Source organism: Citrobacter sp. 506 (genome assembly GCF_050434985.1).
In the GTDB taxonomy this organism is placed as follows: Bacteria; Pseudomonadota; Gammaproteobacteria; order Enterobacterales; family Enterobacteriaceae; genus Citrobacter; species Citrobacter braakii.
Map to the genome: position 1 here is coordinate 460,262 of NZ_JBNDJN010000001.1, position 57,671 is coordinate 517,932.

At 53.0% G+C, this 57,671-nt stretch carries 53 protein-coding genes and 1 pseudogene (2 of these 54 running past the window's edge); 34 read left to right on the forward strand and 20 right to left on the reverse strand.

Annotation, left to right across the window (positions count from 1 at the left end):
• Window positions 1–640, reverse strand: the 5' portion of a protein-coding gene (pcaQ, locus tag ABIE10_RS02360; protein ID WP_003020288.1) for a pca operon transcription factor PcaQ. It extends 284 nt beyond the left edge of the window; only the first 640 of its 924 coding nucleotides appear in the window; it begins with the start codon at window positions 638–640; the stop codon falls past the left edge of the window.
• Between the two features lie 229 nt (window positions 641–869).
• Here pcaQ and ABIE10_RS02365 point away from each other — a divergent pair, with 229 nt between their 5' ends.
• From ABIE10_RS02365 to rimL, 5 genes are all read left to right on the forward strand, one after another.
• Entirely contained in the window at window positions 870–1,772 is a 903-nt protein-coding gene (locus ABIE10_RS02365; RefSeq protein ID WP_429154574.1) for a manganese-dependent inorganic pyrophosphatase, read from the forward strand.
• Window positions 1,773–1,892: 120 nt separating this feature from the next.
• A complete protein-coding gene (gene hglS, locus ABIE10_RS02370) occupies window positions 1,893–3,236 on the forward strand; it encodes a 2-oxoadipate dioxygenase/decarboxylase HglS (RefSeq protein WP_429154577.1) in 1,344 nt (447 codons plus the stop codon).
• Window positions 3,237–3,429: 193 nt separating this feature from the next.
• Entirely contained in the window at window positions 3,430–5,085 is a 1,656-nt protein-coding gene (locus ABIE10_RS02375; protein WP_049282406.1) for a glucan biosynthesis protein D, read from the forward strand.
• A gap of 167 nt (window positions 5,086–5,252) precedes the next feature.
• A complete protein-coding gene (locus ABIE10_RS02380) occupies window positions 5,253–5,477 on the forward strand; it encodes a YdcH family protein (protein ID WP_003833168.1) in 225 nt (74 codons plus the stop codon).
• 102 nt (window positions 5,478–5,579) lie between these two features.
• Window positions 5,580–6,125: a 50S ribosomal protein L7/L12-serine acetyltransferase gene (gene rimL / locus ABIE10_RS02385; protein WP_429154581.1), complete on the forward strand. Its 546-nt coding sequence runs from the start codon at window positions 5,580–5,582 to the stop codon at window positions 6,123–6,125.
• On the opposite strand, the gene ydcK is transcribed toward rimL, so the two are convergent.
• Complete coding sequence (gene ydcK, locus ABIE10_RS02390; protein WP_429154584.1) at window positions 6,117–7,097, reverse strand: YdcK family protein; 981 nt, start codon at window positions 7,095–7,097, stop codon at window positions 6,117–6,119. The genes rimL and ydcK overlap by 9 nt on opposite strands.
• A 113-nt stretch (window positions 7,098–7,210) precedes the next feature.
• Between ydcK and tehA the strand changes: the two genes are divergently transcribed.
• The 3 genes from tehA to ABIE10_RS02405 all read left to right on the forward strand — a co-directional run bounded on the left by tehA (window position 7,211) and on the right by ABIE10_RS02405 (window position 9,638).
• Window positions 7,211–8,212, forward strand: a complete 1,002-nt coding sequence (gene tehA, locus ABIE10_RS02395) for a dicarboxylate transporter/tellurite-resistance protein TehA (RefSeq protein WP_049270261.1) — start codon at window positions 7,211–7,213, stop codon at window positions 8,210–8,212.
• Window positions 8,212–8,808 (forward strand): tellurite resistance methyltransferase TehB, encoded by a 597-nt coding sequence (gene tehB, locus ABIE10_RS02400; RefSeq protein WP_429154587.1) that lies wholly within the window; start codon window positions 8,212–8,214, stop codon window positions 8,806–8,808. Before tehA ends, tehB begins: the two co-directional genes overlap by 1 nt.
• A 155-nt stretch (window positions 8,809–8,963) precedes the next feature.
• The gene (locus ABIE10_RS02405) at window positions 8,964–9,638 is read left to right on the forward strand and encodes a DUF3313 domain-containing protein (RefSeq protein WP_047417362.1); all 675 of its coding nucleotides are present in this window, start codon (window positions 8,964–8,966) and stop codon (window positions 9,636–9,638) included.
• Between the two features lie 35 nt (window positions 9,639–9,673).
• Here the strand turns inward: ABIE10_RS02405 and ABIE10_RS02410 are convergent, their stop codons facing one another.
• On the reverse strand, window positions 9,674–10,582 hold the full coding sequence (locus ABIE10_RS02410; protein ID WP_016156589.1) for a DMT family transporter: 909 nt from the start codon (window positions 10,580–10,582) through the stop codon (window positions 9,674–9,676).
• 184 nt (window positions 10,583–10,766) lie between these two features.
• On the opposite strand from ABIE10_RS02410, the gene ABIE10_RS02415 reads away from it, so the two are divergent.
• Entirely contained in the window at window positions 10,767–11,636 is an 870-nt protein-coding gene (locus ABIE10_RS02415) for an AraC family transcriptional regulator (protein WP_153690350.1), read from the forward strand.
• Here ABIE10_RS02415 and ABIE10_RS02420 read toward each other — a convergent pair.
• Complete coding sequence (locus ABIE10_RS02420; RefSeq protein ID WP_153690351.1) at window positions 11,619–12,785, reverse strand: benzoate/H(+) symporter BenE family transporter; 1,167 nt, start codon at window positions 12,783–12,785, stop codon at window positions 11,619–11,621. The genes ABIE10_RS02415 and ABIE10_RS02420 overlap by 18 nt on opposite strands.
• A gap of 105 nt (window positions 12,786–12,890) precedes the next feature.
• Here ABIE10_RS02420 and ABIE10_RS02425 point away from each other — a divergent pair, with 105 nt between their 5' ends.
• On the forward strand, window positions 12,891–13,427 hold the full coding sequence (locus tag ABIE10_RS02425) for a helix-turn-helix domain-containing protein (RefSeq protein WP_429154592.1): 537 nt from the start codon (window positions 12,891–12,893) through the stop codon (window positions 13,425–13,427).
• Window positions 13,428–13,506: 79 nt separating this feature from the next.
• Window positions 13,507–15,468 carry a peptidase U32 family protein gene (locus ABIE10_RS02430; protein WP_019076832.1) on the forward strand — a complete coding sequence of 654 codons (1,962 nt, stop codon included), beginning with the start codon at window positions 13,507–13,509 and terminating at the stop codon, window positions 15,466–15,468.
• Between the two features lie 3 nt (window positions 15,469–15,471).
• Here ABIE10_RS02430 and ABIE10_RS02435 read toward each other — a convergent pair whose 3' ends face one another.
• The 4 genes from ABIE10_RS02435 to ABIE10_RS02450 form a co-directional block, all read right to left on the reverse strand.
• On the reverse strand, window positions 15,472–15,702 hold the full coding sequence (locus ABIE10_RS02435) for a DUF2554 family protein (protein ID WP_016153158.1): 231 nt from the start codon (window positions 15,700–15,702) through the stop codon (window positions 15,472–15,474).
• A 189-nt stretch (window positions 15,703–15,891) separates the two neighbouring features.
• A complete protein-coding gene (locus ABIE10_RS02440) occupies window positions 15,892–16,017 on the reverse strand; it encodes a DUF2474 domain-containing protein (RefSeq protein WP_003020230.1) in 126 nt (41 codons plus the stop codon).
• Window positions 16,017–17,027, reverse strand: coding sequence for a cytochrome d ubiquinol oxidase subunit II (gene cydB, locus ABIE10_RS02445; protein WP_016153157.1), 1,011 nt, complete (start codon window positions 17,025–17,027; stop codon window positions 16,017–16,019). Before cydB ends, ABIE10_RS02440 begins: the two co-directional genes overlap by 1 nt.
• A complete protein-coding gene (locus tag ABIE10_RS02450) occupies window positions 17,027–18,430 on the reverse strand; it encodes a cytochrome ubiquinol oxidase subunit I (protein WP_047417372.1) in 1,404 nt (467 codons plus the stop codon). Before ABIE10_RS02450 ends, cydB begins: the two co-directional genes overlap by 1 nt.
• A 263-nt stretch (window positions 18,431–18,693) precedes the next feature.
• On the opposite strand from ABIE10_RS02450, the gene ABIE10_RS02455 reads away from it, so the two are divergent.
• The 8 genes from ABIE10_RS02455 (at window position 18,694) to patD (ending at window position 26,530) form a co-directional block, all read left to right on the forward strand.
• Window positions 18,694–18,882, forward strand: a complete 189-nt coding sequence (locus ABIE10_RS02455) for a type II toxin-antitoxin system HicA family toxin (RefSeq protein WP_049259794.1) — start codon at window positions 18,694–18,696, stop codon at window positions 18,880–18,882.
• A gap of 31 nt (window positions 18,883–18,913) precedes the next feature.
• The gene (locus ABIE10_RS02460; RefSeq protein WP_131341011.1) at window positions 18,914–19,330 is read left to right on the forward strand and encodes a type II toxin-antitoxin system HicB family antitoxin; all 417 of its coding nucleotides are present in this window, start codon (window positions 18,914–18,916) and stop codon (window positions 19,328–19,330) included.
• A 92-nt stretch (window positions 19,331–19,422) separates the two neighbouring features.
• Window positions 19,423–20,832: a PLP-dependent aminotransferase family protein gene (locus ABIE10_RS02465; RefSeq protein WP_153690353.1), complete on the forward strand. Its 1,410-nt coding sequence runs from the start codon at window positions 19,423–19,425 to the stop codon at window positions 20,830–20,832.
• Between the two features lie 329 nt (window positions 20,833–21,161).
• Window positions 21,162–22,307 carry a putative ABC transporter substrate-binding protein YdcS gene (ydcS, locus tag ABIE10_RS02470; protein ID WP_047417375.1) on the forward strand — a complete coding sequence of 382 codons (1,146 nt, stop codon included), beginning with the start codon at window positions 21,162–21,164 and terminating at the stop codon, window positions 22,305–22,307.
• A gap of 16 nt (window positions 22,308–22,323) precedes the next feature.
• A complete protein-coding gene (locus tag ABIE10_RS02475; protein ID WP_429154599.1) occupies window positions 22,324–23,340 on the forward strand; it encodes an ABC transporter ATP-binding protein in 1,017 nt (338 codons plus the stop codon).
• A complete protein-coding gene (locus ABIE10_RS02480) occupies window positions 23,341–24,285 on the forward strand; it encodes an ABC transporter permease (RefSeq protein WP_016153152.1) in 945 nt (314 codons plus the stop codon).
• Window positions 24,275–25,081: an ABC transporter permease gene (locus ABIE10_RS02485; RefSeq protein ID WP_003020204.1), complete on the forward strand. Its 807-nt coding sequence runs from the start codon at window positions 24,275–24,277 to the stop codon at window positions 25,079–25,081. Before ABIE10_RS02480 ends, ABIE10_RS02485 begins: the two co-directional genes overlap by 11 nt.
• Before the next feature lie 21 nt (window positions 25,082–25,102).
• The gene (gene patD, locus ABIE10_RS02490; protein ID WP_016156580.1) at window positions 25,103–26,530 is read left to right on the forward strand and encodes an aminobutyraldehyde dehydrogenase; all 1,428 of its coding nucleotides are present in this window, start codon (window positions 25,103–25,105) and stop codon (window positions 26,528–26,530) included.
• Between the two features lie 195 nt (window positions 26,531–26,725).
• On the opposite strand, the gene ABIE10_RS02495 is transcribed toward patD, so the two are convergent.
• A complete protein-coding gene (locus ABIE10_RS02495) occupies window positions 26,726–27,853 on the reverse strand; it encodes a multidrug effflux MFS transporter (protein WP_200100676.1) in 1,128 nt (375 codons plus the stop codon).
• 101 nt (window positions 27,854–27,954) lie between these two features.
• On the opposite strand from ABIE10_RS02495, the gene ABIE10_RS02500 reads away from it, so the two are divergent.
• Complete coding sequence (locus ABIE10_RS02500; RefSeq protein ID WP_259688565.1) at window positions 27,955–28,734, forward strand: AraC family transcriptional regulator; 780 nt, start codon at window positions 27,955–27,957, stop codon at window positions 28,732–28,734.
• 119 nt (window positions 28,735–28,853) lie between these two features.
• Here ABIE10_RS02500 and yncL read toward each other — a convergent pair whose 3' ends face one another.
• Window positions 28,854–28,949: a stress response membrane protein YncL gene (yncL, locus tag ABIE10_RS02505; protein WP_071524268.1), complete on the reverse strand. Its 96-nt coding sequence runs from the start codon at window positions 28,947–28,949 to the stop codon at window positions 28,854–28,856.
• Window positions 28,950–29,141: 192 nt separating this feature from the next.
• Between yncL and ABIE10_RS02510 the strand changes: the two genes are divergently transcribed.
• Window positions 29,142–29,315: a GhoT/OrtT family toxin gene (locus tag ABIE10_RS02510; protein ID WP_003020198.1), complete on the forward strand. Its 174-nt coding sequence runs from the start codon at window positions 29,142–29,144 to the stop codon at window positions 29,313–29,315.
• Between the two features lie 19 nt (window positions 29,316–29,334).
• On the opposite strand, the gene ABIE10_RS02515 is transcribed toward ABIE10_RS02510, so the two are convergent.
• The 3 genes from ABIE10_RS02515 to ABIE10_RS02525 are packed head-to-tail and all read right to left on the reverse strand — an operon-like array spanning window position 29,335 to window position 35,784.
• On the reverse strand, window positions 29,335–31,494 hold the full coding sequence (locus tag ABIE10_RS02515) for a virulence factor SrfC family protein (RefSeq protein WP_429154605.1): 2,160 nt from the start codon (window positions 31,492–31,494) through the stop codon (window positions 29,335–29,337).
• Window positions 31,491–34,472 (reverse strand): virulence factor SrfB, encoded by a 2,982-nt coding sequence (locus ABIE10_RS02520; protein WP_047499137.1) that lies wholly within the window; start codon window positions 34,470–34,472, stop codon window positions 31,491–31,493. The genes ABIE10_RS02515 and ABIE10_RS02520 overlap by 4 nt, the downstream gene beginning before the upstream one ends.
• Before the next feature lie 4 nt (window positions 34,473–34,476).
• Window positions 34,477–35,784 carry an SrfA family protein gene (locus ABIE10_RS02525; protein ID WP_429154607.1) on the reverse strand — a complete coding sequence of 436 codons (1,308 nt, stop codon included), beginning with the start codon at window positions 35,782–35,784 and terminating at the stop codon, window positions 34,477–34,479.
• 282 nt (window positions 35,785–36,066) lie between these two features.
• On the opposite strand from ABIE10_RS02525, the gene ABIE10_RS02530 reads away from it, so the two are divergent.
• Window positions 36,067–37,665, forward strand: a complete 1,599-nt coding sequence (locus ABIE10_RS02530; protein ID WP_103766319.1) for an ABC transporter substrate-binding protein — start codon at window positions 36,067–36,069, stop codon at window positions 37,663–37,665.
• A gap of 17 nt (window positions 37,666–37,682) precedes the next feature.
• A complete protein-coding gene (locus tag ABIE10_RS02535; protein ID WP_016153143.1) occupies window positions 37,683–37,916 on the forward strand; it encodes a YdcY family protein in 234 nt (77 codons plus the stop codon).
• Between the two features lie 66 nt (window positions 37,917–37,982).
• Here ABIE10_RS02535 and ABIE10_RS02540 read toward each other — a convergent pair whose 3' ends face one another.
• Together ABIE10_RS02540 and ABIE10_RS02545 are read right to left on the reverse strand one after the other, a co-directional pair.
• Window positions 37,983–38,432: a DMT family transporter gene (locus ABIE10_RS02540; RefSeq protein WP_016156572.1), complete on the reverse strand. Its 450-nt coding sequence runs from the start codon at window positions 38,430–38,432 to the stop codon at window positions 37,983–37,985.
• Window positions 38,429–38,947 carry an N-acetyltransferase family protein gene (locus ABIE10_RS02545; RefSeq protein WP_429154611.1) on the reverse strand — a complete coding sequence of 173 codons (519 nt, stop codon included), beginning with the start codon at window positions 38,945–38,947 and terminating at the stop codon, window positions 38,429–38,431. Before ABIE10_RS02545 ends, ABIE10_RS02540 begins: the two co-directional genes overlap by 4 nt.
• 37 nt (window positions 38,948–38,984) lie before the next feature.
• Between ABIE10_RS02545 and ABIE10_RS02550 the strand changes: the two genes are divergently transcribed.
• Window positions 38,985–39,560: a helix-turn-helix domain-containing protein gene (locus ABIE10_RS02550; protein WP_016153140.1), complete on the forward strand. Its 576-nt coding sequence runs from the start codon at window positions 38,985–38,987 to the stop codon at window positions 39,558–39,560.
• Between the two features lie 58 nt (window positions 39,561–39,618).
• Window positions 39,619–40,656, forward strand: coding sequence for an NADP-dependent oxidoreductase (locus ABIE10_RS02555; protein WP_016156570.1), 1,038 nt, complete (start codon window positions 39,619–39,621; stop codon window positions 40,654–40,656).
• 30 nt (window positions 40,657–40,686) lie between these two features.
• On the opposite strand, the gene pqqU is transcribed toward ABIE10_RS02555, so the two are convergent.
• Window positions 40,687–42,807: a TonB-dependent receptor PqqU gene (gene pqqU, locus ABIE10_RS02560; RefSeq protein ID WP_429154614.1), complete on the reverse strand. Its 2,121-nt coding sequence runs from the start codon at window positions 42,805–42,807 to the stop codon at window positions 40,687–40,689.
• A 260-nt stretch (window positions 42,808–43,067) separates the two neighbouring features.
• Between pqqU and ABIE10_RS02565 the strand changes: the two genes are divergently transcribed.
• Window positions 43,068–44,129 carry a YncE family protein gene (locus tag ABIE10_RS02565; protein WP_016153137.1) on the forward strand — a complete coding sequence of 354 codons (1,062 nt, stop codon included), beginning with the start codon at window positions 43,068–43,070 and terminating at the stop codon, window positions 44,127–44,129.
• 136 nt (window positions 44,130–44,265) lie between these two features.
• Complete coding sequence (locus ABIE10_RS02570) at window positions 44,266–44,487, forward strand: YgdI/YgdR family lipoprotein (protein WP_003020157.1); 222 nt, start codon at window positions 44,266–44,268, stop codon at window positions 44,485–44,487.
• A gap of 41 nt (window positions 44,488–44,528) precedes the next feature.
• Here ABIE10_RS02570 and ansP read toward each other — a convergent pair whose 3' ends face one another.
• Both ansP and ABIE10_RS02580 read right to left on the reverse strand, forming a co-directional pair.
• Window positions 44,529–45,971 carry an L-asparagine permease gene (ansP, locus tag ABIE10_RS02575; RefSeq protein WP_003833088.1) on the reverse strand — a complete coding sequence of 481 codons (1,443 nt, stop codon included), beginning with the start codon at window positions 45,969–45,971 and terminating at the stop codon, window positions 44,529–44,531.
• A gap of 280 nt (window positions 45,972–46,251) precedes the next feature.
• Window positions 46,252–47,793 (reverse strand): methyl-accepting chemotaxis protein, encoded by a 1,542-nt coding sequence (locus tag ABIE10_RS02580; RefSeq protein WP_429154619.1) that lies wholly within the window; start codon window positions 47,791–47,793, stop codon window positions 46,252–46,254.
• 516 nt (window positions 47,794–48,309) lie between these two features.
• Here ABIE10_RS02580 and ABIE10_RS02585 point away from each other — a divergent pair.
• The 7 genes and pseudogenes from ABIE10_RS02585 (at window position 48,310) to ABIE10_RS02615 (ending at window position 55,626) form a co-directional block, all read left to right on the forward strand.
• Complete coding sequence (locus tag ABIE10_RS02585) at window positions 48,310–49,308, forward strand: MsnO8 family LLM class oxidoreductase (RefSeq protein ID WP_429154622.1); 999 nt, start codon at window positions 48,310–48,312, stop codon at window positions 49,306–49,308.
• The gene (locus tag ABIE10_RS02590) at window positions 49,308–50,429 is read left to right on the forward strand and encodes an amidohydrolase (RefSeq protein ID WP_429154625.1); all 1,122 of its coding nucleotides are present in this window, start codon (window positions 49,308–49,310) and stop codon (window positions 50,427–50,429) included. Before ABIE10_RS02585 ends, ABIE10_RS02590 begins: the two co-directional genes overlap by 1 nt.
• Before the next feature lie 25 nt (window positions 50,430–50,454).
• Window positions 50,455–52,713 (forward strand): annotated as a pseudogene (locus ABIE10_RS02595) (NtaA/DmoA family FMN-dependent monooxygenase).
• Between the two features lie 10 nt (window positions 52,714–52,723).
• Window positions 52,724–53,233 carry a GNAT family N-acetyltransferase gene (locus tag ABIE10_RS02600; protein WP_016153131.1) on the forward strand — a complete coding sequence of 170 codons (510 nt, stop codon included), beginning with the start codon at window positions 52,724–52,726 and terminating at the stop codon, window positions 53,231–53,233.
• A gap of 9 nt (window positions 53,234–53,242) precedes the next feature.
• Window positions 53,243–54,169: an amino acid ABC transporter permease gene (locus tag ABIE10_RS02605; RefSeq protein WP_016153130.1), complete on the forward strand. Its 927-nt coding sequence runs from the start codon at window positions 53,243–53,245 to the stop codon at window positions 54,167–54,169.
• Window positions 54,153–54,926 (forward strand): amino acid ABC transporter ATP-binding protein, encoded by a 774-nt coding sequence (locus tag ABIE10_RS02610; RefSeq protein WP_279265780.1) that lies wholly within the window; start codon window positions 54,153–54,155, stop codon window positions 54,924–54,926. The genes ABIE10_RS02605 and ABIE10_RS02610 overlap by 17 nt, the downstream gene beginning before the upstream one ends.
• A gap of 82 nt (window positions 54,927–55,008) precedes the next feature.
• Window positions 55,009–55,626 (forward strand): glutathione S-transferase family protein, encoded by a 618-nt coding sequence (locus tag ABIE10_RS02615; RefSeq protein WP_019076807.1) that lies wholly within the window; start codon window positions 55,009–55,011, stop codon window positions 55,624–55,626.
• A gap of 69 nt (window positions 55,627–55,695) precedes the next feature.
• Here the strand turns inward: ABIE10_RS02615 and ABIE10_RS02620 are convergent, their stop codons facing one another.
• Together ABIE10_RS02620 and ABIE10_RS02625 are read right to left on the reverse strand one after the other, a co-directional pair.
• A complete protein-coding gene (locus ABIE10_RS02620; RefSeq protein ID WP_016156557.1) occupies window positions 55,696–57,006 on the reverse strand; it encodes an MFS transporter in 1,311 nt (436 codons plus the stop codon).
• 73 nt (window positions 57,007–57,079) lie between these two features.
• A protein-coding gene (locus tag ABIE10_RS02625) for an L-talarate/galactarate dehydratase (RefSeq protein ID WP_016153126.1) crosses the window boundary here: on the reverse strand, window positions 57,080–57,671 show its 3' portion. 605 nt of this gene lie beyond the right edge of the window; only the last 592 of its 1,197 coding nucleotides appear in the window; its start codon lies off the right edge, out of view; the stop codon is at window positions 57,080–57,082.

A 57,671-nucleotide genomic window follows, 5' to 3' on the forward strand; every position in this document is an offset into this window, starting at 1 on the left:
GCTGGCGAGGGGCGGTTCCTTTTGGTGAAACCACCACCGGCCACTCCATCACCCGACTCAGCGTGATGGTTTCCTGCAACAACGGGTGGTTAGGGCGCACGACCAGTTTGAGCGATTCCAGAAATAACAGCTCGTAGTTCAGACCAACCATCAATTCCGGATCGGCCATACGGCCAATGCCGAGATCAATTTCCCCTGACTTTAAACCCGCCAGGATCATGGGATTACTCATGGTGGCAACCTGCAGCGTGGTCTCCATTTGCTGCTTATGGAACGGGCCAATGACCGCCGGCAGAATGCCCAGGGCCGCGGTGGGTAAGGCGCCAATCCGTACGACATCCGTCTGTGACTCTTCGCGCTGGTTTAAGGCTTGTCCGGCGGTGTTGAGCGCATCCAGCACTCTGACTGCGTGGGTAAGAAACTGTTCTCCGGGCAGCGTTAATTGCGCGCCAAGGCGGCCACGCTCAAAGAGCCGGGTACCGGTCAGTTGCTCCAGTTCATTCAGCGTTTTGGAGAGGGCTGGTTGGCTCAGGTTAAGGGTCTCAGCCGCGCGGCCCAACGTTCCCTGCTGTGCAACGGCGACAAAAGTATGAAGGTGGCGCAAGCGAATGCGCTGATTGAACAGAACATTTTTTTCCATAAGCGATGTTAAAAACAGAGTCGTATCGGTGACAAGTGAAGTTGTTCGATTTTGATAACTTGATAGCAAAATATTATTAACATTTATCCTATTTTACTTACAACTGATTTATTTTGCTTATGTTTTGTACAGCGCCACCGGGTGGTGGGATCATGGAAAGAATCCGTCCAGTCGATATACTTTCGTTATTGTTTGCTTTTGAACCATTCTCTTCACAAGGCACTGATTAATGATAGATGTAATAGGGCACCTTAACCCCGATAGCGATGCCATTTGTACCGCCGCCATGACGGCGCGTTGGCTTACTTTACGTGGCCAGCAGGCGACGGCATGGCGTCTGGGCGAACCTAACCGCGAAACGCAATTTATCTTTGAGCATGCGGGGCTGACGATGCCTGAACGGCTGACGTTTGAACTGACCGATCGTGATGTGTGGCTGGTCGATTTCACCGAGCCTGCCCAGGGGCCGGCATCGCTGGCAGAAAGTAACGTCGTGGGAATTATCGATCATCACCGACTCGGTGGATTAGTCACTCGTCTGCCACCTGAAGTATGGGTGAAGCCAGTCGGCAGTAGCGCGACGCTGTTATGGCAACTGATGTCGGAAGAGGAGCGCAGCCAGTTGTCTGCCGCTGAGGCCGTTTTATTGCTGGGTGCCGCATTGAGTGACACTGTCACGCTTCGTTCGCCAACGACCACCTCTGACGATCGCCTGGCGGTGGAGGCCCTGGCCCAAAAAACCGGTGTGGATCTCGAGGCGTTTAGTCGCGACCTGCTGTCTGCTAAAACAAGCGTGGAAGGCATGAGCGCCCGCGAGCTTCTGCAGAAAGACATTAAAACCTTCAACATTCATGGACATTCGGTTTGTGTGGCGCAGCTTGAACTGTATGCGCTGCAACAGGTGGATGCGGTGCTGGACGATCTCCGTCTGGAAATGGCACGCTATGCTGAGGAAAAGAATGCCGCGCTGGTTGTACTGATGCTCACCGATATCAAGCTGGGCGACACCAGCCTGTGGTTTGCCGGTTCAGCGCTGTCAGACATCCCACAGCCCTGTAAGGTGGAGGGGATGCTCAGCCGTAAAAAACAGATGTTGCCCTGGCTGGAAAGTCATTTAAAACCACGCCAGTAGGTTCTGTTCACCGTCTGTAGGGGGGGGAAATTTACGCGGGGTCACACTTTGTAAATTCTTCCCACCGGAGTCAGCGGCGTTTTCTACACTCCAGGTAATATTCACTGGAGGCATGACATTATGGCGAACACCATCACGGCAGATGAGATTCGGGAACAATTTTCGCAGGCAATGTCAGCAATGTACCAGCAGGAAGTCCCGCAATATGGCACGTTGCTGGAACTTGTCGCTGATGTGAATCTGGCGGTACTGGAAAATAATCCTACGCTGCATGAAAAACTGGCGAATGCAGATGAGCTGGCCCGGCTAAACGTTGAGCGCCACGGCGCCATTCGGGTGGGCACTGCGCAGGAGCTTTCTACGCTACGCCGGATGTTTGCCATTATGGGCATGTATCCGGTGAGTTATTACGATCTCTCCCAGGCCGGTGTTCCCGTGCATTCCACCGCGTTTCGTCCCATTGACGATGCGTCGCTTTCGCGCAACCCGTTTCGGGTATTCACCTCGTTATTGCGGCTCGAATTAATCGAAAACGCCGCGTTACGGCAAAAAGCCGCGGAGATCCTCGCGAAACGCGATATTTTCACCCGTCGTTGTCACGAACTGCTGAATGAGTTTGATGTGCAGGGCAGTTTTACGCCTGAGCAGGCGCAGGAGTTTGTGCAAGAAGCGCTGGAAACTTTCCGCTGGCATCAGCATGCCACGGTCGATGAGGCGACCTATCACGCATTGCACAATGAGCACCGGCTGATTGCTGATGTGGTGTGTTTCCCTGGGTGTCATATTAACCATCTGACGCCGCGTACGCTGGATATCGACCGGGTTCAGTCGATGATGCCGGAGTGCGGCATTGAACCCAAAATACTGATTGAAGGGCCACCGCGCCGCGAGGTGCCCATTTTATTGCGTCAGACCAGTTTTAAAGCGCTGGAAGAGCCGGTGTTATTTGCCGGTGAAATGCGTGGCACTCACACGGCGCGTTTTGGTGAAATCGAACAGCGCGGCGTGGCCCTGACGCCGAAAGGCAGAGCGTTGTACGACGAATTGCTGAATAAAGCGGGAACGGGAAAAGACAACCTGACGCATCAGCTGCATTTGCAGGAGGTGTTCAAAGCATTCCCGGACAGCGAATTTCTGCTGCGCCAGCAGGGGCTTGCCTGGTTCCGCTACCGGCTGACGCCGTCGGGCGAGGCGCATCGACAGGCGATTCGCCCGGATGACGACCCGCAACCGCTCATTGAGCGGGGCTGGCTGGTTGCTCAGCCCATTACCTACGAAGATTTTTTACCGGTGAGCGCCGCGGGGATTTTCCAGTCTAATTTGGGGAATGAAACTCAGGCCCGTAGCCACGGTAATTCCAGCCGCGACGCGTTTGAACAGGCGCTGGGTTGTGCGGTTTATGATGAGTTTGCGTTGTATCAGGAGGCGCAAGATCGCAGTAAACGGCGGTGTGGTTTACTTTAATTGAATTTACATGGGATTCGGTCTGTTCCCATCGACATAAAATATTTTCGATTTTGTACAGATAATCGGCGACCAACAATTGGATTATTAATGAATTTTGTCTAGAGTGAGCGGTCAGAAATGTGCACTCTCTTGCCGCTGATTATGGCCGGCGCGGGACCATTTACACGACCAGAAGGACTCACTTTCAGGCATGAATCGCAGACGATTTATTAAAGGTTCAATGGCAATGGCCGCCGTGTGCGGAACCAGTGGTATTGCATCACTCTTTTCCAGCGCCGCCTTTGCGGCAGAGTCTGACATTGCAGACGGAAAAACCGTACGTTTTGATTTTTCCGTTCTGCAATCGATGGCCCATGACTTAGCACAGAAGCCCTGGGGCGGCGCACCGCGCGCGTTACCTGACACGCTGGCCAAACTGACGCCTCAGGCCTACAACAGCATTCAATATGACCCAGAGCAGTCTCTGTGGAACAATGTTGAAAATCGTCAGCTTGATGCGCAGTTCTTCCATGTGGGAATGGGCTTTCGTCGCCGTGTACGCATGTTCTCGGTTGATGGCAGCACGCATATGGCGCGCGAAATCCACTTCCGTCCGGAACTGTTTAAATACAATGATGCGGGTGTGGATACCAAACAGCTGGAAGGGCAGACTGACCTCGGGTTCGCCGGGTTCCGCGTGTTTAAAGCGCCAGAATTAGCCCGTCGCGATATCGTTTCTTTCCTGGGCGCCAGCTATTTCCGCGCCGTGGATGACACCTATCAGTACGGTTTATCGGCCCGCGGTCTGGCGGTAGATACCTACACCGACAGCAAAGAAGAGTTTCCTGATTTCACCTCTTTCTGGTTCGAAACGGTCAAACCGGGCGCAACCTCCTTTACCGTGTATGCGCTTCTCGACAGCCCCAGCGTAACCGGTGCATTTAAGTTCGTGATCCACTGCGAGAAAACGCAGGTGATCATGGATGTACAAAACCACATCTATGCGCGCAAAGACATCAAGCAGCTCGGTATTGCACCGATGACCAGCATGTTTAGCTGCGGCAACAACGAACGTCGGATGTGTGACACCATTCACCCGCAAATTCATGATTCCGACCGTCTGGCGATGTGGCGGGGCAATGGCGAGTGGATCTGCCGCCCGCTGAATAACCCGCAAAAACTGCAGTTCAACGCCTATACCGATAACAACCCGAAAGGGTTTGGCTTGCTGCAGCTCGATCGCGACTTCTCCCATTACCAGGATATCATGGGCTGGTACAACAAGCGTCCGAGCCTGTGGGTCGAACCGCGTAACCAGTGGGGCAAGGGGACTATCGGCCTGATGGAGATCCCGACGACCGGCGAAACGCTGGATAACGTCGTCTGCTTCTGGCAGCCTGAAAGGTCGATCAAAGCGGGCGATGATCTGGAATTCAAATATCGCCTGTACTGGAGTGCTCAGCCGCCGGTGCGTTCACCGCTGGCTCGCGTGATGGCGACCCGAACAGGCATGGGCGGCTTCCCGGAAGGATGGGCGCCGGGCGAGCACTACCCGGAAAAATGGGCGCGACGTTTTGCTGTTGATTTCGTTGGTGGCGATCTAAAAGCCGCCGCGCCGAAGGGTATTGAACCGGTGATTACGCTCTCCAGCGGTGAAGCGAAACAGATTGAGATCCTTTACGTGGAACCTATCGACGGTTATCGGATTCAGTTTGACTGGTATCCGACCTCTGACTCAACCGATCCGGTAGATATGCGTATGTTCCTGCGTTGTCAGGGCGACGCCATCAGTGAAACCTGGCTGTATCAGTACTTCCCGCCAGCGCCGGATAAACGTCAGTACGTTGACGACCGCGAGATGCGTTAATCACTCCCTTTACGGCTCTCCGAATGGGGAGCCGTATCCGTAATCCTCTTCACAACCATTCTGTACACTATTTACTCGATCCCGTTCGCATTTTTCTGTAAGTCAAGTGGGTACTCTGGAGGTGTGTATTTCTTATACACGTTCTTTTCCACTAACAGGGAGAAAGTATGTTTCCAGAATACAGAGACCTTATTTCCCGACTGAAATCCGAGAACCCTCGCTTTCTGTCCTTATTCGAAAAACACAACAGCCTTGATCATGAGATCTCCAGACTGGAAGGTTCGGATGGTCGGGGGTATAGTTTGGACATTGTTCGCCTTAAGAAACAGAAACTCCACCTGAAGGAAGATCTGCTCAAAATATTGCAAAAAGAGAGTGTCAGTGAGAGCTAAGTAAAACGGCGCTTGCTGTGTAAAAGGGCTTCCAAAAGGGAGCCCTTCCTGTTTTTATTTGATGAGCAGGGTGGCCTGCTTAACCATCATAATGGAATGAAAATGTCAGAAGTGATTACCATCAATGACACGCTGGAACTGCGTGCCGTAGAAGAGCAACACGTCACGCCTCTGCATCAGTTGGTGCTTAAAAATAAACGCTGGCTCCAGCAGTCGCTTAACTGGCCGCAGTTTGTTGCCTCTGAGGAGGACACCCGCAAGAATGTGCAGGGCAATATGATGTTGCACCAGCGCGGTTACGCCAAAATGTTCCTGATTTTTGCGCAAGAAAATGTGGTCGGGGTTATCTCGTTTAACCAGATAGAACCGCTAAACAAAGCGGCTTATATCGGCTACTGGCTGGATGAGGAGCATCAGGGTAAAGGCATCATGTCCCAGGCGCTACAGGCCTTAATTCATCATTATGCGCAGCGTCAGGAGATTCGCCGCTTCGTGATTAAATGTCGCGTAGAAAACGTTGAGAGCAACCAGGTGGCGCTACGTAATGGCTTCCAACTGGAAGGATGTATGCAACAGGCGGAATTCCTTAATGGTGATTACTGTGATGTGAATCTCTACGCCCGTATCATTGATGGCTCTTCAGAATAAACCTGCGATAGGCGTGCGCGTAATGCGCTGTTCACCGTTAATCACTTTCGGTCCGCGTAGGTGAATGGCATCGCCATCAAACGCCTGGATATGCGCCTGACCGGCTATCTCAATGTGATGCTCGATCAGCACTTCGCCCAGCACGCAGACGTGGCCTTCAATCAGGATGTGGTCGTCTAACTGGAGCGGTCCACCGCGTAATTGCGCATGACCGCCGACCAGCACGTGGTGTTTCAGCACGCAGTTACCTTCAACTACCGCGTGCTCCGCCACCTGCGAACTGTAGCGTAGGGTAGGTATGGCATCTTCTTCGCTCCCGGCGATGACGCGCGCATATCCATAGACTTTGGCGCAATCGCAAATCCAGACATTGTTCTCTTCATTACCTTCCACCTGTGCGAAATCAAAAACTTCCGCCCGATGTTCAATAAAGGCATAGTTGATTTTCGCATCGCCATAGATCTGCGCCTGATGCACCACTCGTGAGTGGCTGACAAAAGCCCGATCATAAATTTGCAGGAGCTGGTCGCTTTCACGGGTTAGCCCCCTGGCGGCGATGATTTCAGAGTCACGCACCACGCGCGCATCACCAAAGAGAAGGCACTCGCCGCGAACCACAGAATCCTGAATAGTGACGTTGTCACGTATTTGCGCATTATGACTGATTTCAGCCCGGTCAATCCACACGTCATCGCTAATTTGCGCGCCATCTCTGACCACGCTTGCCTGAGTAATGCGGGCGTTTCCTGTAATCGTCGCGCCGGAAAATGCGAGCGCGTTTTCATCGTAAATCCAGCAATCACCGCTTTGTGAGAGCACGCTTTCATTGTCAATCCAGCCACCGGGCGTGCCGGCCTGGACATCATTAAAATCAGTGAGCGCAATGATTTGGCGTAGTAATACGCTTTTTTTATTGCCATTATCCTGGTAACTAAAGGATCGAGACTCATCGCTGAGACGATATTTGGTCATAGCTCATTTCCATGTTGCGCACCTTAGTTAAACGTAGCAAAGTTTTCCGCACTGGCTAAATCAGCGGAAATTCCATAAAATGTATTTCAAATATACTTTAAAAAATAAACAAAATGAGTAAGAACAAGCAGAGTGAGCGGGTCCTCAATCTTCCGGCCGGTTATTTTGGCATGGTACTGGGCATCATTGGGATGGGGTTTGCGTGGCGTTATGCCAGTCAGGTGTGGCCAGTGAGTCACTTGATTGGCGACGGTTTAGTGATCCTCGCAATGGTCATTTGGGGGCTGCTGACGCTGGCCTTTCTTAGCCGTTTACTGCGTTTTCCGCATAGCGTATTGGCGGAAATTCGTCACCCGGTGATGAGCAGCTTTGTCAGTCTGTTTCCGGCCACAACGATGCTGGTCGCGATTGGTTTTGTCCCGTGGTATCGAGCGCTGGCGATTGGGTTGTTCAGCATTGGCGTGGTGATACAGCTGGCCTACGCCGCCTGGCAAACGGCAGGGTTGTGGCGTGGATCGCATCCAGAGGAAGCCACCACGCCGGGTCTGTATCTGCCGACCGTCGCCAATAACTTTATCAGTGCAATGGCCTGTGGCGCACTGGGTTTCAACGACGCAGGATTGGTGTTTTTAGGCGCCGGGGTTTTTTCCTGGCTCAGCCTGGAGCCGGTGATTCTGCAACGTTTACGTAGCTGCGGCGAGTTGCCTGCGGTGTTACGTACTTCACTTGGCATTCAACTGGCGCCTGCGCTGGTCGCCTGCAGCGCCTGGCTTAGCGTCAACGGCGGCGAGGGCGATACGTTAGCCAAAATGTTGTTCGGCTATGGTCTGCTGCAACTTTTGTTCATGCTACGGCTCATGCCGTGGTATTTGTCACAGCCATTTAATGCGTCTTTCTGGAGCTTCTCGTTTGGCGTGTCGGCTCTGGCAACAACAGGGCTGCATCTGGGCCACGGTAGCGAGTCAGGATTTTTTCATACGCTGGCGATCCCACTGTTTATTTTTACCAATTTTATCATTGCATTATTACTGGTACGTACGTTTGCATTGCTGATGCAGGGGAAACTGCTCATCCGCACGGAGCGTGCTGCATTACTGAAATCTGAGGATAAATAATGACCCTTTGCGACGAAAACTACTTTACTGAGAAATACGATTTAACTCGTACGCATTCCGATGTTGTTGAAGCGGCAAAAATTGTTAAGCCAGGTAAAACGTTAGACCTGGGCTGCGGTAACGGTCGTAACAGCCTGTACCTTGCGGCAAACGGTTATGACGTGACAGCATTAGATAAAAATCCCATGAGCATCGCTAACCTTGAGCGTATCAAAGCGGCGGAAGGGCTGACCAATCTGCACGCGAACGTCGCGGATCTCAACGCATTACGCATTGACGGCGAATATGATTTTATTCTTTCTACCGTTGTGCTGATGTTCCTTGAAGCCAAAACTATCCCTGGCCTTATTGAAAATATGCAGCGTTGCACTAAACCGGGCGGATATAACTTAATCGTCGCGGCGATGGATACCGATGATTTTCCGTGTACCGTGGGTTTCCCGTTCGCGTTTAAAACCGGAGAATTGCGCAATTATTACAGCGGATGGGATCTGCTGAAATATAACGAAGACGTGGGTGAACTTCATCGTACGGATGAAAACGGTAATCGAATTAAACTGCGCTTTGCCACAATGCTGGCACGCAAAACTGCCTGAACCTCCCGCCTGGGTTAACTCTTTCTGCGCTCAGCATTTTTTGTGCCGGGCGTAGAGAGAAAATTGTGCGGTGTTTACCATTTTTAGTACATCCAAAATGAAACGGTTTTGCTATCCTTTTTAAGCATCATTGCGAAAACTAAAGGGATCGTTTCATGCGTACTCAAACTTTATTTAAAGTTGCAGTGCTTACTGGCTTGTTGGCATTATCCGGCTGTGCGTCAAAAGTGACTGCGCCGGATAAATATTCTGGGTTTTTAAAAAATTACTCTGATTTGAAGGAAACACAATCAGCATCGGGACAAACCGTACTCCGTTGGGTTGATCCGAGCTACAACGAATCCAAATATGACAACATTGTATATAACCCGGTAACGTATTATCCGGTTCCTAAACCTACCACGCAGGTAGGGCAGCAGGTTCTTGATCAACTGCTGACCTACACCAATACCCAGTTGAAATCCGCCATCAGCAAGCGTAAGCCCCTGGTTACTACCCCTGGGCCACGTAGCCTGATTTTCCGCGGAGCGATTACCGGTGTTGCAACGAGCAAAGAAGGACTGCAGTTCTATGAAGTGATCCCGGTTGCGCTACTCGTTGCGGGAACACAAATGGCAACGGGTCACCGTACCATGGATACCAACCTCTATTTCGAGGGTGAGTTGATTGATGCTGCGACCAATAAACCGGTAATTAAAGTTGTACGTAAGGGTGAAGGTAAAGATCTGAGCAACGAAAATACGCCGATGACATTCGAAACGTTGAAGAAAGTTGTTGATGACATGGCGACGGATGCCACCATGTTTGACGTGAACAAAAAACCACAATAATAATCAACGCACCATCTCAGGATGGTGCGTTTTTTTTATGCCACCCGGCGTCGATAGAATAGTTTACCCATCAGCACTTCTGGTCGGGCAAACATCACCATATTCCCCAGTAAAATCAATACTAATCCGGCAATAGCGTTAACCTGCCAGACGTATCCTTCATACAATGTTGACAGCGTTAGCGCAACCAGTGGGAAAAGCAGGGTGCTGTATGCCGCCCTACTGGGACCAATGCGACCTACCAGTGTGAAATAAGCGCCGAAAGCAATCACTGAGCCAAAAATAGCCAGATATAACAGTGCGCTGAGATAGCTGAATGTCCACTGTGGCGTAAAATTGTCCCCGCGCATCAGCGCAATGGCAGCGATCAACAGCGTGCCGTACAGCATGGCCCAACTGTTGGTCGTTAACACTTCCAGCCCTTTTTTCTGGTGACGCATGCTGATCATATTCCCCAATGAGAAGCCGAAGGTTCCAAGGGCGCTTAAGCCGATACCCAGCAGCAAGGAATGATTGAATCCGCTGTTGAGCAAATCCTGCCAGAAAAGAGTCACAATGCCCGTCAGTCCAAGACCGGCTGCGATATAGAAACGCAGCGGTGGTCTTTGCCCAAAAAAGATGAAGCTATTGACCGCATTGAACAGGACGGCCATTGAGAAAATCACCGACTCCAGGCCGGTATTAATCCAGGCCGCAGCCGTATAAAAACACCAGAAGTTGAAGCAAAAAACGCATCCACCCTGTAACAGACAAAACAGATGATCGCGACCAGACAGTTTGCGTAATTTACCGCTAACCAGCAGGATCACTATCATCAGCGAACTGGCAACGGCGAAGCGCCAAAAGATAGAAACCGGCGCAGAAACCGGGCCCTGCTGCAAATAAATCGCAATCCATGTCGTTCCCCAAATTACCACCACCAGGCAGTACAACAGTGCGTTCATACAACTCTCTCTTTTTTGGATTCAGGTTCACACTGTGTCATGTCTGGCGGCAGGAGGCTTTCATCGGTTTGCGGCGGACTTGCAAAATCTTGCGCTTTTTTAGCGTAAAAGCGAAAAGGAAGCTGTTAACAATATGTGGCTGTTATAGACTGAAAGCCTGCTAACTTATTTTGAATGTGATGGTATGCCTCAGCCCTACGATGCCTTTGAAAACTTACGCAAACATAATGCCGTGCTGCATGAATCGGTTGCGTTACATTCAGGGATCCAACTGGCGGCCTGGTCAAACAAGCGCGATACCATCACCCAGTATTGCGATCACCATACGCTCAGTTTATATATCGCGGATGGCTACGAGAGTTACCACAAAACGGCGGGGGGCTGGAAGAATGGCGGCGGACCGGACCGTTTTTGCCTGATGCCGAAAGAGAGCGAGTCAAGTTGGGATATCCGCGACGATCTTTCCTTTGTTCATCTCTATTGTACCGACGAACATCTGCGCGAAGTGGGGGAAAAAGTCTGGGATAAAAGCCCCTATAGCTTCACGCTGGACGAGCACACGTTTGGCAGTGACCCGGGGATCACGGCGGTTTACCGTCAGTTTCTGCTTGATAACGACTGGCAGCAACCGGCCAATCACCTCACGCTCAGCGCGGCATCTTCGCTACTGTTAACGCATCTGATCCAGCATTACAGCAACGTTCAATGGCGACTGCCCACCGTCACCGGGGGACTCGCGCCCGTCACCTTGCGTAACGTGCTGGCCTATATTGACGCGCATCTGGCGTACCCAATCACCCTGAACGATCTGGCTAGCGAGGCGGCGCTTAGCGAATTCCATTTTGCCAGAATGTTTCGCCAGTCGATGAATATGGCACCGCATCAGTACGTGATGCAACGTCGTATGGCGCTGGCGCAGCATCTGGTCTGTTACACTTCACGCAGTTTGTCAGATATTGCGATGACCTGCGGATTCAGTTCGGCAAGCCATTTTAGTAACCGGTTTAAACAGGTAACCGGTAAAACGGCAACGCAGCTACGTGCGGCGAAATAACGTCAACACGGCGTAGCAGATACCGCCGACGACCAGCCCCCAGAATGCAGATCCAACCCCCAATAACGTCAGGCCGCTGGCCGTGACCAAAAACGTAACGATGGCTGCGTCGCGTTCCGCTTCATTATGCAACGCCTGATACAAACTACCGCTAATTGTCCCGAGCAAGGCCAGACCGGCCAGCATCTGGATCCAGCTTACGGGTAGTGCCGCCATTAGTCCTGTGACTGAACCGCCAAACACCCCTGCCAGAAGATAGAAGACGCCAGCCGCGGCGGCGGCGAGCCAGCGTCGTTTGGCATCAGGATGCGCTTCGGGACTTTGGCAAATTGCGGCGGTTATGGCGGCAATGCAGATGGAGTAGACACCAAACGGCGAAAACAGCAGCGCCAGCAGGCCGGTAAAGATAATGAGCGGTGAAACGGGTAATGAATAGCCCGACGCATTCATAGTGGCAATACCTGGGGCATTTTGCGAAGCCATGGTAACCAGAAACAGCGGCAGCGCAATGCTGATACTGTGGGCAAATGAAAAGTGTGGGGCAATAAACGCAGGCATGACCGGCGATAAATTCACTCCGCTTGTGACAATGTCACCTTTTATTAGCGCGATAGCGATACCCGCCAGCATCGCGGCGATCGTCGCGTACCGTGGGGCTGTGACTTTAAATACCAGCCATGCCACCAGCATACTACCGCACAAAATAAGCTCACTGTTGAGGCTATTAAAGGCCTGCAGACCAAAGCGCAGTAGGATCCCGGCCAGCATGGCTGATGCCAGTGAGTGGGGGATTATTTTCATCAGACGGGCAAACAATCCGGTTATGCCGCACAGCACAATCAACGCGTTAGCTACGATAAAAACGCCGATAGCATCCTGAATCGATACCCCGTGCAGACCCGTAACCAGCAGCGCGGCGCCAGGTGTTGACCAGGCCGTGAGCACAGGAGCGCGATACCATAACGTCAGCGCCAGCGTACTGACGCCCATTGCAATCCCCAGCGCGGTCATCCAGCCCGCGATTTGATCGGTGGTCGCACCTGCGGCCAGGGCCGCTTGCCAGATAATGGCAGCCGAGCTGGCGTAACCGACCAGGACAGCCACAAAACCCGATAATACGGTGGGTAGTGGGATGGAAAATGCGCGCATAGTCACTCCGTGTGCGTTATAACGGTCAATCAATGTAGCACTGTGCGTTATAGCGTACAAGTGCTAAGCTGTAGCCTTGAGAAAGGAGAGTCAGGAAGGCGAAAAATGGAAAACTTAACCCACTATCTGGCCACAACGCTCCGCACGCTACGTCACCAGCGGGAATGGAGCCTGTCACGTTTGGCGGAGGAAACCGGCGTGTCAAAAGCCATGTTGGGGCAGATTGAGCGCAACGAATCCAGCCCAACGGTGGCGACATTGTGGAAAATTGCTACCGGACTGAACGTGCCATTCTCGACGTTTATTTCACCGCCAGAGTCAGACGGCGCGCCAACATTCGATCCCCAGCAGCAGGCGATGGTCGTCACGCCATTGTTTCCGTGGGACCCACAGCTGTGCTTCGATCATTTTTCGATACAGCTGGCACCCGGCGCACTCAGTGAATCGACTCCGCATGAAACCGGCGTTATAGAGCACGTGGTGGTGATAAATGGGCTGCTGGATATGAGTATTGAGGGGCAGTGGCGCACCATGAAATCCGGCGAGGGGGTGCGTTTTGCGGGAGACGGGGCGCATAGCTACCGTAACAGTAGCGAACAAACGGTTCACTTTCATTCCCTGATCCATTACCCGCGCGGTTAATCGGGAAAACTATTCCGAAAAGCCGCGCTTGTGACTACAATAGCCGCCATTTTTACCACTTGTGGATGGTAACAACTGTATGCGCCAGCAGCCTCATCACCTTGAATTGTTAAGCCCGGCCCGGGATACCGCCATTGCACGTGAAGCCATTTTGCACGGCGCTGACGCCGTTTACATTGGCGGACCGGGTTTTGGCGCGCGTCATAACGCCAGTAACAGCCTGAAAGATATCGCTGAACTGGTGCCGTTTGCGCATCGTTACGGGGCGAAAATCTTTGTGACGCTGAATACAATCTTGCATGATGATGAGCTGGAGCCCGCACAGCGATTAATTACCGATCTGTATCAGACCGGCGTTGACGCTCTGATTGTGCAGGATATGGGGATTCTGGAGCTGGATATTCCTCCCATTGAGCTGCATGCCAGCACCCAATGTGATATTCGCAGCGTCGAGAAGGCGAAGTTTCTTTCTGACGTCGGATTCACCCAAATTGTCCTCGCACGCGAACTGAGCCTTGAGCAGATAAACGCCATTCATCAGGCTACGGATGCGACTATTGAATTTTTCATTCACGGTGCGCTGTGCGTCGCCTATTCAGGCCAGTGTTATATTTCACATGCGCAAACCGGACGTAGCGCCAACCGCGGCGACTGTTCTCAGGCTTGTCGTCTGCCGTATACCCTGAAAGACGATCAGGGGCGCGTGGTGTCCTACGAAAAACATCTGCTGTCGATGAAAGATAACGATCAGACCGCTAACCTCGGCGCGTTGATTGACGCAGGCGTGCGATCCTTCAAAATTGAAGGGCGCTATAAAGACATGAGCTATGTGAAGAATATTACCGCGCATTATCGTCAGATGCTGGACGCCATAATTGAAGAGCGCGGCGATCTTGCCCGTTCTTCAGCCGGGCGTACCGAACATTTCTTTACTCCATCCACGGAAAAGACCTTCCATCGCGGCAGCACCGATTATTTTGTGAATGCCCGTAAGGGGGATATCGGCGCATTCGACTCACCAAAGTTCATCGGTCTGCCGGTTGGCGAAGTCCTGAAGGTGGCAAAAGATCATCTCGATGTTGAGGTAACAGAACCGCTGGCCAACGGGGATGGTCTGAACGTGTTAATCAAGCGTGAGGTCGTCGGATTTCGCGCCAACACCGTTGAAAAAACGGGGCACAATCGTTATCGGGTGTGGCCGAATGAAATGCCCGCCGACCTGCACAAAGTGCGCGCCAACCATCCGCTGAACCGCAATCTCGATCATAACTGGCAGCAGGCGTTGACCAAAACCTCCAGCGAACGCCGCGTCGCGGTCGATATTGAGCTGGGCGGCTGGCAGGAACAGTTGATCCTGACGCTCACCAGTGAGGAGGGGGTGAGTATCACCCATACGCTGGACGGCCAGTTTGAGGAAGCGAACAATGCAGAAAAAGCGTTGAGCAACCTACAGGATGGTCTGGCAAAACTGGGACAAACGCTGTATTACGCCCGTAATATTCAGGTGAATCTGCCGGGAGCATTGTTCGTGCCTAACGGCCAACTGAATCAGCTGCGACGTGAAGCGGTCGACATGCTGGATGCCGCTCGTTTGCAAAACTATCAGCGCGGTCGCCGTAAACCGGTTGCCCAGCCGGCGCCGGTTTACCCGCAAACGCATCTGAGCTTTCTGGCTAACGTCTACAACCATAAAGCGCGAGAGTTTTATCACCGTTATGGCGTGCAGTTGATTGATGCCGCCTATGAGGCGCATGAAGAAAAGGGCGATGTGCCGGTGATGATCACCAAACATTGCCTGCGTTTTGCGTTTAACCTGTGTCCGAAACAGGCGAAAGGAAATATCAAAAGCTGGAAAGCCACGCCGATGCAGTTGGTTAACGGCGATGAGGTCCTGACGCTGAAATTTGATTGCCGACCGTGCGAAATGCACGTGATCGGCAAGATGAAACATCACATTCTGAAGATGCCGTTGCCGGGCAGCGTGGTGGCTTCCGTCAGCCCTGAAGAACTGCTGAAAACGTTGCCAAAGCGTAAAAGCTAACGGTTAGCTCTGATGTGTATCGGGTTTGCGTGATTTTTGCCAGTAATGGTGTTCGCGAAGATCGGCGGCGGATTCTTCCGCCGTCATTCGTAGTTCATCGCTGTCGGCTGTGTGTCGTAATAAGTGATCGGCATCCTGCACCTGAAGATATTCATGTCCCTGATTAGTAGCGAGAAGCTGACCGGAAAAAAGCGCGCTGGCCAGCAATAACACCGTTAACCCTTTCTTAAACATCATGCACCCTCTGGTACGTTAGCTGCGGAATTGACGATAATTTCGCCAGGTGACTATTCAATATTTTAATCGGGTTAATGACAATCTCTGTTTTGTCATTTCGATGTTTTTTACATTTTTGTTTAGATAACGTTGGGATTTGTCACAACCGGGCAGTGCAGCGCTGCCCGGTTGTTATCAGGGAGAGAATCAGGATTTAAACCCGGCGGCCGTCATCAGGAGACGAAAGAACATACCAACGGCGGCCAGGGCCAGCACGCTGCCGCCCCAGAGGATCACCAGCCACATCAGGCGTTTCCAGATTGTTTGTTGCATCAATGATACCCCTCACCATGTTGAACTTTGCCGCGGAAAACGTAGTAGCTCCAGAAGGTGTACACCAGGATTATCGGGATAATCAGCAGCGCGCCAACCAACATAAAGCCCTGACTCTGCGCCGGAGCTGCCGCCTGCCACAGCGTAATGGACGGTGGAATGATGTGGGGCCAGATACTGATCCCCAGCCCGCTGAACCCGAGAAAAATCAGCCCCAGCGTCAATACAAAAGGCAGCGTATGGCTGTTTTGCTGACCCAACGAGCGCCACAGCCAGAGGCTAATCAGCGCAACCAGGAGCGGAACCGGCATCAGGAACCACAGATTAGGCAGGCTAAACCAACGCTCGGCAATGGCGCTGTGCGCCAGCGGCGTCCACAGACTGATAATGGCAATGACAACCAGCATCGCCAGCAGCAGTTTTCTTGCCACGCAGCGCATTTTATCCTGCAACGGATTTTCGCTTTTCATCACCAGCCATGTTGCCCCCAACAGGGCGTAGGCTACAACCAGGCCCACGCCGCAGAACAGGGTAAAGGGGGTCAGCCAGTCGAAAGGACCGCCGCTGTAGCTGCGTCCGGTGACGGAAAATCCATTGAGTACGGCACCGACCACAATACCCTGAGTGAATGTCGCGAGGATTGAACCGCCGAGAAAAGCTTTATCCCAGAATGGTCGATGCGCCGGCGTGGCTTTGAAGCGAAACTCAAACGCGACGCCGCGAAATATCAGGCCGATGAGCATCAGGGTCAACGGGATCGTCAGCGCATCGACAATCACCGCATAGGCCAGGGGAAAAGCGCCGAATAATCCGGCGCCGCCCAACACCAGCCAGGTTTCATTACCGTCCCATACCGGGGCGACGCTGTTGACCATCACATCGCGGTCATCCGCATCCGAAATCGCAGGGAATAAAATACCGATCCCGAGATCAAAACCGTCCATCACGATATACATCAGCGTGGCGAACACGATAATTACAAACCAGATAACTGATAAATCGATACCCATTAGCGGTGTGCCTCCGGTTGAGAATCGAGAACGACAGCAGAAAGCGGCCGCGCCGGCGTGCCTGTTGGTGGAATGGTCGGTTCATCTTCCTGTGGTCCTTTGCGGATCAGGCGGATCATGTAGCTGTAACCCACGCCAAACACCGAGCTATACACCACAAAGAAAGACAGTAGGCTGATGCTCATATGTAAATCACCATGTGCGGAAACCGCATCCGCCGTACGTTGCAAACCGTAAACCACCCACGGCTGACGGCCAACTTCGGTGGTCACCCAGCCAGCAAGGATGGCAATCAGACCGGAGGGCCCCATCCACAATGCAAAGCGCAGGAAAGGACGTGAGGTGTATAGCCGCTGCTTATAACGCAACCACAGGGCAAACGCGCCCAGCAGGATCATCAGCATGCCTAACCCTGCCATAATGCGAAACGACCAGAACACGATGGTGGAATTGGGCCTGTCTTCCTTTGGAAATTCTTTTAACGCCGGGACCTGTTTATCCAGACTATGAGTCAGGATCAGGCTGCCCAGCGCCGGGATTTCCAGCCCATAGCGGGTGCGCTCCTGCTCCATATCCGGCCAGCCGAACAACAGCAGCGGGGTCGGTTCACCGGGCGGATTTTCCCAGTGTCCTTCAATCGCCGCAATTTTTGCAGGCTGGTGCTTCAGCGTATTCAACCCGTGCATATCGCCAATTAAGGCCTGCAGCGGAGCGACGATTAACGTCATCCACAGCGCCATTGAAAACATAGCGCGAATTGCTGGCGTGCTATTACCGCGCAATAAATGCCATGCGGCTGATGCCGCGACAAACAGCGCGCTGCTCAGGAAGGCGGCAACGGACATATGCAGCAAACGATAAGGGAATGACGGATTGAAAATCACGGCGAACCAGTCGACGGGAACGACTTGCCCGTTAACAATTTCATAGCCCTGTGGCGTTTGCATCCAGCTGTTGGAGGCGAGGATCCAGAAGGTAGAAATAATAGTACCCAGCGCAACCATACAGGTCGCGAAGAAGTGAAGCCCTGGGCCAACCCGATTCCAGCCAAACAGCATTACCCCGAGGAAGCCTGCTTCGAGGAAGAAGGCGGTTAATACTTCATAGGTCAGCAGCGGCCCGGTGATGCTACCGGCGAACTCAGAAAAACCACTCCAGTTCGTGCCGAACTGATAAGCCATCACCAGCCCGGAAACCACGCCCATACCAAAGTTTACGGCGAATATTTTCGACCAGAAATGGTATAGCGAGCGCCAGGTCGGATTTTTCGTTTTTAACCATAACCCTTCGAGCACCGCCAGATAACTGGCGAGGCCAATGGTAATCGCCGGAAAGATGATGTGAAAGGATACCGTAAACGCGAACTGGATCCTCGCCAGGTGAAACGCGTCAAGACCGAACATGCTTAGCTCCGCAGGCAAAATTGATTTAGCGCAATTCTAAGGCTGCGAAGCAATGGAAGGCAGAAACAGAACAGTTCTTTTTAACCATAACAGTTGTCGTGCTGTTATAGGTTAGCCTGGCTGATATGAAATCTGGAACCTGGATTCCTGTTATTGAATCGCGTCCTCCCCACGCGAGTGATTTTACGCTATCACTAGCGAGGTAATGAAAAGGTAATCATAAATGTTTACTTTGTGCGTATAATAGACGACAGGGAGGCGCAGTGAAGCAAAGTGAGTTCAGACGCTGGCTTGAATCTCAGGGAGTGGCTGTTACAAACGGCTCAAATCATCTGAAGTTGAGGTATCAGGGAAGGCGTAGCGTTATGCCCAGGCATCCTGGTGATGAAATAAAAGAAGCCTTGCGAAAATCGATCCTGAAGCAGCTTGGCTTACAGTCATCATCAATATGAGGTTAATTATATGAGAGATTTTGAAAAAATCATGCGTTATCCCGTTAATCTAATCCCCGCCGTGGAAGGTGGATTCGTGGTTTCTTTCCCGGATATTCCTGAAGCATTAACTCAGGGCGAAACCCGTCATGGGGCTTTGCAGGCTGCGCAGTCTGCATTGGTGACCGCTTTTGAATTCTATTTCGACGATAACGAACCGATTCCTTTACCTTCGGCGGTTGGCGCTGAAGGTGACTATGTGGAAATCCCCCTGAGCATTGCGTCGAAGGTTCTTTTGTTAAATGCCTTTCTTGAATCAAAAATCACCCAGCAGGAGCTGGCAAACAGGATTGGCAGGCCTAAGCAGGAAATTACCCGTTTGTTCGATTTAAAGCACGCGACAAAAATTGATGCTGTGCAAATAGCTGCACGCGCCTTAGGCAAGGAGCTGTCAGTAACAATGTTGTAAAACTGTTAACTATAACAGTTATAAAAAATGCCCTGATTATGTAAACTGATATATACAGTGCGTGTCACCGACACCGATTATCAGGACGAAAAATGAAAAAATACCAGCGACTGGCTGAGCAAATTCGCGATCAAATCGCGTCTGGCGTATGGCAGCCCGGCGATCGCTTGCCATCCTTGCGCGAGCAGGTGGTCAGCAGCGGCATGAGTTTTATGACCGTCGGACATGCATATCAGTTGCTGGAAAGTCAGGGCCGGATTATCGCCCGGCCGCAGTCGGGTTACTATGTTGCCGCGCGCCCTGAACGTGAGCTGGCAGCGCCGCAGGCGCAGGTGATGCGCGATGAAGCGGTGGATATCAACACCTATATTTTTGATATGCTGCAGGCCAGCCGGGATGCGTCAGTGATGCCATTTGCCTCTGCATTCCCCGATCCGCGTCTGTTTCCCCTCCAGCAGTTGAACCGCTCGCTGGCGCAGGTCAGTAAAACCGCGACCGCCATGAGCGTGATAGAAAACCTGCCGCCGGGAAATGATGAGCTGCGCCATGCCATTGCCCGCCGCTATGCTCAACAGGGGATGACCATTTCACCTGATGAAATTGTCATCACTACCGGTGCGCTGGATGCCCTCAACCTGAGCCTGCAGGCGGTTACCGAACCGGGAGACTGGGTAATTGTCGAAAACCCCTGTTTCTACGGGGCGTTGCAGGCCCTGGAGCGATTACGGCTGAAGGCGCTTTCGATTGCCACCGACGTGAAAGAGGGGATCGATCTTACCGCGCTGGAGCAAGCGTTGCAGGAGTATCCGGTAAAAGCCTGCTGGCTGATGACCAACAGCCAAAATCCGTTGGGCTTTACGCTCAGCCCAGAGAAAAAGGCGCACCTGGTCTCATTGCTGGAAAAATATCATGTAATGCTGATAGAAGATGATGTCTACAGCGAGCTGTACTTTGGTCGCGAAAAACCACTGCCTGCCAAAGCCTGGGATCGCGCCGACAGCGTTTTGCATTGTTCGTCTTTCTCGAAGTGCCTGGTGCCCGGATTTCGCGTGGGCTGGGTGGCGGCCGGGAAGCATGCTCGACGTATTCAGCGACTCCAGCTCATGAGCACGTTATCCACCAGTTCCCCCATGCAGCTTGCGCTCGTGGATTATCTGTCAACCCGGCGCTATGACGCGCATCTGCGCCGCTTACGCCGTCAACTGGCGGAACGCAAACAGCAGGCCTGGCAAACGTTGCTGCGCCATCTTCCGGCGGAAGTCAAAATTCACCATAACGACAGCGGCTATTTTCTGTGGCTGGAACTGCCAGAACCGCTTGATGCAGGCGTGCTCAGCACCCAGGCACTGGCGCACCATATCAGCATTGCACCGGGAAAAATGTTTTCGACCTCGGGGAGCTGGACTCGTTTCTTTCGCTTTAATACCGCATGGCACTGGGGAGAGCGTGAGGAACAGGCTGTGAAACAGCTGGGAAAATTAATTCGCGAGATGATGAAATAAAACGTAACGCGCTATTCAATATAAAAGAATAGCGCGTTCTTATTTTCGAAATAGAGAATACCTAACCCCGATGTTATTTATATCGGGTGCTACCATACAAAAAATCAATAGTTCTTACTATTGCCACCGTTGCACCTAACTCCTTGTCTATACTTCAGAAGATTAAAGCTCCCGATCAGCGTCAGTAGCGTAATGAGCGTTAGCTCACAACCTGATTAAATTTCCTTGCGCCAGCAGGAACGCTTACAACACCCCGACTATTTTTAGGAAAGGACATATATTTACGGCAAGGCTGCCGCTCAATATTTTTTAGACAGGAGTAAGACGTTATGAGCAAGCAGTTTGCCCTCAGTAGCCTGTGCGCACTCAGTATGACGCTGATGACTGCACAGGCAGCCGAACCCCCGACATCCTTAGATAAACCGGAAGGCCGTCTGGATATTATTGCCTGGCCGGGCTACATCGAACGTGGACAGACCGATAAACAATATGATTGGGTCTCGCAGTTTGAAAAAGATACCGGCTGCGCGGTCAATGTTAAAACAGCGGCCACTTCTGATGAAATGGTCAGCCTGATGGCAAAAGGCGGCTACGACCTGGTTACCGCTTCCGGTGATGCCTCCTTGCGTCTGATTATGGGAAAACGCGTTCAGCCGATTAATACCGCGCTGATCCCTAACTGGAAAAGCATCGATCCGCGCGTGGTAAAAGGCGAGTGGTTTAACGTTGGCGGAAAAGTTTACGGCACACCGTACCAGTGGGGGCCAAACCTGCTGATGTACAACACCAAAATTTTCCCAACGCCGCCGGATAGCTGGAACGTGGTATTTGTTGAGCAAAAACTTGGGGACGGAAAAAGCAATAAAGGGCGCGTTCAAGCCTACGATGGCCCGATCTATATTGCCGATGCTGCATTATTCGTTAAGGCGACTCAGCCGCAACTGGGCATTACCGATCCCTATCAGCTCACCGAACAACAGTATCAGGCGGTGATCAAAGTCCTGAGCGATCAACACGCGCTGATCCATCGCTATTGGCACGATACCACCGTACAAATGAGCGACTTCAAAAACGAAGGTGTGGTGGCGTCCAGCGCCTGGCCTTATCAGGCGAACGCCCTGAAAGGAGAAGGCCAGCCTATTGCCACGGTCTTCCCAAAAGAAGGGGTTACCGGATGGGCTGATACCACCATGCTGCACAGCGAAGCCAAACACCCGGTGTGCGCTTACAAATGGATGAACTGGTCATTAACCCCGAAAGTTCAGGGCGACGTCGCAGCCTGGTTTGGTTCTCTGCCAGTCGTGCCTGAAGGTTGTAAAGCCAGCCCGCTGCTGGGTGAAAAGGGCTGTGAAACCAACGGCTATAGCTACTTTGACAAAATTGCCTTCTGGAAAACGCCGATCGCAGAAGGTGGCAAATTCGTTCCTTACAGTCGCTGGACGCAGGATTACATCGCCATTATGGGCGGTCGTTAATTCCGCTGGGGGTTTTATGACGTACGCAGTGGAGTTTCATAACGTCTCGCGTCTGTACGGGGATGTTCGTGCAGTTGATGGGGTGAGTATTGCGATTAACGACGGTGAGTTTTTCTCTATGCTGGGGCCATCCGGCTCCGGCAAGACCACTTGTCTGCGCCTTATTGCAGGGTTTGAGCAACTGTCAGGCGGCGCAATCACCATTTTTGGTAAGCAGGCCAGCGAATTGCCGCCCTGGGAACGGGACGTCAATACGGTATTTCAGGATTATGCGCTATTCCCGCATATGTCGATTCTCGACAATGTCGCCTACGGGCTGATGGTCAAAGGTATTGATAAAAAACAGCGTCACGCTAAAGCACGTGAAGCGCTGGATAAGGTTGCGCTCGGTTTTGTTTATGAACGCAAACCATCGCAACTCTCCGGTGGTCAGCGGCAACGCGTAGCGATTGCCCGCGCGCTGGTCAATGAACCGCGCGTCCTGCTGTTGGATGAACCGCTCGGGGCATTGGATCTTAAGCTGCGTGAGCAGATGCAGCTGGAACTGAAAAAGCTACAGCAATCCCTGGGTATCACCTTCATTTTTGTCACCCACGATCAGGGTGAAGCCCTGTCGATGTCCGATCGTGTGGCGGTGTTTAATAATGGCTGCATCGAACAGGTGGATTCTCCGCGTGAACTGTACATGCGTCCGCGCACACCGTTTGTGGCAAGTTTCGTCGGGACGTCAAATGTTTTTGATGAAACGATGTCAGCGAACGTTTGCGGGCTACAGGGTATGTTTTCCCTGCGTCCGGAACACATTCGCTTGAATGATACCAGTGGCGAAGTCCAGGCCCGGGGGGTTATCCAGGCGGTGCAGTACCAGGGCGCGGCGACACGTTTTGAGCTGAAACTTGTTGGCGGTGAAAAATTGCTGGTTAGCCAGGCGAACCTGACGGGAGAAATGCTGCCGACAACGCTGTCGCCGGGTCAACAGGTGATGGCATCGTGGTCACGCGACGTGATGGTACCGCTGGTTGAGGAGAGGTGAATGGCTATGAATGTCTTACATTCGCCTCCACAGTCGACAAGTCTGAACCGGATCTCAGGGTTCTTCTGGCGTAATCCGGGTCTGGGGCTGTTTTTGCTGCTCCTCGGACCGCTGATGTGGTTTGGGATCGTCTACTTCGGCTCATTACTGACGCTGTTGTGGCAAGGTTTTTATACCTTCGATGATTTCACCATGTCGGTCACACCCGACCTGACGCTGGCGAATTTGCAGGCGCTGTTTAATCCCGCCAACTACGACATCATTTTGCGTACCCTGACGATGGCGGTGGCGGTCACCATTGCCAGCGCGATTCTGGCGTTTCCGATGGCGTGGTATATGGCGCGATATACCAGTGGCAAAATGAAAGCCTTTTTTTACATTGCTGTGATGTTGCCGATGTGGGCCAGCTACATTGTTAAAGCCTACGCATGGACGTTACTGTTGGCTAAAGACGGGGTGGCGCAGTGGTTTTTAACCCATCTGGGGCTGGAGCCGCTGCTGCTTTCGTTCCTGACGCTGCCTGCGGTAGGCGGGAATACGTTGTCGACTTCAGGGTTAGGGCGTTTTCTGGTGTTCGTCTACATCTGGCTGCCGTTTATGATCCTGCCGGTACAGGCCGCGCTGGAGAGACTTCCGCCTTCGCTCTTACAGGCCTCCGCTGATTTGGGCGCTCGTCCGCATCAGACTTTCCGCTATGTGGTCCTGCCACTGGCGATACCCGGTATCGCGGCAGGGTCGATCTTTACCTTCTCTCTGACGTTGGGCGATTTTATCGTGCCGCAACTGGTGGGACCGCCAGGCTATTTCATCGGCAATATGGTGTATTCGCAACAAGGGGCGATCGGCAACATGCCGATGGCGGCGGCATTTACTCTGGTGCCGATTGTGTTAATCGCACTGTATCTGGCGTTCGTGAAGCGTCTGGGAGCTTTCGATGCACTCTGAACGCGCGCCCTGGTTACTCAAACTGGCGGCATGGGGCGGGGTTATTTTCCTGCACTTTCCCATCCTCATCATCGCCACCTATGCTTTTAATACTGAGGAGGCTGCTTTTAGTTTTCCACCGCAGGGGTTAACGCTGAAGTGGTTTAGCGTTGCGGCGCAACGTAGCGATATTCTGGAATCGGTGACGTTGTCACTTAAAATCGCTGCGTTGTCGACGGCCATTGCTCTTGTTCTGGGGACGCTGGCCGCTGCCGCACTGTGGCGCAGGGACTTTTTTGGTAAAAGCGCAATATCGCTGTTGCTGCTGTTGCCGATCGCGCTGCCGGGGATTATTACCGGTCTGGCGCTACTGACGGCGTTTAAAACTATCAACCTGGAACCCGGTTTTCTCACCATCGTGGTCGGCCATGCGACGTTTTGCGTGGTGGTGGTATTTAACAACGTCGTGGCGCGTTTTCGCCGTACCTCATGGAGTCTGGTTGAAGCGTCTATGGATCTTGGCGCCAACGGCTGGCAAACCTTTCGTTATGTCGTGCTGCCAAATCTGGCGTCGGCACTGCTGGCGGGAGGGATGCTGGCGTTTGCTTTGTCGTTTGATGAAATCATCGTGACAACGTTCACCGCCGGACATGAAAGAACACTTCCTTTGTGGCTGCTCAATCAACTGGGTCGACCACGAGATGTGCCTGTCACCAACGTTGTGGCATTGCTGGTAATGCTGGTGACAACACTGCCAATTTTAGGGGCCTGGTGGCTAACGCGTGAAGGCGACACTCTCGCCGGAAACGGTAAATAAACGACGATATGGGAAATTGCTATGCAACATCAATTACTGATTAATGGCGAGCTGGTCAACGGTGAAGGTGAAAAGCAGCCAGTCTATAACCCTGCCACTGGAGAACGCATTCTGGAGATTGCCGAGGCGTCAGCCGGGCAGGTTGATGCGGCGGTACGTGCAGCAGACAGCGCATTTGCCACCTGGGGACAAACCACACCGAAAGTCCGTTCCGAACTGCTGCTGAAACTGGCGGATGCTATCGCCGATAACGCGCAAACCTTCGCTGAGCTGGAATCGCTTAACTGTGGTAAGCCGCTGCACTGTGTCCTTAACGATGAAATTCCGGCAATCGTCGACGTTTTCCGCTTCTTCGCCGGGGCAGCTCGTACCCTGCAAGGACAGGCGGCTGGAGAGTATCTGGAAGGGCATACGTCGATGATTCGTCGGGATCCGCTGGGCGTGGTGGCCTCTATCGCGCCGTGGAACTACCCGCTGATGATGGCGGCGTGGAAGCTGGCACCGGCGCTGGCGGCGGGTAACTGTGTGGTGATTAAACCGTCAGAAATTACCCCGCTAACGGCACTTAAACTGGCAGAATTTGCCAAAGATATTTATCCGCCTGGCGTTATCAACGTGTTGTTTGGCCGTGGCAAAACGGTGGGTGACCCGCTGACCGGTCATGAAAAAGTCCGGATGGTTTCCCTGACCGGCTCCATTGCGACCGGTGAACACATTATCCAGCACACCGCGCCTTCGATTAAGCGCACACATATGGAGCTGGGCGGCAAAGCCCCGGTCATCATTTTTGATGATGCTGATCTGGATGCTGTGGTGAGCGGCGTGCGAACCTTTGGGTATTACAACGCCGGGCAAGACTGTACCGCCGCTTGTCGAATCTATGCCCAGAAAGGCATTTATGACGCGTTGGTTGAGAAACTCGGTGCCGCGGTTGCCAGTCTGAAAATCGGTGCACCGAATGACGAATCGACGGAGCTGGGGCCGGTAAGCTCGCAGGCGCACCTCGATCGCGTGACTAAAGCGGTCGATGAAGCCAAAGCACTGGGGCATATCAAAGTCATCACCGGTGGTAAAAAAGTGGACGGCGCAGGCTACTATTTTGCTCCGACGCTGCTGGCCGGGGCGAAGCAGGAAGATGCTATCGTGCAGCGGGAAGTTTTCGGTCCGGTGGTCAGCGTCACCGTATTTGAGGATGAAGATCAGGTGCTGGCGTGGGCTAACGATTCGAAATACGGCCTGGCATCCTCCGTCTGGACTCGGGATGTGGGGCGCGCGCATCGATTTAGCGCCCGCCTGCAGTATGGTTGCACCTGGGTCAATACCCACTTCACGCTGGTCAGCGAGATGCCGCACGGCGGACAAAAACAGTCTGGTTATGGCAAGGATATGTCGGTTTACGGGCTGGAAGATTACACGATTGTTCGCCATGTCATGATCAAGCATGAGTAATATCTTAAGCGCGAGCGATAAATGCGGCACGGATAGCTAAATACTGGCAAACGTGTGTCTATATTATTCGCGCCACTGGCCTCGTCGCCATCGGACGGCGGTAAGTTGGAAATATCCGCGAGGTCAGGCTAATTGATACAACAAAGCCCCGGCTTATTAATGTCAGGGCTTTGTGCTTTCAGGATCGTCATCCGGTTATCCGCGGCGCAAGCTGCAAATCCAGGCGAGTAGCGCACAGACGCTCAGAACCAGCCCCAGTTGTTGCACCATGCCTGCCACCCCCAGCATCATTCCCAGCAACAGGTAATAGCTTAATCCGAATAATGCACCGGCGGCCCCTGCCTGTTCACGATAGTGGCGTAGGGCCTGACTCAGCACATTAGGGATCGCGATGCCATAGGCAATCACCGCGCCGAAAACCGGTATCAGAATCCACGCGGAGTGCTGTAACCACCACGCGGCGAGGCCTGACAATGCTGCCAGCGCACAGGCATAACGTACCCTCTGTTCCGACGTCAGGTCTGTCGTCAATAATCTCCGGTTCAGCAGGCTGCCCGACAGCGAAGCAAACGCAAGTAATCCCCCCGTCCAGCCAAAGGCTCTGGAACTCCATCCCAATTGCCCGAAAAGAAACGGAGCCAGGCTGTAATAGCTAAACAGCATGGTGTTCAGCAGCGCAACCAGCATGGTATTTTTCCACAGCTCGCGGTCACGCATCATGCGGGAGAGCAGTGCAGCAAGGCTGGGGCTGAGCGTATTTTCGGGCCGGGTTTCTGGCAGCATGGTCGCAGTCAGTAGTAGCAGTAGCAGCGCCAGCAGCACAAGGGCAATAAATACACCGGTATGACCATACAGGCTAACCAACCAACCTCCGCTTAGCAGGCCGAAAACGGGACTCAATGCCAGCGCAGCGCCCATCACGGAAAAGACGCGGGATAGCGCAGTTGATTCATAAGTGTCCCGTAACATGGTCTGTACCACCACTGACCCGGCAGCCGCGCCGATGGCTGAGATCATCCGCGCCAGCAGCAAAACGCTGAAGTCAGTGGCAACCACGGCCAGGGCACAACCTGACCCATAGCAGATAAGTCCTGCCAGCATCGCCCAACGTCGACCGAGGCAGTCGCTCAGCCAACCCCACATCGCCACGCCGATGGCGAAGGCAATAAAATAAACGGAGAGTGTTTGCGCCGCGCGCTCACTGCTTACGTGAAAAGACGTGGCGATTCCTGGCAATGCCGGGCTATAAATGGTTTCCACCAGTTGCGGAAACATAATCAGCAAAGTAAGAAGCCACAGCGGCGGGCGGCGAAGAGTGTTCATAGCAATATCCAGAGAGACAGAAAACTGGCGGGCATTATTGCTGAAAGGGAGGTGTCGCATTACCATTATCAAGACTTTAAATATCAACTATCGGACAGATAATGGAAATTGCCCCGGATGATGATTTCGATGCGGATAGCTTTGATAAACCGGTAATCGGGATTGCCTCCGAGATGGGCGTACACGATTCAGGCCGGCATCGCCATCTTCGTCATCAGCTACTTTTTTCGGCAGCGGGAAGCATTACGATTGAGCTGGAGCATGCCCTGTGTCTGCTACCGCCACGGCGCGCGGTCTGGATCCCGGCTGGTACGGTACATCGCGCCATAATGCGTGGGGTGATGGCTTATCGTTCGTTGTATTTTTCAACTACATTGCCGTTATCTAAGTTACCGCTGCAGATAGTCGACGTTAATCCTCTCTTTTTTGAAGTAATAGAACGTATGGCTTTCTGGCCGTGGGAAATGCCTGCCGCGCAGCAGGCCAGTCTTATCACCGTTTTTTGTGAGGAAATGCGGGCCGCCCGCAGTGAAAACTGGACGTTGCGGTTTCCCTCAGATCCACGGCTGAACGTGTGGCTTGAAGGAGTACGTATGGGCGAATTGCCACCACGACTAAATCAATTATCCCAACGGGTTGGGGCATGCGAGAGGACGATCAGTCGAATATTTACCAGGGATACCGGGATGAATTATCAGAGCTGGCGGCAGCAATTTAGACTATTAAAAGCCATGGAGATGCTGGCTGACGGGGGGCAGATCAGCCAGGTGGCGCAATATCTGGAATTTGTCAGTGACAGTGCTTTTATCGCTTTTTTCCATCAGCATACCGGCACAACACCGAGCCGTTATGCGGGCAATATAATGCCGCAGAAGGATTAGGGGGATTACATACTAAGGATAATTTACCGGGTGGCAGGAGAGTGGGAAAATCGTGTACTAATGGCAGAGAGAAGAGCCTCTCTGCCAGCAGACGCTGCAATTAATCAAGAAGAACGACATCAAGCAAACCAGCCAAACCTTGCGGAAATCAGACTGAAAAGTCCTACAGCAGCAAATATATTTATCAGCACCACAGTTTTACTGGAAACATTCATTTGTGCCACCTTTCGTTTTAACCCTTATGGGTATAGTACGGGTTATAACTATCCGCAATAGTACGGATTCTGAACATAATGAAAACGGCTTGTTTTACCGGCGTTTCTCTTAAAATAATTAATAAAACTTGATGTGGGTCATGAAAAAGAGCATATTGCGCGCGATTTTACCTTTCGGCCCGGATGCCTGACATGTCTCTGTACCAAAAAATGTTGGTTTTTTATGCGGTGATGGCCGTTATCACGGCAATCATCACCTGGTTTCTTTCCCGCGATAAAAAGCGGATTCGTTTTCTCAGCGCGGTATTAGTCGGGGCGACCTGGCCGATGAGTTTTCCCGTCGCGTTAATGTTTTCTCTCTTCTGATGACGGCGTAAACGCCGTTTCAGGAGGAAAGCAGGGCATCTAATCGTTTTTTGTCGGCTGCGCAAACATCCTGCGGATGCTGATATCCCACGTTTTCATTGGCGCGGGTATACAAAGCGACCAGCCAGTCGTAAACGTAACGGCTTGCGCCATGCGAAGGTTGTTCATCCAGTATCGTCAACCGTAACATCGGCTGTTGCGCCGGGGCACTAAAAATAGCCGATCCTTTTTGGATCCTGCTGGCCGGACGCTGTTCCTCTGCCACGCTGGCAAATCCAAGCCAGGTAATAAAATCCCCAATATCGGCGTGAAGCTGCGCGGCGCAGACGTTTTCTCGCTGCATAATGCGCTGTAAGCGTTGCGGCATTTCCAGCCGATAGCTGGTGGTGACGAGGATATCGGCAACCTGCCTTAGCGTACGCGGCTCGAGACGTAAACGGCGCGCATTATTTTCATCGCGACACCACTGGCGCACGTGGTTAACCCACATTTTGTGTGCCTGATACCCGGTCTCTTTGCTTTCCGGCGAGTGCGGTGTGTCACGCACCTCGGCAAACAGGTCAATCTCTTCATTAAATAATCCGCTCACCTGTTCCTCGCGCGGCTGCTGAACACGCAGCAGCGACTCAAAGAGGCGCATCGGCGGAAGCAAACCGTCCAGGAGTTCGCCATGCTTTGCCGCCTGGGCCTGGAGCTGGCGGATCACCGACTCATTGCTACCCGATTCGGTTTCAACGGGGTTAATCCAGCCGATCAGGGTTTCGCGTACACGCTGCTGGTGCTGCTCACGCAGGGAGGTCAATCTCGCCTGGCGTTGCTGGGGCGAGGTTGCCTGAGTCAGCCATTCGACGAGGCGTTGTAAGCTGTGTTTATCCAGCGCCTGCAGCGTGCCCCAGTGCAGTCCGGGCTTGCCCATTAATTGCTGCACAGATTCATCAAGATTTTGCTGAGTGCTAAACCGCGCATCCTGCGGAGTAATGGCCCAGACCACTCCCGGCAATGCGGCGTCATGTACGGGCTGAGTATCGTTAACCCAGCCCAGTAGCTTGCGGGTGATGGCGGGCGTCTGGGAGCGGGTAGAAACCGCATTACAGATTAAAAGTACATCCGGTTGCAGATGCTGGCGATAATGTTCCAGCATCCAGCCTAATTTGGCCTGCCACAATGGATGGGGATGAACATCCGGGGCGAGGGGAATATCCAGCAGATCGACATTCTCCAGTACCGCGTCTTCAACCGTCAGGACCAGCTCGCGCGTGAGCAGCGCCAGCGAAGCCTGAGAAAGGCTGACCGCATTGAGCAACTGATCATTTTCTATTGGATGAACCACCACATCGCTTTGCGCCTCATTCCCGTTCAATGCTACCTGAGTCAGGAAACTCTCGGCAGGTAAACCAAAATGGTCAACCAGCAGGCTCAGCGGAGCCGCGAGTTCTTGCGCGCTCCCGGTTTGTTGCAGCGTATGCGCCAGCGCCAACCACTGTTGCGTCAACTCTGGTTGTTCTCCCCACAGTAACGCCCAGGCGTTTGCCCGGGTAGTCAGATCCAGAGCGGGTAGCAGCGTGGCAAACTGATGCCATAGCGCGTCGTCAAATTGCTGCTGTCTGGCCGGTACGCAGGCGCGCCAGAAACGGCCAATTGCCGCGACATCCTGCGCGGTAATGCCCGGCACCGGATGACGCTGGCGCAACGTTTGCCATTTTTCCAGGCGCGCCTCAATAATCGATTTCTCGACCTGGCGGTTGTCCGCAAGCGCACAGAACTGGGTAATAAATAGCTGTACCAGTTCGGCTTCACTGAGTAGCCGCAGGCGCAACGGCCATTCACCATCGAGCGGATTTTCATCACGCGTAAAGCGGATCGCCATATTGGTTGGCGCATGACCAGGATTAATATGTGAAAAGTAATCAAAGCTGCGATCCGGGGTAACGATATTCACTTTGCCATTGGCGTTGCTGCACAATGCTGTGAGCAGGTGCGCTTTTGCCGATTGCGAATGTCCGTAAAGCCCAACGCATCCTCGCGATGAAAAGGTCGTCTTCAACGCAGATTCATTAACGGCGGCCAGGGTGAGCTGTGCCAACAGGGCATCCGCTTCATCATCAAGACGCGCCGCACGCTGACGGGTATCAGTTACCCACTCGATGGCGGCCTGCGCGGTGTTTAACATCTTACTCATTTCAGGTACACGCTCCCGCTATCAATCCAGTAATGGCTCCCGCTATGGCGTCGGTCTGCCAGCGTATTCAGTTTTAACGTTAAGGCATTGGCGGCAACGGGAGTGCCATCCTGTAACCACGCATCGCTCAGTACGAAAAATTCCGGGCCGCTTTCTTTGCTACCACCGCGTAGCTGCAGCCGTACATTCAACACGCCATCTCCGGCGATGGTTTTTGCCAGTTCGGCAGAATTTATGCTGAGCGTATACAGCGGTGTGGCAGGCCAACGGCTGTTGGCCAGTTGACGGAAACCTAACGTAACGTTGCCGCGCAATGGGAAGTGCAGGCGGGCATCCAGTTTCGCGCCGGGCTTATCCAGATCGATATCGTGATACCAGATGTTCTCATCGCGCAGCGTATTGACAGTATTATCCAACACGCCGAGATAACGTACGGTCGAGTAAGCGCCGATATCGGCAGCTTTAAAGTTGAAACGCGGCAAGCGTAGATCCAGCGCCAGGCTACACAACATGGCACCAACTGCTGCGGTGGATTTGGGGTTACCAATCCGCCCTTGTTGGCTGAACGGATACCACTCATGTACGCGGTAGTTATCCATCCAGATCATACGATTAACCGGAACGGGCTGCAGATGGCGGATCAACGCCTGTACGCCAGGTAAACAGGCGGGTCTGCCGGTCACTAATAAAATATCGCAGCGATAGTGTGAAATGGCCTCACAGACCGCGTGCAGTGGGGAGGTCAGGGTAAACTGGCCCGCCAGTAACGCTTCTTGTAACTGCCTGAACTGCACCTGTAACGGCACGCTCAACACATCAAACGCTGGCGATCCCGCAGGTAACGCATGATCGATAGCCTGCTGGATGTAATTCAGTACGTTGCGCGTTGGTTGCTGGCTCAGGAGTTCGCCAAAGGTGGCATGCAGACCCGCTACCGGATCGTTAATATCACTTTGTTCCCAGGCTGAAAGTACCGCATGACCGAGCGGCATAAAGAGTTGTAACGCCGTTTGTTGACGCAAAATCGCCTGGGTGTCGATGCGCCCGGAATCGCCAAATAGCGTAGCCAGCAATGCGGCGGCGTCGGTCACGCCAGCCTGTTGCAGACGGGTTTGCAGCGCAGGCAACACGCAACGCTGAATCACGTCCAGCAGCATGTCATCGCCCGCAACCTTAAAGCCTTCACGGAACAGCAGGTGCGGGGTAATTTTGACGTTTGTACCCACGCCGTCATCAAGCTGGTAATGGACGACGGCCATATCCGTTGTCCCGCCGCCAATGTCGATCGATGCCACGCGCAGCGCACGACCTTTAGTCTCACCAGGCTCCGGCAAACGGTCCGGGCGGGCAAGGGCGTTAAAGAACGACTCGGTGTGACCATCGTAGTGAGAGATAGCTTCGTTATACAGCCACACCAGTTGCCCGCAGCTGGCCTCATCCCATTCCATCTGGATCTCAGGTACGGGAACCACGCTCTTTTCCTGCTGTTTACGGGTGGTGAAGTCTTCATCCTGCGGGTGCCAGCCCATTGCTTTCCAGACCAACGCAATAGCTTCAAACATGCGCAGGCGGAAAATCTCACGCTCCTGTTTGGGCATCGCCGACGGCAGGGTCAGGATCAGCGTACGCAACTGACGAGGAGATGCCGGGAATCCGAGGCGCAAACGCGTCGCCACGCTGTTAATTTGCCCCAGCGCCTGGGCCAGTATTTCGCACAACATATGCGTCATCAGCGTACTGCGGCTGTATTGCGGTGAGAATACCGGCAGACGATCATCCTGCGGCAGGCTGAACAGCGGTTGCCCGTCATCGTTCATCAGGTTCATCAGCGGGAATGCGGTAGCCAGTGGTTCGCGCTGGGTTTTGCCATTCATCTGGCTAAAGCGCCAGTCATGCAACACCGGCGTTTCGTCCCACAGATAACGGCGCGGGCTGGAGATCCCACTGCTGCCTTCAGTGCCCATGCGCTGCATCGCCAGCTTTCGGGCTTCATCGCCAACGCGGACAATCGACGGCCAGATAAAGGCATCATCACGACCGCTCTCCACGGAAAAGTGCTGCTTACCAAAACGCGCTTCGGAAAACTCCAGTCGGCTGGTGAACAACGGATCGTTGAGAAACTGTGGCTCGCTTAACGAACGCACCTGCAATTCGGCTGTCTGGCGCAGTCCGTCATTGGCATCCCCGTGATCTTCAATCAGGACGCCACAGGTATGGGTGTTACCGATATCCAGGATAAGATCAACGGGAATGGCGGGCGTGCTGAGGGTATGCGTGACCAGTTTCACTTCCGGGACGGAAAGCTGCTCGCCTAACAGGGTCAGCACATTCAGCCAGTGCGCCTGATATTCAAAGTTACGCAGCGCCTGCTGGATCTCTTGTTCTGAGCGGTTCTCAAGCTGTGTGACATGATGCATAAAGGATTCGCGCAACCAGCCGTCAATCCAGGTCTGGTCGAGGAAATCGGCAATTTCGTTGTCATGCCAGGCCAGCGCAAATCGCGTACCGTTCAGCAGGTCATTTTCGTTGGGGGTTAACGCCGCAGGGGCATTTTCAGTGAGCTGGCTGTCCAGCGCCACGGTGACGCGGTGGGTGTTGCCCGCGCTGTCAGGTTGCGCCAGCTTCCGCACCTGTACGCGCGCCCAGTTATCCGGGCCTTCAACGAACGTACGCGGCGGATTAAAGCGCAGGAACGGCAGCGGCAGCCAGACACCGTCGAGCACGTCCAGCGAATAATGCAGCTTCTGGGTGCTTTCCGGCTTCACCACTTCGGGCTGACCGCCGGTGCTGCCTGGTAAGGTATAACGTCCGGTTGTCAGATCGAAATCCAGCCGCAGCAGGGGACCGTTTGCCGTTTTGCGCACAAAGCGGCCATGGTGCGCAGATTCCTGCGGCGTCAGGCCAAAATCCAGAAATTGCACACCGCTATTGGCGATGAGCGTCACGCTCTGTTTGTAGTCACACAGATTCACCAACATAAAATCAGGCACCTATCTTTTTGATCGTCAGAGGGATTTCCGCGTGATCGTCATAACGTGCGGTACAGGCTGCGACGTCATTGGTTCCCGCTTTGCAGGTAATTTCCGGCATCGGATAACGTGACCCGTCCGTACAACGGGCATTCCCGCGACTCTTAATCATTAATTCACCTGACTGATGCAAACCGGAGAAAATCTCGGCACGACAAACAATATTGTCGCCATGAACCACGCGCGCCGTGCCTTTATTGGCCTGGATCTGATAGCGCAGCGACGGCGCTTTACCGCTAACCGGATCTTTAACATCAACCATTACGCGCCAGTTACCGTTGAGAAAACGCGTCGTTCCTGCCTTCATCTGGTTGGCATCCATCACCAGCGCATCTTTTGGAATCGCGGCGATCACGACCGGTCCTTCGACAGGTTTTTCTTTTTTCGCAGCCGGAACCACTTCAGCCCGATGCAACGGCAGTGCAGATGTCAGTTCTGGCAGCGGTGCTATATCTGCCTTAGCGACATCTCTTGGGGGAACAGCGGGTACGGGCTGGGTGGTCTGTTGCTTCCACAGCAGCGGCCCAACCATGGCTGCAATGATCACCGCGGCAACGGGCAGGCTCCATAACGGCAGGCGGCGTGCGGGTTTCTTCTGTGCGAGCGGCGGCGAGACTTCCGGTTCGTTAACAACGACCGGGGGTTGTGGTTCAGGTTCAGCCGGTTTAGCTAGCTCAACCACTGGAGTCAGCAAAGGTGCCTCGGCCTCGGCGAAGGTGATTTGGGCAGTGATTTCTTCTTCCGGCTCAGGCTCCGCTACGGTGACGACTGGAGGAATATCGGCAAGGCGCAGGCAATCGAGCACATCGTCGCGAGGATTTTCATTCAGATTGACGAAACCCCAGAACGTAATAACGGGTTTACCTTCAACCAGAAACACGTGATTCTCACCAGGAAACTGGATGGCTTTTTCCAGCAGTGAGCCAAACAGTTGCAGGGAGGTTTTACCCGATTGCAGACTTTTACGGCTCAGCGCCGCCGCATTTTCCAGCGTGTTCCCCAGATAGCGCAGCGCACGAAAACGGGCCTCTTCATCAGCGGCTTTCCATGCAACGGCTTTCCCTTCAATCGGCGAATACCAGTCAACGCGATCGCCGTTGTCGTTAATTTGTGGGATCGCCAGACAATCCACCATCGCCTGCTGTTTACGCAGGCGAAGCGTTTCACGAATTTGCAATGCTGAATCAAACACGGCCTGACCACCGCCGCCCACGGCCTGATAGTCATCCAAATTGCCGCTGCGCAAGAGTGTTTTTGCCACGTTGTTACCCCTTAGACTTCTTCACGTATCTACTTTACGTTTTATAAAAACGGGCAAACGGTGGAAGAGAGGCAAAAAGGGGCGAATTTTCATGGCATAGAGTGCCGGGAAAAATCTTGACGTTTTGAAAAAGACTTAAGGGAAATTAATCCGCTTAGGGTGATGAATTATTCAGCGAAATACACCGGATTAGAATAACCTGATAGTGATTTGTTATTGGTCAGTTTTTGTCAGCTATGCTCTGATATCCCGGTTAATAATAAAATAAGAAGGCTTATAACCATGATTGCAAGGAAAACGTTACTCGCGCTGGCGCTCAGCGCCGTCTTACCATCAGGCGCGGCGTTCGCGGCCAATACTGACACTCTCATTTACTGCTCAGAAGCGTCGCCAGAGTCATTTAACCCGCAAATCGCCAGTTCCGGTCCATCGTTTGTGGCCAGCTCACAGGTGCTCTACAACCGACTCATCAATTTTGATCCGGTAAAAAATACGCCAGTTCCGTCTCTGGCAACGGACTGGACGATTTCGCCGGACGGTAAGACCTACACTTTTACCCTGCGTCAGGGCGTGAAATTCAACAGTAATAAATTCTTCAAACCAACCCGTGACTTCAACGCTGATGACGTGGTTTTCTCGGTATTACGACAGAAAGATGCCGATCATCCATACCACAAAATTTCTCAGGGAAGCTACGAATACTTCAACGATGTCGGTCTGGATAAACTGATTAAAGAAGTGAAGAAGGTCGATGATTATCACGTTCAGTTTATCCTTAATGAACCTAATGCCGCGTTTCTTGCCGACTGGGGAATGGATTTTGCCTCCATCCTCTCTGCGGAATATGCCGACGTGATGCTGAAAAAAGGCACCCCGGAAAACGTCGATAACTGGCCAATTGGCACCGGGCCATACGTGTTGCAGCAGTACAAGCAGGATTCGCAAATCCGCTATCTCGCCAACCCGAACTACTGGGACGGCGCCGTCCCCACGAAGCACCTGATCTTCTCAATCACGCCAAACGTTCAGACCCGATTGGCGAAACTGCAAACCAATGAATGTCAGATAATTCCGGCGCCTGCGCCCGTACAGTTTGACGAGATTAAGAAGAATAAAGATTTGACGCTGCATTCGGTTGAAGCGCTGAACGTCGGGTATCTGGCGTTTAATACCGAGAAAAAACCGTTTAATAACGTGCTGGTGCGTCAGGCGCTTAACTACGCGACAGACAAAAAGGCCATTATTAACGCCGTCTTTTTAGGTTCCGGTACGGTGGCAAAATCGCCAATTCCGCCGAATATGTTGGGGTTCAATAAAGATCTGCAGGATTACGCTTACGACCCGCAAAAAGCGAAAGATCTGCTGAAACAGGCGGGACTGGAAAACGGCTTTGAAGCGACGCTGTGGTCAATGCCGGTTCAGCGCCCATACAACCCGAACTCCCGACGGATTGCCGAGATGATCCAAAGCGACTGGGCGAAGGTTGGCGTGAAGGCGAAAATTGTGTCGTACGAGTGGGGCGAATATCTCTCCGGAATGCGTAAAGGTGAGCATGACACCGCGTTGTTCGGTTGGATGTCAGACAACGGCGATCCGGACAACTTCGCCGATGTACTGCTGGGCTGTGACAGCATTAAAACCGGATCTAACGCCGCGCGCTGGTGCGATAAAGAGTATAATTCGCTGGTTCAAAAGGCGAAACTGGTGAGTAAACCGGAAGAACGCGCCGCGCTTTACCAGCAGTCGCAAGAGATTTTCTACCAGCAGGCTCCGTGGATTGCGTTGGCAAACGGGAAAACGTTTTACGCGACGCGCAGCAACGTCAGCGGATACAGCGTTAGCCTGATGGGCAGCGATTTTTCAAAAGCAAAATTAAATTAATGAGTTAAGGAGAGGTTATGTCGCATCTGGATGAGGTCAGCGCACGTGTTGATGCCGCCATTGAAGAGAGCGTCATTACGCATATGAATGAATTGCTGATTGAACTCAGCGATGATGTCGTGCTGAGCCGGGAAGAACGTTACACCCAGCAACAGCGTTTGCGTACGGCTATCGCACATCATGGCCGTCAGCATAAAGAGGATATGGAAACCCGTCGCGAACAGTTGACCAAAGGCGGCACAATCCTTTAATTCGTTGTTGCCAGATGGCGAAGTAACACCTTATCCGGCCTGCATGTTCAGGCCGGATAAGCGCAATTAAAACGAACGTCTCGCCACCAGCCAGGCCCCAACAACCAGCAGCACCGCGCCGCAGACCGGCCCCACCAACGCCCGCAGCGGCACGCCATGACTGCGCAGAATATCCAGCACCAGTCCGCCGATTAACTGGCTGGCCACCAGCACCGCGATAGTGGTTGCTGCGCCCACATTTTGGTATCCACTGATGCTGGCAAAAACAAAGAACGATCCTAGCAAACCAGGGATTAGCGTCCACCAGCGCACGCTGGAAACCAGTTCCCCAAACCCCGCCATACCTTGCTTAAACCACAGTATGCTGACAAACAGCACGATCCCGACCAGAGAGTTAAGTAACATGGCGATGAGGATCGTCGAGGACGTCTGCGTGATGCGTACCATCAAGGTATTTTGCACCACCAGACCAATACCTGCGGCAATCAGAAAGGAGAGGGTTAGCGTCTGGTTCATCTGCTGGCATCCGGTTCGCGGCGATCGTCTAACTGCAACTGCATAAAAGTCAGATCCAGCCAGCACCCAAATTTCGTGCCAACCTGTGGCATTTGCGCGGTGGTTTTAAAACCCAGCATGCTGTGCAGATGCAGCGACGCCTGATTCTGAGACTCAATGCCCGCAACCATCACATGCTTGCCGCACGCGCGGGCTTCTTCTATTAACCTGCTGAGCAGCGCTCGTCCCAGGCCTTTACCCTGATGGGCAGGATGGACATATACCGAATGTTCAACGGTATGACGGAATCCATCAAAGTTACGCCAGTCGCCAAAGGAGGCGTACCCTGTAATCACGCCATTCTCTTCACTCACCAGCACCGGATAGCCCATCAACTGGCGGGCTTGATACCATGAGATACGGTTTTCGGCATCGACCGTTTGATCGTTCCAGATAGCCGCCGTATGCAGTACCGCGTGGTTGTAGATTTCTGCAATGGCGGCACAATCTTCTTTGCTGGCAAATCGAATGGACATGTTGAACCTCAGGGGTTGTTCACTATAGTATTACAATATGAATACTATTGAAGACAGCATAAATCAACGGATCGGTGCAAGAATTCGCATTGAGCGGGAGTCTCGCGGCTGGTCTCTGACGGAACTCGCTGAACGCGCAGGCGTGTCGCGGGCGATGATCCATAAAATAGAGCGCGGTGAGAGCAGCCCAACGGCCACGCTGCTGGGCAGGCTCTCCGGTGCCTTTGGTATCAGCATGTCTATGCTGATGGCGCGGGCCGAAATGCAGGAGGGCAAGCTGCTGCGCTTCGCTGATCAGCCTGTCTGGCACGACCCGCAAAGCCACTATCTGCGCCGCCACGTTTCACCGCGCAGCGATCTGCCTATTGATCTGGTGCAGATAGAATTGCCTGCCGGAAGCGATATCCCGATGCCAGCCTCTTCCTACGTGCAGGCAAGACAACTTATCTGGCTACAGCAGGGGGAATTGGTCTTTGTGGAAGGGGACGTGCGTCATGAAATGCGGGCTGGCGATTGCCTGGAGCTTGGCCCGCCGAATGATTGTCGGTTTATCAATGAAACCGCACAACCCTGCGTTTACCTGGTTGTGCGGTTAAATCATGTCGTCAGCTAACTGGCGGACACAGGCTGCTACTATTGATGGAATCATGCCAAAAGCAGAGGAGCACATCATGGGTCAACAGACTAATCGCAATCGCCGCTGGGTACTGGCTTCCCGCCCGCATGGCGCGCCGGTCCCGGAAAACTTCCGTCTTGAAGACGATGAGGTGGCAACGCCGGGTGAAGGCCAGGTTTTGCTACGCACCATTTTTCTTTCCCTCGATCCCTACATGCGAGGACGCATGAGCGATGAGCCGTCTTACTCCCCGCCGGTAGAGATTGGCGGCGTGATGGTTGGCGGGACCGTGAGTCGCGTGGTGTCCTCCAACCATCCTGATTACCAGCCAGGCGAGTGGGTGCTGAGCTACAGCGGCTGGCAGGACTATGACATCTCCGACGGTAACGGGCTGGTGAAGCTTGGCGATAATCCCGAACATCCCTCCTGGGCGCTGGGAGTGATGGGGATGCCAGGATTTACTGCTTATATGGGGCTGCTGGATATCGGTCAGCCAAAAGCGGGGGAAACGCTGGTTGTGGCCGCCGCCACCGGCCCGGTTGGCGCAACGGTAGGGCAGATTGGTAAGCTCAAAGGCTGCCGGGTGATCGGGGTTGCAGGCGGGGCAGAGAAATGCCGACATGCCACCGAGGTATTAGGCTTTGATGTCTGCCTCGATCACCACGCACAAGATTTTGCGCAACAGCTGGCAAAAGCCTGTCCGCAGGGGATCGATATTTACTACGAAAACGTCGGCGGCAAGGTATTTGACGCCGTTCTGCCATTACTCAATACCTCTGCGCGCATTCCGCTGTGCGGACTGGTCAGCGGTTACAACGCCACATCGCTTCCAGGCGGACCCGATAGATTACCTTTGCTGATGGCAACGCTGCTGAAAAAGCGAATTCGGATGCAGGGCTTTATCATTGGTCAGGATTATGGTCACCGCATTCAGGAGTTTCAGCGGGAGATGGGGCGCTGGGTTAAAGAGGGAAAAATCCATTACCGCGAGCAAATCACCGACGGTCTGGAAAATGCGCCGCAGACCTTTATCGGCCTGCTGACCGGCAAAAACTTCGGTAAAGTGGTGATTCGTCTTGCAGACGATGCGTAAAACGGATGGCGGGAGTCATTCCCGCCAGTGCTATTCAAAACGCCAGGCCAGATTAATCCCTACGCCATAGTTTCGTCCTGGCGCCGGTTCGTAATATCGACCATTTGCCTCATTCACTATCACCGAACCGACGTAGGACTTATCAAACAGATTATCCACCCGACCGAACAGGTCGATCATCAGACTGCGGTAATAAAATTTATAGCCGGTATTTAAACCCACTACGGTATAGGACGGGGCTTGCGCCGTATTTTCATCATTGGCCATAATGTTGCTCATATAACGAACATCAGTTCCCGCATACCAACCTTCATCAGGCACGTAGCCCAGCGAAGCAAATCCCATGTTTTGCGCAATGCCAGGCAGGCGGTTGCCGTTGCAGTTTTGATCGCCACAGACGTTGCTGCGGTAGGTCGCATCCAGCCAAGTCCATGCAGCTTTTACGCGCCAGCTTGCGGCAAAGCGTTGGTCCCAGGATAACTCACCTCCCTGACGGCGGGTTTTTCCAGCGTTTTTGTAGGTTGTCCGCCCGCCGCTACTGCTGTCAACCACGATCTCGTCATCGGTATCGGTCTGGAATAGCGCTGCGGTGAACAGCCCATCGCCGATACGCGTTTTACTGCCGATTTCCACGGTATCGTTTGTGGAAGGCTGTAGGTCAAAATTCATCCCACTTTGGCCGTCGGAGCGGTAAGACAACTCGTTGATGGTGGGCGTTTCGAACCCACGTCCCGCGGCCAGGTAGACGTTCCAGGCATCGGTGATGGCGTATTTTAACGATCCGGCAGGTAACCACTGGTGATAGCTGGCGTCACCGCTGTCATCTGCGTTACCAGGCGTAATATAGCGATCGTTAGAGTCAAACCACACCGAACTGTAGCGAACCCCGGCATCCAGCGAGAGTTTCTGCGTTAATTGCCACTGGGTTTGCAGATAGGGATCGACATTCCACATCAGGTTACGTTCGTTACGTCGTAAGTCGCCTTTCTGACCATATTCTGGCACGCCATCATCAAGGCGAAAGTTGTTGTAGCCTTTACGGTTTTCGCTCATGTTTTCGTAATTCAGACCGGTGGTGAAGGTCACGGGTACGCCCAGCTCACCACGGTGAGTCCAGCGGTTGTCTATCCCCTGATAATGACGTTGCAGGGTAATAACGCCTCCGGCATGAGAGGGTTTTAACTGCGGGGCCATCGGGATCGACTGATACTGAGTGGTTTCACGCTCGCCTGCATAAGTCATGATGCTGATATCATCCTTCGCGCTAAGCTGGCGTTCATAGCGCAACCCCGCCTGGGTCTGCTTGATGGTTTTTCGCGTGTTGTATTGCTCAGCGCGGGGAGATTGCTGCGGATTGGCCTGCCACTCCGACTCGGTAAGACCACCAGGATCGTCAGCTTTACTCTCTACGCTATTGAAAATCAGGGTTAGTTTGCTCGTATCGTCCATGCGCACGCCCAGTTTGGCATTGGCCAGATTTTTTTTGGCGCTGCTGCGATCGCGATAACCATGGGTGGTAAACCGGGTTGTTGAAACGGTGTAATCCACATCCCCTCGCTGTGTGCCATCGCCCAGTGCGCCCGTTGCTTTTAACCCGTAGCGCCAACTGCCAAAACTGCCGTAATAACTGCTGGCTTCAATGGTTGGCGGCTCATGTCCCGTTTCAGTACTGACATTCATCACTCCACCAGACGCATTGCCATACAGAGCAGAGAAGGGGCCGCGTAAAACCTCAATATTTTGTACGCTGCTGATATCAATGTTGGATGTTTGACCCTGCCCATCCGGCATGGTTGCCGGGATCCCGTCGACATACAAACGAATGCCGCGGATGCCATAAGTGGTTCGCGAACCAAATCCGCGAATCGACAACTGGAGATCCTGGGCGTAGTTCTGCCGATTTTGCACCTGTAGCCCAGGGACGCTGGTCAGGGATTCAGACAGGTTAATTCGCGGCGTTGCCAGACGCATATCTTCTCCGTCAACGACGCTGACGGCGGCAGGGGTGTCCAGTTCAGAAACGGACTGTGGTGTCGCGCTAACGATCAGCGTTTGATCGTTTATCTCACTTTCTGCCACGGCATAAGGCGAGAGGAAGACAGGCAGTAAAGAAACAGGAAGTGCAGTGTAGCGGGATGCAAAAATCGTCATGAACAAGGCCAGTTAATGATGCTTACGCCGTAACACCGGCGATAAGCGCGTGAATTCTTTTATAAAAGATGAATTTCAGCGCTGCTGAATTGCGCTAGTTTTTCGGGCAATGACAACGATTGTAGTCAATATGTGAAGAAGTGCTCCACTTTGAGATGAATAATGATTACTATTCTCATTCTTAAAAAAGGCAAAACCATGATTTTGCTCATTGAAGCTATGTGAAGCAGTAACAAACGAATTTATCAAAGGGAGTCGTCATGTCTTTACGTCATCTGTTTTCGCCGCGTCTGCGTGGTTCTTTACTGTTAGGTTCACTGCTCGTTGCATCATCTTTTACTACGCAGGCTGCAGAAGAACTGCTGCGCAAAGCCGTGGGCAAAGGCGCCTATGAAATGGCATACAGTCAGCAAGAGAACGCGCTGTGGCTGGCGACCTCGCAGAGCCGCAAACTGGATACCGGCGGGGTGGTTTACCGTCTTGACCCGGTCACCCTCGAAGTGACTCAGGTTATTCATAACGATCTCAAACCGTTTGGCGCCACCATCAACAACGCCACGCAAACGCTGTGGTTCGGCAACACGGTAAACAGCGCGGTGACGGCAATGGATGCTAAAACGGGCGCGGTGAAAGGACGTCTGGTGCTGGATGCGCGTAAGCGTTCTGAAGACGTTCGCCCACTGCAGCCGCGTGAGCTGGTCGCCGATGACGCCACCAACACGGTATACATTAGCGGTATTGGTAAAGAGAGCGTGATTTGGGTGGTGGACGGTGATGCCATTAAATTGAAGGACACCATTCAAAATACCGGCAAAATGAGCACCGCTCTGGCTGTCGACAGCAAGGCTAAACGCCTGTACACCGCCAATGCGGACGGTGAATTCATCACCATCGATACCACCACCAATAAAATTCTCAGCCGTAAAAAGCTGCTGGATGATGGAAAAGAGCATTTCTTCATCAACCTGAGCCTGGACACGGCGGGCAACCGCGCCTTTGTCACCGACTCTAAAGCGGCGGAAGTACTGGTAATCGACACCCGTAATGGCAACGTCCTGGCAAAAGTCGCCGCGCCGGAATCCCTGGCCGTGCTGTTTAACCCGGCGCGTAACGAGGCCTACGTGACCCATCGTCAGGCCGGCAAAGTGAGCGTGATCGACGCGAAAAGCTATAAAGTCGTTAAAACGTTCGAGACCCCAACATTCCCGAATAGCCTGGCGCTCTCCGCCGACGGTAAAACCCTGTACGTGAGCGTGAAACAGAAGTCCACCCGCGAGCAGGAAGCCACCCAGCCGGACGATGTTATTCGTATTGCGCTGTAATTAACCGGAGGGGGAAACCCCTCCTGTCACTTCTCTAAATTCCCCGATACGCCTCGTTACACCCCGCCAGTAGCCTGACCCACTTTAGGGACTTACACTACGCCCTCAACGGCTAACTGAATAACACGGGAATACCATGAAAAAGCCATTTATCTGTCTTTGTGCAGGCGTAATGCTGTTTACATTGGCAGGATGCACCACCGATTACGTCATGACGACCAAAAGCGGACAAACCATCACCACCCAGGGTAAGCCAAAACTGGATAAAGACACGGGAATGACCAGCTATACCGATCAGGATGGGAATGCGCGGGAAATTAACAGCAACGACGTAGCGCAGTTGATTGAAGCGAACTAAAAAAGAAGGCCTGAAGGATTAACCTGTCAGGCCTTCTGCCGTTATGGCGCGGTGCGGTGGATCTCTGCAACGCGTTTACGCACGCCGAACCAGCCCGCGACCAGCAGGATGGCAATCAGCGGTAATGACGCGATGGTATAGGTGCCGTTTGGATAGTCAAACGCCATCAATACCAGTACGCTCAGCAGGAACAGCAGCGTTAACCACGAGGTAAACGGTGCGCCCGGCAGTTTAAAGCTGACGTCTGCCGTTTTACCTTCTTTTATGGCCCGGCGCAGACGCATCTGACAGACCATGATAAACCCCCACGACGCAATAATGCCCAGTGACGCGAAGTTCAACACGATCTCAAACACCTGTGACGGCACCAGATAGTTCAGGAATACCCCGACGACATACACGACCAGCGTGGCGAGGATCCCGGCCCAGGGCACCTGTTGACGGCTCATTTTAGCCATGAATTTCGGTGCCGAACCGCCCATCGACATGGAACGTAAAATACGCCCGGTGCAGTACAACCCTGAGTTAAGGCTGGAAAGCGCCGCGGTGAGCACCACAATATTCATGATACTGCCAATGTACGGCACGCCCAGTTTGGAAAAGAAGGTAACAAACGGGCTTTGCCCCGCCTGATAGGCGTTCCAGGGCAGTAGCAGAACCAGCAGCACGACAGAACCCACATAGAACAGACCAATACGCCAGATAACGCTATTGATTGCTTTTGGCACCATCGTTTGCGGATCTTTGCACTCACCGGCGGCGGTACCCACCAGTTCAATAGAGGCAAAGGCGAAAACCACACCCTGTACCAGTACCAGCGCAGGCAGCAGGCCATGCGGGAAGAAGCCGCCGTTGTCGGTAATCAGGTGAAAACCCGTGGCGTTACCATCCAGCGGCTTTCCGGTACCTAAAAAAACGGTACCCACCACCAGGAAAATCACAATTGCCAGTACCTTAACCAGCGCAAACCAAAACTCCATCTCCGCGAACCACTTCACGCCGATCATGTTCATGGTGCCGACAATAGCCAGCGCGCCGAGGGCGAACACCCACTGCGGCACGTCGCCAAATGCGCCCCAGTAGTGCATATACAACGCCACCGCGGTGATATCGACAATGCCGGTCATCGCCCAGTTGATGAAGTACATCCAGCCAGCCACATAGGCGGCTTTCTCACCTAAAAATTCACGGGCGTAGGAAACGAAGCTACCGCTGGAAGGGCGATGTAAAACCAGTTCGCCGAGCGCGCGCAGTATAAAGAACGAAAAAATACCGCATACCAGATAGACCAGCGCCAAAGCCGGGCCGGCCATCTGCAGGCGTGCGCCTGCCCCTAAAAACAACCCGGTACCAATTGCGCCGCCAATGGCGATCATTTGTACCTGTCGATTGCCCATCGCTTTGTGATACCCCTCTTCGTGAGCATTCAACCAGCGTCGTTTCGCCGCATGTTGTTCCGCGGCTTGCGTGTTGTTTGTGTTCATTACGATTCCTGTTGACCTGACAAAAATACAACATCCTTTTTGCCGCACCTGCTGCGGCGAAAACAGCCTTACCCTTCATTGTGTTACGGGGGAAAACTGCCGGCCGAGCATCCTACATTCAATTGATTGGTTCCGCAAAGCCCCGGTAACAAGAATTCAGCATTTTTATGCAGCCGGTACTGGCGTGGTGTGGCCTCGATTCAGCCAATAAAAGAGAAGGGCCTTTATACCTGTAGAGGAGTGCGCTTATCGAGACATTTACCCAATAAGCGCCGTAACGTTATGCCGATACGCCAAAGACCTGAACGGCCTGCTGTAAGCGTGATGAACGCTGGGTCAGATCGGCGGTGGCGTCGGTGACGCGCTCCACCATCTCGGCATTATTGTGTGTCATGGTGCCAACGCGTGAAATTGAATCGTTAATCAGATCCAAAGCCTGGGTTTGCTCACGCGTGGCCAGACTAATGTCTTTGATCATCATCGACATCTGCAGTACATCCCCAATCATCCCGGTGAGATGCGTTTCCGTTTGCTCCACCATTTTGACGCCGCTATTAACATTGGCGACGTTCTTCTCAATAAGCTGTTTGATCTCTTTTGCCGCAGACGCCGAGTGTTGGGCCAGATTGCGGACTTCTGCCGCGACAACGGCGAAGCCACGCCCGGATTCCCCGGCTCGCGCGGCTTCAACCGCGGCATTAAGCGCCAGAATATTGGTCTGAAAGGCGATGCTGTCGATCACGCCAATGATGTCAACGATCTGCCCGTTGTCACGCGATATCGCCTGCATCATGGCGATAGTTTGTTTCATGATATCGCCGCCTTCTGCAGCGTTGGCGCTGGTTTTATCGGCCATGATCATGGTATGTGCCGCCGTCTCAGCGGTTTGTTGTACAGCGCTACCAATTTCTTCAATGGCCGCAGCGGTTTGTTGCAGGTCGGCAGAGGTTTCTTCTGAACGCTGGTGCAGCGCCGTACCTTCTTTTGACACCCGCTGACTGATAGCGCGAATACCGGAAATTTGCGTACTGACGTCATCGACCAGAGAATTCAGATTAAGCCCGGACTGATTAACCAGTCGCATTAGCATTCCGATCTCATCCACCCGATTTAAATGACAGTTATCAGGTTTACGTCCGGACACCACTTTCTTCATTTGCGTCAGGAGCGTATTAACTGGCTGACAAATTTGATACTTAAGGTAAATAGCCAGCGCCAGAAATAACACCAGCAAGCCACCCGACTGAATAAAGGGATTAAACGGGGCGAAGATAAATAGCAAAGCGAGCAGGGCCGTCACCCCTAAAGAATAATTGACGCGCTGGCTGATATTCAGCCATTTAAACATGGAAGTCCATGCCAATAAGCCGCGACGAATGATAATCCCTTTAAAAAGTCGAAAGCCTTTAAACTGCTGACTTTTCATTTTTTGGTATAAACTTTCGCTGTGAGTTATTTCATCACGCGAAGGAACGGTACGCACCGAGATGTAACCGGTGAGTTTTTCATTGTGCCAGACCGGCGTAACGTTGGCGCGAACCCAGTAATGGTCACCATTTTGGCGGCGGTTTTTCACCATACCCGTCCAGCTGTCTCCCTGCTGTAGCGTGTACCACATATCGGCGAATGCAGCGGGAGGCATATCAGGATGGCGAATAATATTATGCGCTTCGCCCATTAATTGATCTTCGTTAAATCCGCTGGCATCGATAAAAGCAGAGTTAGCGTAGGTAATATGACTTTCTTTATCCGTCGTTGAAAGCAGCGTCGCTTTGTCGTTAAGTGCGTGCTCAATTTGTGTAACGGGCATGTTACTTTTCATAGAGGCCCCATAATGATATGTATAATCCATACAAAAATTCCCGCAATAAAATCGGGAGGAATATTAAAAAGCCGTTTTAAACCGTTTTAATAAGAAACGCTGCATTCTCTACTAATCATCATTTCTGTGGAAGTATTTAAATTAAAAAATCTCTGTGGAATATTCATTCAGGGTCATAAAACTGAAACATTTTATACAACCGCATAACGTTTTAAGTCATTTAACCTGACTTAACGTAAATCGCGTTAAAAAACGTTTTCGCAAAAAGAAAACTGGCATGAAATGATTTGGATGTTATTCCCGTGAGACCAACGACCCTATTATATTTTGTAGGCCATACATTCCGCGTGTTTTCAGTTTCGTGTTCCGACCAGTACAAGGCGATCCAAATTTTATCCCTGACAGCGTCAGGGCTGGTTATCTACTTTTTAGCTGAGCAAATGTGAATTAAATGTTTCTGCATGGTTATCTGATAATTTAATAATAATGACATGTTAACAAGCATAGGCCCGTAACATGTCATATCGCCTGAGTATTCTGGATAAAAGCCCCCTCGGGGAAGGTGAAACCGCCGCGATGGCGCTTGCCCGGACGTTGCATCTGGCGCAGCGGGCAGAAGAGTGGGGATACCATCGTTTCTGGATCGCGGAACACCATAATACGCCACAGCTGGCCAGCCCATCACCGGAGCTGGTGATTGCCTGGATCCTCGGGCAAACCCAGCGTATTCGCGTTGGCTCCGGTGGCGTGATGCTGCAACATTACAGCCCGTACAAAGTGGCGGAAAACTTCAATCTTCTGGCCTCGCTGGCACCCGGGCGTGTCGATCTCGGCGTAGGGAAAGCCCCTGGCGGCTTACCACTGTCGACTCAGGCACTACAGCAAGGAGTGCATCAGGATGAAAAAGGCAGTTTTGCCGACCAACTTTCCCAGCTTAACGACTGGCTGACGCTGAGCGGCACGGAAAGCGGGGAAACGGTATTTCCGACACCAATCCCACCGATACCGCCGGAAGGATTTGTCCTGGGAGCCAGTGTGCAAAGCGCACAGTTAGCTGCGCAATTCAATTGGCATTTTATCTTCGCGGCACACCTCAACGGTGACCGCGCGTTATTGCGTGACGTTTTGTCCTTTTGGCAGACCCACAGCGCACGTCCGACGATAGTTGCCGTCCAGGTGATTGTGGCTGACAGTAACGATACCGCCGCGCAGCTTGCGGAAAACGTGCAAATCTGGGGCGTGGAGCTGGAGAATGGTCAACGTGTCACGGTAGCCAGCGAAGAGCAGGCGCTGGCATTCGCCGCGCAGGCCGGCAGTCCGCCACGCAAAATCGCGCGTCGTGAGCAGGCGTTGTTACACGGCACGGCTCAGGAGGTGATGGCGAAGCTGAATGCCCTGCATACGCAATTTGGCATTGATGAGTTCATTATCGACACGCCAGTGGCGGAAGGTCACGCGCGTCTGACATCGCTGCGGTTGTTGGCGCAAGCCCATAACGCCGTGGAGGTGCTCTGATGACTCTGGCCTCAACGCTTATCAACTGGCGTCGTGAATTACACCAGCACCCGGAACTTTCCCTGCAAGAGGCAGCAACGACGGCGCGCATTCACGCCTGGCTGCACGCAGCGGGCGTCGAGATTTTGCCGTTCGACCTGAAAACCGGTCTGGTCGCGGAAATCGGGCAGGGAGAAGATGTCATCGCGCTGCGAGCGGATATCGATGCGCTACCGATAGAAGAAAGCGCCGATGTGCCGTTTCGCTCCCTCATGCCGGGAGTGATGCATGCCTGCGGACATGACGTTCACACCAGCGTCATGCTGGGCGCCGCGCTGCTGCTTAAACAACAGGAAACACACTTACCGGGGCGCGTACGTATTTTGTTTCAGCCCGCTGAAGAGAGTTTCGGTGGCGCAAAAACGCTGATCCGCGCCGGTGCGCTGCACAACGTTGCGGCTATTTTCGGCATGCACAATGAGCCAGGTTTACCAGTGGGGGAATTTGCCACACGCGGCGGTGCGTTCTATGCCAACGTCGATCGCTTCGTGCTGCGCATTAATGGCAAGGGCGCACATGCGGCGCGTCCGCATGAAGGCAGAGATGCCATCCTGCTCGCCAGCCAACTGGTCACGGTGTTGCAAAGCGTTGCCAGTCGCGACGTTAACACACTGGATTCAGTGGTGCTTAGCGTGACCCGTATTCAGGGAGGAAATACATGGAACGTGTTGCCAGAATCCGTTGAGCTGGAAGGGACGCTCAGAACGCACCGGACTTCGGTGCAGCAGCAGGTTAAAGCACGGGTTAATGACATCGCCGCCGGTTTTGCCCACGCCTTTGGCGCACAAATCGACGTTATCTGGCATGCGGGGCCGACCGCGTTGGTAAACGATGCACGTTGGGCCGATATCGCCACCGCCGTGGCGAAACAATCAGGCTACACCACCCATCATGCCGACCTGCATATGGGCGGCGAGGATTTTGCTGTCTATCTGCAAAATACGCCTGGCGCATTTGTCAGTATTGGCAGCGCCAGTGAATACGGATTACATCACCCGGGCTTCAATCCGGACGAACGTTTAATTGAACCTGCCGCGCATTACTTTGCACAGCTAGCAAAAACGGCATTCGCACATCTTTAAGTTTACCTGTTGGGTAGGGGTTATTATGGCTGAAAATCGGCAACTACGGCTCGGCACTATTCTGCATGGCGCAGCGGGAAATATGTCCGCATGGCGTCATCCGGCGGCACAGGCCGATGCCAGTATTAATTTTGATTTTGTCAAAGAGACGGCGCTTATTGCGGAAAAAGGGAAGCTGGATTTTATTTTTGTCGCCGATGGTCTGTATATTAATGAAAAATCAATCCCACACTTTTTAAATCGCTTTGAGCCGCTGACGGTATTATCTGCTTTGGCCAGCATTACCCAGAATCTGGGATTGGTTGGCACGGTATCCACATCTTACAGCGAGCCGTTTACTACCGCACGGCAGTTCGCCAGCCTTGATCATCTCAGCCAGGGGCGAGCCGGATGGAACGTGGTCACATCACCTCTGGAGGGTTCGGCAAAGAACTATTCCCGTGCCCAGCATCCAGAACATGCCCTGCGTTATCGTATCGCCGATGAATATTTACAGGTGGTGAAAGGACTGTGGGATTCCTGGGAAGATGATGCTTTTACCCGTAATAAGGCAAGTGGAGAATTTTTTAATCCGCAAAAACTGCACACGCTTAACCATCATGGAGATTATTTTCAGGTCGCAGGGCCGTTAAATATTGGGCGCACGCCACAAGGCCGTCCGATTATATTCCAGGCGGGCGCTTCACAGGATGGTAAGAAATTAGCGGCGCAGCATGCCGATGCTATTTTTACCCATCAGGAGTCGCTGGCGGAGGCCAAAGAGTTCTATCAGGATGTAAAAAGCCAGTTGGCCTACGCCGGGCGACATCCCGAACAACTGCATATATTCCAGGGCGTCAGCGTGATTGTTGGCGACAGCGCTGAGGATGTTGAGCAGCAGTATCAGACTACCGCTGCGCTGGTCTCTATTACCGACGCGCTGAACTACCTGGGCCGCTACTTTGAACATCATGATTTCGCCCAATATCCATTGGATGCACCGTTCCCGGATCTGGGTTCCCTTGGACAAAACAGCTTTCGCAGTACGACTGATGAGATCAAACGCAACGCGCGTGAGCGTGGCTTAACGCTACGCCAGGTTGCTCTGGAAGCGGCCAGTCCACGCCCACGTTTCAGCGGTACGCCGCAACAGGTTGCCGATGGTCTTCAGCAGTGGTTCGACGAAAAAGCCGCAGACGGTTTTATCATCCAGGGGGGAACGCCAGATACCTTCCCACGTTTTGTCGAACAGGTTGTCCCCGTGCTTCAGGCGCGTGGCCTGTTCCGCCATGAATATCCCGGTACGACCCTGCGCGCAAGCCTGGGACTCGCGACACCTGCAAACCAATTCACACAATAAGAGAAAAACGCTATGCAGAAAAAATCAGTCTTCCTCGCGCTGTCACTGGCTTTCAGCGCTAACGTCTGGGCAAATGATGTGACTATTAATGGTACGGGCGTAAGCCTGGAAGCCAATAAAACGCCAATCAATACGGCAAAAAATCCGCAGGCGATTGCGCAGTTGCCCGCGAACCTGCACCTGGCCGTACCGGGTAAATTCACCGTGGCGATTGCCGGGCTAAGCCAGCCGCCGCTGACCGTCTTTGCCGATGACAATAAGACACTGATCGGCAGCGAGGCGGACATCGCTCGTCTGGTGGCTGATAGTCTGGGGCTGGAACTCAACGTCGTGCCCACGTCATGGGAAGACTGGCCGCTGGGCGTCACGTCCGGCAAATATGATGCCGCGATCAGCAATATTACCGTCACCAAAGCCCGCAAAGAGAAATTCGATTTCGCGACGTATCGTAAGGACTCCCTTGGCTTCTATGTCAAAACTGGCAGTAAGCTGAAGAAAATCGAGCAGGCAGAAGATATCGCCGGTCTGCGCATCATCGTCGGTTCGGGGACAAATCAGGAAGCCATCCTGCTCGCCTGGAACGATCAGAACGTGAAGAAAGGGTTGCAGCCGTTTACGCCGGTGTATACCAAAGATGATGCCGCGCAAACCCTGGCCCTGCAGTCAGGCCGTGCCGATGCTTACTTCGGTCCTAACGTTATCGGCGCGTGGAAAGCTGCACTCAACGGAAAAACGCAACGGGTGGGCAGCGTTGATGGCGGTTGGCCAAAAGCGGCACACATCGCTGTGACGCTGAAAAAGGACAGCGGTCTGGTTCTGCCGGTACAAACCGCCCTCAACGGCGTAATTGGCAACGGCGACTATGACAAGGTGCTGAACCGCTGGGGAGAAGGGGTGGAACGTATTCCGCAATCTGAAATCAACCCGGCCGGTTTAGGCGACTAAGGAGGTCATCGTGAGCGATCAATTTCGCGTGGTCTCACCTGAAGCCAGCGAGCTGCAGCCAATTTTGAACGGTCTGTTCGGTGAATATGCCGCCCGCTATGGCGATTATTTTTCTCGCGACGCTGAAGTGGAGCTGACCGAATGGTATCTGGCACCGCAGGGACTTTTCGTGGTACTGGAGCGCAGCGGCGAGATTATCGCCACCGGGGCCTACAAACCTTACGACAAAGACACCGCCGAGATTAAGCGCATCTGGACGAAAAGCAGCCTGCGTCAGCAGGGGCTGGCGGCGCGCGTGGTGCAGGAGCTGGAACGCAGGGCGCTGCTGGCGGGCTACAGCCGGATTTATCTGACCACGGGATTTCGCCAGCCGGAGGCCGTGCGACTTTATTTAAGCCAGGGCTACGATCCGCAATTTGATACAGCGCGCGATCCCGAAGAGTACAGCCTGCCACCGTTTGATGGCCGGCTGCGCTTTACCAAACTGTTGACCATCGCCGGTCAGGCCAGAATAGCCTGAGGAGAGAAGATGAAAACGACGGAGAGTATTAAAGTCGTACCGGCGCGCTATCCTATGCGCACCGCAGGAGCAGTCATTGCCTTGTTTGTCCTGGCGGTGATTATCCAGTCCGTGGCGTTTAATCCGCGCTGGGAATGGGGCGTGTTTGCCCGTTGGTTCTTTGATCCGGTTATCTTGTCCGGCCTTGGGCAAACTCTGCTACTGACGCTTATCGGTACGCTGTTGAGTATTATCATCGGTGGTCTGCTGGCGCTGGCACGGCTTTCATCTTCCTGGTTGCTGAACGGTCTGGCATGGGGATACATCTGGCTGTTTCGTTCGTTACCGCTGATTGTGGTGCTCATCGTTTTGTACAACTTCTCCTATTTGTACGACACGCTGGCGATTGGTATTCCGTTTACTCCCATTCAATGGGGCAGTTTTGAGACCATCAATGTGCTCGGCCAGTTTTCCACCGCAGTGGTTGGCCTGACGCTGGTGCAAAGCGCCTATACCGCTGAAATTATTCGTGGTGGATTTTTAGGAGTTGACCACGGCCAGTACGAGGCAGCGGCAGCGCTGGGCTTACCCGCATGGCGACGTACGCTGCGAATTATTCTGCCGCAGGCGCTGCGCACCATTTTGCCTGCTGGCTTCAATGAAATCATCAGTCTGGCGAAAGGGACGGCGATGGTATACGTGCTGGCAATGCCAGAGCTGTTCTACACCATCCAGATGATCTACAACCGCACGCAGGAAGTGATCCCGCTGTTGATGGTGGGTGCGGTGTGGTATCTGGTGATCACCAGCGTTCTGTCGTTAATTCAGCACCTGGTCGAACGCGCGCTGGCCCGCAGCGAGCGACGTTCAGCAATCAATACCGCTCGGGTGAGCCGTGCAGAAAAACGCAACCGTCAACGTCCGCAGCAGGAGGCCGTCCATGTCCCACTCGCCTGAAGGCCATATTTCCATTACCGGCGTCAGCAAATACTTCGGTCGCCACAAAGCGCTGGATAATGTATCGCTGGAGATCCCTCCCGGAACGGTAACGGTTATTCTTGGCCCGTCCGGTTCAGGGAAATCCACACTCTTGCGGACGATCAACCATCTGGAGCGCGTCGATGAAGGGTTTATTCAAATCGATGGCGATTACATTGGTTATTGTCGGCAGGGAGACAAGCTGTATGAGCTGAAGGAGGCGGAAATTTTGCGCCAGCGCGTTAACGTCGGCTATGTATTCCAGAATTTTAATCTGTTTCCGCACTTAACAGTGCTGGAGAATTTGATTGAAGCGCCCATTGCGCACGGTCTGGCATCGCGTAAAGCCGCCACCGAGCGGGCATTAACTCTGCTTGATGCCGTTGGCTTGCGTAATAAAGCCGATGCCTGGTCGCGTCATCTCTCCGGCGGTCAGCAGCAGCGTATCGCTATTGCCCGTGCGCTGGCGCTAAATCCACGCGTTATGCTGTTTGATGAACCCACTTCAGCGCTGGATCCTGAACTGGTAGGCGAAGTTCTGGATGTCATCAAAGCACTGGCGCAGTCGGGAACCACGCTGGTTGTGGTGACGCACGAGATTGGGTTCGCCCGGGAAGTGGCGGATCAGGTGGTGTTTATGGTCGATGGCAAAATTGTCGAACAGGGCAGCAGCGAGCAGGTGCTGAATCATCCACGCCACACGCGCACCCAGCAGTTCTTGTCGAAAGTGCTGTGAACTTGCAGGGAAAAATAGGCAGGTCTGCATAGACTGACGAATGCTGCTCTACACTTAGGGTTTTAACTTTGGGGGTTGCAGCATGATTAAGGTCTATGGGGTGCCGGGCTGGGGATCGGCCATCAGTGAAGTGATGCTCACACTGGCGGAGATCCCTTACAGCTTTATTGATGTGGATGGTTTTGACCGCGACGGGCCTTCGCGGGAGTTGCTTAAAAAAATGAATCCGTTGTGCCAGGTGCCCACACTGATACTGGAAAATGGTAACGTGATGACGGAAACGGCGGCGATCGCCCTGATGATCCTCGATCGTTGTCCTGAACTTGCGCCACCCGTTGGGCACGCTGAGCGCCAGCAGTTTCAGCGTCTGTTGATATGGCTGGTGGCAAATGTCTATCCAACGTTTACCTATGCCGATTATCCACAACGCTGGGTACCAGACGCCGCGGCGCAGTTAAAAAAGAACTGTATTGAGTACCGCAAATCGCTTTATAGGTGGCTGAACGACCAGCTAAGCGCTGAGCCGTACGCGTTTGGCGATCAGCTAACACTGCTGGACGTTTATATTGCCGTTATGCGCACCTGGGGGCCGGGGCATGACTGGTTTCAGGACAACACGCCCAATATCAGCGCTATCGCCGACGCGGTTTGCCAGCACCCGCGACTGCGTACTGTACTGAAAAATAATAAGATTATTTAAACAAAAAAACGCTGTTCCGCAGGAGTGCAAATCCCGGAACAGCGGGCGAACTATCGCCATAAGCTTACATTACGCGACGGACGGGCTCAGCGTAATACGATCCAGTGGCCCCACGATAAACAGATAAGAAATCAGGCCAATCAGCCCCATCGAACCGACGTACAGAATGGCGTAATCGAATGACTGGGTATTCGCCAGAATGACGCCGATCACCAGCGGCGTGATAATACTCGCCATATTGCCGCACATATTGAATACGCCGCCAGCAATGCCGAGCACTTCTTTTGGTGAAGTATCGCTAAGTACGCACCACCCCAGATTGCCAAAGCCTTTGGCGAAAAATGCCAGACTCATCGCCGCGATAACCACAAATTCTGACGAGGTGTAGTTAGCGATAACGATGACACAGGAAAGTAACATTCCGCAGATAACGGGTAGCTTACGAGCAACCGTCAGGCTGTAGCCGCGCTTTAATAGCCAGTCTGAAAAAACGCCCCCTAACAATCCACCGATAAAACCGGCAATAGCAGGAATACTGGCGACAAACCCCACTTTAAGGATCGACATTCCTTTAGCCTGATACAGATAGGTAGGAAACCAGGTCAGGAAGAACCAGGTGATTGACGTCACGCAGAACTGCCCGATGTAAACGCCAATCATCATGCGGTTGACGCAGACGCTTTTTATTTGCGCAAAGGTAATCTTCTGTGGCTCTTTTTTATTTCCCAGCGACGGTTCGCCACCGCCTTCCCGGATATAGTCAATTTCCTGCTGGTTTACCTTCGGATGATGCATAGGATCTCTGACTTTTACCAGCCAGAAGATGCCAAGAATAACGCCAATCGCCCCAATGTAATAAAAAACAAAGTGCCAGCTGAGATTATGCAAAATAATCGTCATTAACGGTGTAATTACCCCTAACGAGATATATTGCGCGGCCTGGTAAACTGAGGTGACAAATCCTCGTTCATTATTAGGAAACCACTGTACGCTTAATCGGCTGTTGGCAGGAAAGGCCGGAGCCTCAATGGCACCCATCAGTAAACGTAAGATTATCAATACCACAAGTGGACTGGCATACAGATAAATGGTGCCCTGAAACATGGTCACTAGCGACCAGCCAATCAGGGCGCAGCCGTATACCAGACGAGAACCGTAGCGATCAAGTAGCCAGCCGCCAGGCAATTGCATAATGACATAAGAAATACCGAAGGCAGAAAAGGCCAGCCCCATTGCTTCGGGATCAAAACCTAATTCTTTGCTCATAATCGGAGCCACGACGGATAACGTCGCGCGATCGGCGTAATTAAATACGGTGGCTAGAAACAGAAATATCAAAATACCGTAACGCACTTTTGTGCGCTTTATTATTGTGTTCATCACCCACTCCTTTCATAAGGTTGAGAGCGTTTCTGTAGGGAAGAGGGCGGGTATTACTTACCCGCCAAATAAATTAAGGACGTTTACCAAACTCGCAGGTTAATTGCGTCCAGCGACGTGTCTGCTCGCTGATGCTGAACCCCAGACCGTGACGGTCGGAAACCCACATCCGCCCATCGCGCAGCTCAAGCTGTTCATTAAATAACGGGTTCAGCCATTCGAAATGTTCCAACCATGGCTCAAGCGGGTAAGCGGCGGACAGATGCAGGTGAACTTCCATGGCAAAGTGCGGAGCCAGTTTGCGACCGTGTTTCGCCGCCAGGTCCATAATTTTCAGAAACGGTGAAATTCCCCCCACACGCGGTGCATCGGGCTGCACAAAATCACTGGCATTACCGAGGATCAACTGTTCATGTTCGCGGAAGCTGGTCAGCATTTCACCGGTAGCAATCGGGGTATCAAGCGCGGCGGCCAGTTGGGCGTGACCTTCCACATCGTAGGCATCCAGAGGCTCTTCAATCCAGATCAGATTGAACTGCTCCATTTTTCGTCCCATACGAATGGCGGTTTCTCGATCCCACTGCTGATTGGCATCGACCATCAGCGGGAAGTCATCGCCCAGCGCTTCACGCACCGCGGTTAAGCGGCGAATATCCTCGGCGCAG

Bases quoted from the DNA above. Each gene is read 5' to 3' on its own strand.
- ABIE10_RS02365 (WP_429154574.1), top strand. From the start codon at position 870: ATGATAGATGTAATAGGGCACCTTAACCCCGATAGCGATGCCATTTGT.
- hglS (WP_429154577.1), top strand. From the start codon at position 1,893: ATGGCGAACACCATCACGGCAGATGAGATTCGGGAACAATTTTCGCAG.
- ABIE10_RS02375 (WP_049282406.1), top strand. From the start codon at position 3,430: ATGAATCGCAGACGATTTATTAAAGGTTCAATGGCAATGGCCGCCGTG.
- ABIE10_RS02380 (WP_003833168.1), top strand. From the start codon at position 5,253: ATGTTTCCAGAATACAGAGACCTTATTTCCCGACTGAAATCCGAGAAC.
- rimL (WP_429154581.1), top strand. From the start codon at position 5,580: ATGTCAGAAGTGATTACCATCAATGACACGCTGGAACTGCGTGCCGTA.
- ydcK (WP_429154584.1), bottom strand. From the start codon at position 7,097: ATGACCAAATATCGTCTCAGCGATGAGTCTCGATCCTTTAGTTACCAG.
- tehA (WP_049270261.1), top strand. From the start codon at position 7,211: ATGAGTAAGAACAAGCAGAGTGAGCGGGTCCTCAATCTTCCGGCCGGT.
- tehB (WP_429154587.1), top strand. From the start codon at position 8,212: ATGACCCTTTGCGACGAAAACTACTTTACTGAGAAATACGATTTAACT.
- ABIE10_RS02405 (WP_047417362.1), top strand. From the start codon at position 8,964: ATGCGTACTCAAACTTTATTTAAAGTTGCAGTGCTTACTGGCTTGTTG.
- ABIE10_RS02410 (WP_016156589.1), bottom strand. From the start codon at position 10,582: ATGAACGCACTGTTGTACTGCCTGGTGGTGGTAATTTGGGGAACGACA.
- ABIE10_RS02415 (WP_153690350.1), top strand. From the start codon at position 10,767: ATGCCTCAGCCCTACGATGCCTTTGAAAACTTACGCAAACATAATGCC.
- ABIE10_RS02420 (WP_153690351.1), bottom strand. From the start codon at position 12,785: ATGCGCGCATTTTCCATCCCACTACCCACCGTATTATCGGGTTTTGTG.
- ABIE10_RS02425 (WP_429154592.1), top strand. From the start codon at position 12,891: ATGGAAAACTTAACCCACTATCTGGCCACAACGCTCCGCACGCTACGT.
- ABIE10_RS02430 (WP_019076832.1), top strand. From the start codon at position 13,507: ATGCGCCAGCAGCCTCATCACCTTGAATTGTTAAGCCCGGCCCGGGAT.
- ABIE10_RS02435 (WP_016153158.1), bottom strand. From the start codon at position 15,702: ATGTTTAAGAAAGGGTTAACGGTGTTATTGCTGGCCAGCGCGCTTTTT.
- ABIE10_RS02440 (WP_003020230.1), bottom strand. From the start codon at position 16,017: ATGCAACAAACAATCTGGAAACGCCTGATGTGGCTGGTGATCCTCTGG.
- cydB (WP_016153157.1), bottom strand. From the start codon at position 17,027: ATGGGTATCGATTTATCAGTTATCTGGTTTGTAATTATCGTGTTCGCC.
- ABIE10_RS02450 (WP_047417372.1), bottom strand. From the start codon at position 18,430: ATGTTCGGTCTTGACGCGTTTCACCTGGCGAGGATCCAGTTCGCGTTT.
- ABIE10_RS02460 (WP_131341011.1), top strand. From the start codon at position 18,914: ATGCGTTATCCCGTTAATCTAATCCCCGCCGTGGAAGGTGGATTCGTG.
- ABIE10_RS02465 (WP_153690353.1), top strand. From the start codon at position 19,423: ATGAAAAAATACCAGCGACTGGCTGAGCAAATTCGCGATCAAATCGCG.
- ydcS (WP_047417375.1), top strand. From the start codon at position 21,162: ATGAGCAAGCAGTTTGCCCTCAGTAGCCTGTGCGCACTCAGTATGACG.
- ABIE10_RS02475 (WP_429154599.1), top strand. From the start codon at position 22,324: ATGACGTACGCAGTGGAGTTTCATAACGTCTCGCGTCTGTACGGGGAT.
- ABIE10_RS02480 (WP_016153152.1), top strand. From the start codon at position 23,341: ATGGCTATGAATGTCTTACATTCGCCTCCACAGTCGACAAGTCTGAAC.
- ABIE10_RS02485 (WP_003020204.1), top strand. From the start codon at position 24,275: ATGCACTCTGAACGCGCGCCCTGGTTACTCAAACTGGCGGCATGGGGC.
- patD (WP_016156580.1), top strand. From the start codon at position 25,103: ATGCAACATCAATTACTGATTAATGGCGAGCTGGTCAACGGTGAAGGT.
- ABIE10_RS02495 (WP_200100676.1), bottom strand. From the start codon at position 27,853: ATGAACACTCTTCGCCGCCCGCCGCTGTGGCTTCTTACTTTGCTGATT.
- ABIE10_RS02500 (WP_259688565.1), top strand. From the start codon at position 27,955: ATGGAAATTGCCCCGGATGATGATTTCGATGCGGATAGCTTTGATAAA.
- yncL (WP_071524268.1), bottom strand. From the start codon at position 28,949: ATGAATGTTTCCAGTAAAACTGTGGTGCTGATAAATATATTTGCTGCT.
- ABIE10_RS02510 (WP_003020198.1), top strand. From the start codon at position 29,142: ATGTCTCTGTACCAAAAAATGTTGGTTTTTTATGCGGTGATGGCCGTT.
- ABIE10_RS02515 (WP_429154605.1), bottom strand. From the start codon at position 31,494: ATGAGTAAGATGTTAAACACCGCGCAGGCCGCCATCGAGTGGGTAACT.
- ABIE10_RS02520 (WP_047499137.1), bottom strand. From the start codon at position 34,472: ATGTTGGTGAATCTGTGTGACTACAAACAGAGCGTGACGCTCATCGCC.
- ABIE10_RS02530 (WP_103766319.1), top strand. From the start codon at position 36,067: ATGATTGCAAGGAAAACGTTACTCGCGCTGGCGCTCAGCGCCGTCTTA.
- ABIE10_RS02535 (WP_016153143.1), top strand. From the start codon at position 37,683: ATGTCGCATCTGGATGAGGTCAGCGCACGTGTTGATGCCGCCATTGAA.
- ABIE10_RS02540 (WP_016156572.1), bottom strand. From the start codon at position 38,432: ATGAACCAGACGCTAACCCTCTCCTTTCTGATTGCCGCAGGTATTGGT.
- ABIE10_RS02545 (WP_429154611.1), bottom strand. From the start codon at position 38,947: ATGTCCATTCGATTTGCCAGCAAAGAAGATTGTGCCGCCATTGCAGAA.
- ABIE10_RS02550 (WP_016153140.1), top strand. From the start codon at position 38,985: ATGAATACTATTGAAGACAGCATAAATCAACGGATCGGTGCAAGAATT.
- ABIE10_RS02555 (WP_016156570.1), top strand. From the start codon at position 39,619: ATGGGTCAACAGACTAATCGCAATCGCCGCTGGGTACTGGCTTCCCGC.
- pqqU (WP_429154614.1), bottom strand. From the start codon at position 42,807: ATGACGATTTTTGCATCCCGCTACACTGCACTTCCTGTTTCTTTACTG.
- ABIE10_RS02565 (WP_016153137.1), top strand. From the start codon at position 43,068: ATGTCTTTACGTCATCTGTTTTCGCCGCGTCTGCGTGGTTCTTTACTG.
- ABIE10_RS02570 (WP_003020157.1), top strand. From the start codon at position 44,266: ATGAAAAAGCCATTTATCTGTCTTTGTGCAGGCGTAATGCTGTTTACA.
- ansP (WP_003833088.1), bottom strand. From the start codon at position 45,971: ATGAACACAAACAACACGCAAGCCGCGGAACAACATGCGGCGAAACGA.
- ABIE10_RS02580 (WP_429154619.1), bottom strand. From the start codon at position 47,793: ATGAAAAGTAACATGCCCGTTACACAAATTGAGCACGCACTTAACGAC.
- ABIE10_RS02585 (WP_429154622.1), top strand. From the start codon at position 48,310: ATGTCATATCGCCTGAGTATTCTGGATAAAAGCCCCCTCGGGGAAGGT.
- ABIE10_RS02590 (WP_429154625.1), top strand. From the start codon at position 49,308: ATGACTCTGGCCTCAACGCTTATCAACTGGCGTCGTGAATTACACCAG.
- ABIE10_RS02605 (WP_016153130.1), top strand. From the start codon at position 53,243: ATGAAAACGACGGAGAGTATTAAAGTCGTACCGGCGCGCTATCCTATG.
- ABIE10_RS02610 (WP_279265780.1), top strand. From the start codon at position 54,153: ATGTCCCACTCGCCTGAAGGCCATATTTCCATTACCGGCGTCAGCAAA.
- ABIE10_RS02615 (WP_019076807.1), top strand. From the start codon at position 55,009: ATGATTAAGGTCTATGGGGTGCCGGGCTGGGGATCGGCCATCAGTGAA.
- ABIE10_RS02620 (WP_016156557.1), bottom strand. From the start codon at position 57,006: ATGAACACAATAATAAAGCGCACAAAAGTGCGTTACGGTATTTTGATA.